We start from the raw sequence: 57,671 nt of genomic DNA on the forward strand, positions 1-57,671 counted from the left end.
CCTGCCGCCAGCGTTCAATCTGAGCCATGATCAAACTCTTCAGTTTAAATCATACAAGAATCCGAAGATCCTCTATTCTTGCTCAAGACAAAACTCAATTTCGACGAGTCACTGTCCTGATATTTCGGTTCCGAAATACCTCGGCCAGCGCCCACACGAATTACTTGGTCAACTTTTTAAAGAGCGTTCGGGGCTTGCCCGATCAAGGTGGCGTATTCTACATCGAATCACCGCCTTGTCAACCGTTTATTTTGGCGCCGGCTTGATGCCGAAAAATAACCAATAAACTCAAACGGTTGTCTTTCAGTTTCTGACCCGCCTTAGTGACGCGTCCCTCGAAAGAGATGCGCATTCTACAGAGACCTGAGAATGTGTCAACGAGGTTAATCAACTATTTTTACGCTATTTCGGTTAGCACCTATAACGTTGTTCAAACCGCGAACAAGATGCTCACTTTCTACCCCGAAACTTACCCAGACTGGCCTTCTGCGTGACGTGTTTTTCTGAATAACGCCAGGACCGGACCGGACAACGCATAAGCAAGAAAGCCGGTAAACAGGACAGTTGCCGGATCAAGCGCAATCACCACGAACATGAGTACCACCAGCAGGATCGCTGCGAAAGGAACACGTCCCCGCATATCCAGATCCTTGAAGCTTTTATAGAGGATGTTGCTGACCATCAGCACCCCGCAACCACCGACAACGATGATCGTCATTAATGTCAGCCAGCTGGCAGGCTCCACAGCGTGGAAACACCAGACCAGCCCGGCCACGCAAGCAGCCGCAGCGGGACTGGCCAACCCGACAAAGAACTTCTTGTCCACAGAGCCAATCTGCGTATTGAAACGCGCCAGTCGCAAAGCCGCTCCGGCGACATAAATGAAGGTAATAGCCCAGCCAACCTGACCAAGGTTATTCAGTGACCAGAAGAAGGCTACCAATCCGGGCGCCACACCAAAGGCCACCATATCGGCAAGACTGTCGTATTCCTCACCAAACTTGCTCTGAGTATTGGTTAGTCTCGCGACGCGTCCATCAAGACCATCGAGGATCATGGACACAAAGATCGCGATGGCCGCATTATCAAACACGCCATTAGCGGCAGATACAATGGCGTAGAAGCCAGAAAACAGCGACGCCGTCGTCAGCGCATTTGGCAGCAGGTAAATCCCCTTGCGGCGGACCGGGGCGCCTTCAACCAGCTCTTCCTCAACGACTTCGCCAGTCTCGATATCATATTCATGCCCCTTTAACTCATCTGGCCCCTGGGCATTATTGTTTTCTACCGGTTTTTCAGTCTGCTTTTTTTCGTCAGTCATTCCACTCACTCCGGAAAGCATTTAGGCGGAGTATATACGAAAAACGCGGCCTCCCGGGCCGCGTTTTTAAAACCAGGTCGATTGAACGACTCAGTTTTTCTCTTTGTCCACGATTCTGTTCGCGGAGATCCAGGGCATCATGGAGCGCAGTTTCTCACCCACGGTTTCAATCTGGTGCTCAGCATTGATGCGGCGGCGAGCCGTCATGGACGGATAGTTGCTGCTGCCTTCCTGAATAAACATCTTGGCGTATTCACCGGTCTGGATGCGCTTCAGTGCGTTGCGCATTGCTTCACGGGACTGCTCGTTGATGATCTCGGGGCCAGTCACATACTCGCCATACTCCGCGTTGTTGGAGATGGAGTAGTTCATGTTGGCGATGCCACCTTCATACATCAGATCAACAATAAGCTTGAGCTCGTGCAGGCACTCAAAGTAAGCCATTTCCGGCTCGTAACCACCATCAACCAGCGTCTCGAAAGCCGCCTTGACCAGCTCAACGGTACCGCCACACAGAACGGCCTGCTCGCCGAACAGATCGGTTTCGGTCTCGTCCTTGAAGGTAGTTTCGATGATGCCGGTACGGCCGCCGCCGATGCCGCTGGCATAGGACAGGGACAGGTTCTTGGCGTTGCCTGACGCATCCTGGAAGATAGCAATCAGGTCCGGAATACCACCACCATTGGCGAATTCAGTACGAACGGTATGGCCCGGCGCTTTTGGCGCCACCATGATCACATCCAGATCCTTGCGCGGCACGATCTGGTTGTAGTGGATCGAGAAGCCGTGGGCGAACGCCAGCGTGGCGCCCTGCTTCAGGTTAGGCTCGATCTCAGCGTTGTAAAGCTGTGCCTGGAACTCGTCCGGCGTCAGAACCATAACCACATCAGCTGCGGCAACGGCGGAGGGAACGTCGCTGGTTTTCAGACCATAGGCTTCTGCCTTGGCAATGGAAGAAGAACCCGGGCGCAGACCAACCGTCACATCAACACCGGACTCTTTCAGGTTACACGCATGAGCGTGGCCCTGTGAGCCAAAACCGATGATGGCAACTTTCTTGCCCTGAATGATGGATAAGTCACAATCTTTATCGTAGTAAACCTGCATGTGTAACCTCTATCTATTGTTAATTGGCCTTTTCGTGGCCGTCATTGTACAGAATGATGTCAACGCCCGTTACAGGCTTAATACCTTCTCGCCACGGGCAATGCCGGAAACACCGCTGCGAACGACCTCAAGCACACCCGATGTTCCGACCGCCTGGATAAAACCATCCAGCTTTTCGCTGTTGCCGGCCAGCTGGACGGTATAAACGGAGCTGGTGACATCCACGATCTGGCCACGAAAAATGTCGACAGTACGCTTGATCTCCGCCCGCTGGGAGCCTGTGGCCTTGAGCTTTACAAGCATCAGCTCGCGCTCGATGTGCGCTCCCTCGGTAAGATCCACCAGCTTGACCACCTCAATCAGTTTATTGAGCTGCTTGGTGATCTGCTCGATAACCTTGTCGGAGCCGGTGGTGGTTACCGTCAGGCGCGACAGGGTCTCGTCCTCGGTGGGGGCCACTGTCAGCGTTTCGATGTTGTAATTGCGCTGCGAAAACAGCCCCACCACACGGGAGAGGGCACCCGGTTCGTTCTCAAGCAAAACAGAAATGATTCGACGCATGATCAGACCCTCTCCGTCTTGCTAAGCCACATGTCCTTCATTGAGCCACGCGCTACCTGCATCGGGTAGACGTGCTCAAATCGGTCAACGTAGATGTCAACGAATACCAGATCATCCTTCATCGCCAGCGCCTCTTTGAGCATTGGCTCCAGATCTTCCTTTTTCTCAATCCTGACACCCTTGTGACCATACGCCTCAGCTAACTTGATGAAATCTGGCAACGATCCCATGTAGGACTCGGCGTGACGGGACTCGTAGTTCATATCCTGCCACTGCTTGACCATGCCAAGAGCCTGGTTGTTCAGGTTAATGATCTTCACCGGCAGGTTGTACTGCTTGCAGGTAGACAGCTCCTGGATATTCATCTGGATACTGCCCTCGCCGGTAATGCACAGAACCTCGTCGTCCGGATGAGTCAGTTTGACACCCATGGCGGCCGGCAGGCCGAACCCCATGGTTCCCAAACCACCGGAGTTGATCCAGCGATTGGGCCTGTCGAACTTGTAATACTGGGCAGCAAACATCTGATGCTGACCTACGTCCGAAGTAACGAACGCCTCGCCCTTGGTCAGCCGCCAAAGCGCTTCGACCACTTCCTGCGGTTTGATCACATCCGGACTGGTTTCATAGCGCATGCCGTGGAAGGCACGCCACTCTTCAATCTGCTTCCACCAGGCAGCAATTGCCTCCGCATCAGGCTTTTCCTTGCTCTCTTTGACAAGGGTGATCATTTCCTTGAGCACGGCATCCACAGGACCAACGATGGGAACGTCCGCATCAATGGTTTTGGAGATCGATGCCGGGTCGATATCGATATGGACAATGCGGGCACCAGGACAGAACTTCTCGGTAGCGTTGGTGACGCGGTCGTCAAACCGGGCTCCCACACAGAGAATCAGATCCGAATGATGCATGGCCATATTCGATTCATAGGTGCCATGCATTCCCAGCCAACCGAGATGTTGCTTATCCGAGGCGGGATAACAGCCGATACCCATAATGGTATTGGTGATCGGATAACCAAGCATCTTGACCAATTCCGTCAGCTGATCCGAAGCCTTGCCAAGAATGACACCACCACCGGCATAGATAATGGGGCGCCTGGCCGCCATCAGCATATCCACAGCTTTCTTGATCTGGCCGGCGTGGCCGCGAATCGCCGGATTGTATGAGCGAAGCTTCACCTTCTTCGGGAACACGTACTCATAACGTTCGTTCGGTGTGGTCATATCTTTGGGGATATCGACCACCACCGGGCCGGGGCGACCGGTAGCAGCTATGTAGTAGGCCTTACGAATGATCTCGGGGATATCTTCCGGATGACGAACGCTCAGGTTGTGCTTCACAACAGGACGGGAGACGCCGATCATATCGGTCTCCTGGAACGCGTCCTCGCCAATCAGGGTTGATGCGACCTGCCCGCAAAGAACCACCATCGGAATGGAGTCCATAAATGCGGTAGCGATGCCAGTAATGGTGTTGGTGGCTCCAGGACCCGAGGTTACCAGTACGGTACCCGGTAATCCGGTGGCACGCGCATAGCCGTCAGCCATATGGACCGCCGCCTGTTCGTGACGCACCAGGATGTGCTTGACCTTGTCCTGCCTGAACAACGCATCATAGATATGCAACGCTGCCCCACCCGGATAGCCGTATATGTATTCAATCCCTTCATCTTGAAGGGACCGGATCAGCATATCGGCGCCAGACAATAACTCCACGATGTTCTACCCTCTTCTACGAGTGAATGAGCCGGGAAAGTCCCGGTTGCCTGGATCTCCGGGTATCAAGCTTCTTGTGAAAGCTTAACCGGATATTCCGCCACACCAGCTGTAAGAGGTTGTCTCCTGGCCAGCCGCCCTCCTGAGGGTTGCGGAGAACGGCCAATCTACGGGTTGCACGTAAGCAACAACCGGTCCGCGACTTGCGCGTGGCATTCAGTGTGGTAATTAACGGGGGATACTCGCACGGGATTGCCTGCCGTATTGACCCCAGTCCTCAGGCAATCTGCAATTTTGACAGCGCTGAACTCCCTGTCAATAGCGGCGGCAGTATTCTCTGTTGTTACTCGACAAAGGTCCCCATACTTTGTGCAAGTATTTGAACCAGACTCACGAAAGTTACCTTTACAAATGGCATGATGCACATAGGCTAGACAAAGATGGTGCTCTGCAAGGCAGTGCTCCGACAAGGCTAACGCGGAATGAGTAGAGGCATGAACAGAAAAATCTTTACCCTGGCAGTACTTCTGGTTGCGGCACCGACAATATCTTCGGCTGCCTCCGTCTACAAATGGATCGATGAGAACGGGGTTACACACTTCGGTGACCGACAGCCAACAGGACAACAATCGGAGTCTGTCAGCATACGAACCGGGAAGAGCTCTGAAGGCAGCCGACCGAGCCCACAACAACAGGTTGAAGCCCTCGAAGAACAGGAAGCCGAGCAGGCCGAGCAACGGCAGGAGAGCGCCGTGGAAGAGGCGCGTCGCAAGCAGCGGGAAGCAAATTGCGAAACCGCACGCAGTAATCTGAGCATCCTGCAGCGTAACAGCCGGATACGCGTGGAAGAGAATGGTGAAATGCGTTATTTGTCAGAAGAAGAAATCGAAGAAAAGCGCAATGAGTTTGAGGAAATCGCCGACGAAAACTGTGGCACGCCGTCCGAACAGTAAACCGGTAAGCGGAAAAAACGCACCATTGCCAGAACGAAGAAGGCGGGGCCAGCTGCCCCGCCTTTCCGTCTCCTGCATCAAGCCTTGGAAAACTCCAGGGCATGATCCTTCACTGTTCCGCGAATGGTATCCCCAGACAGGAAATCCCCCTGTAGCAGCCTTTGCGCCAACGGGTTTTCGATCATCCGCTGAATGGCACGCTTGAGCGGGCGAGCACCGTAAACCGGGTCGTAACCGACTTCTCCCAACAGTTCCATGGCAGCATCGTCCAACTCCAGCTTCATATCCTGTTCTTTCAGGCGCTTGCTGAGGATCTCGATCTGGACCTTGGCAATGCCCTGAATCTGGCTCTTGGCCAGCGGATGGAACACCACAACCTCGTCCACGCGATTGATAAACTCGGGCCTGAAGTGAGTGCCTACTACCTCCATAACAGCCGATTTCATGGCCTCGTAGTTTTCTTCACCCGCTTTCTGCTGGATGATGTCCGACCCCAGGTTGGACGTCATCACGATGACGGTATTGCGGAAATCCACGGTTCTGCCCTGGCCATCCGTCAGGCGACCATCCTCAAGCACCTGCAGCAAAATGTTGAATACATCCGGATGCGCCTTCTCAACCTCGTCCAGCAACAGCACGGAATAGGGCCGGCGACGCACCGCTTCAGTGAGATAGCCACCCTCTTCATAGCCCACGTAGCCAGGAGGTGCCCCAATCAACCGGGCAACGGAGTGCTTTTCCATAAACTCGGACATGTCGATTCGCACCATGGCCTCTTCCGTATCAAACAGGAAGGATGCCAGAGCCTTGCAAAGCTCGGTTTTACCCACACCCGTGGGCCCCAGGAACAGGAAGGAACCGTTCGGGCGATGAGGGTCTGACAGCCCGGCACGGGAACGACGTACCGCATTGGACACGGCCTCCACAGCTTCGGCCTGGCCGATTACACGGTTATGCAGCGCTTCCTCCATACGCATGAGCTTGTCGCGTTCACCTTCAAGCATTTTCGATACCGGAATGCCGGTCCACTTGGACACTACCTCGGCAATTTCCTCATCCGTCACGCGGTTGCGGAGCAGCGTCATCTCCATCATTTCCGCCTGGCTCGCCATATCCAGTTGGCGCTCCAGTTCTGGAATCTGACCGTATTGCAACTCGGACATACGGCCAAGATCACCTGCGCGCCGGGCATTTTCAAGATCAATTCTGGCCTGCTCCAACTGACTCTTGATCTTCTGGGAGCCGTGCAGCGCAGCTTTCTCTGTATTCCAGACCTCTTCCAGGTCCGCGTATTCGCGCTCAACACCGGTGATTACGTCCGAAAGCTCCGAGAGTCGTTTTTTCGAGGCCGCATCGGTTTCCTTTTTCAACGCCTCACGCTCTATCTTCAACTGGATCAGGCGACGCTCAAGGCGGTCCAGCGCTTCCGGCTTGGAGTCCATTTCCATGCGAATCTGGCTGGCTGCCTCATCCACCAGATCAATCGCCTTGTCCGGCAACTGGCGGTCGGCGATGTAACGGTGAGACAGCTTGGCCGCTGCAATAATGGCACCATCCGTCACTTCCACGCCGTGGTGAACTTCGTAGCGCTCCTTGAGGCCGCGAAGTATGGCAATGGTGTCCTCCTCATTGGGCTCGGAGACCAGTACTTTCTGGAAGCGACGCTCCAGGGCGGCGTCTTTCTCGATGTTTTCACGGTACTCATCCAGGGTGGTAGCACCCACACAATGCAGCTCACCTCTCGCCAAGGCGGGCTTGAGCATGTTGCCAGCGTCCATTGACCCCTCGGCTTTGCCAGCGCCGACCACAGTATGAATTTCGTCGATAAACAGGATGATCTGCCCTTCCTGCTTGGCCAGCTCATTGAGCACAGCCTTAAGGCGCTCCTCAAAATCGCCGCGGAATTTGGCGCCGGCAATCAGGGAGCCCATATCCAGCGACAGCACTCGTTTGTTCTTCAAGCCTTCCGGCACTTCACCGTTCACGATTCGCTGTGCAAGCCCCTCCACAATGGCGGTCTTGCCCACACCCGGCTCACCGATAAGCACAGGGTTATTCTTCCGGCGACGCTGAAGTACCTGAATGGTGCGGCGGATTTCATCATCACGACCGATCACCGGGTCCAGTTTGCCAGCTTCAGCACGCTCGGTAAGATCAATGGTGTATTTGGACAGGGCCTGCCGGTTTTCTTCCGCAGAGGCGTCATCGACCGATTCACCACCGCGAACCGCATCAATAGCGGTTTCCAGTGACGATTTGTCGACACCCTGCTCACGCAGAACCCGCCCAAGCGTACCCCGATCTTCAAGGGCTGCCAGCAGCATCAATTCGCTGGAAATAAACTGGTCACCGCGTTTTTGAGCGAGTTTGTCAGCGATATTGAACAATCGCCCCATGTCATTGGACATAGATACATCGCCGGCCGAGCCCTGCACTTCCGGCAGGTTTTCTATTTCCTGGGCGACAGCCTGGCGGATGCGACCTGGCTCGGCACCTGCCTGTTTCAGTAATGGCTTGATGGAGCTGCCCTGCTGATCCATCAGCGCCTGCATCAGGTGCACGGGTTCAATAAAATTGTGGTCCTTGCCTACCGCAATGGACTGGGCATCCGCCAGTGCGGTTTGCAGTTTGCTGGTCAGCTTGTCGATTCTCATAGTCTGGTATTCCCCAATGTCTGTCGTGCGGCCGGGAAGAAGTTTTCGCCGGCGGCAATTTCACTGCTTTGACAGTTAATGTAGGGGCGATTGGCGGGACTTCAAGCAGGCAAGCACAAGAAGTGTCAGAAAATTGACGGGCATCATGAAATGTAGATCAGGCTCGCCATCCTTCCGGTTTGGCCGTCCCGACGGTAAGAAAAGAAGCGATCACTGTCGGTTACCGTGCAGAACTTGCCACCGTATACTTGGTGCACTCCGGCATTTGCGAGCCTTTGCCGAGCCAGCTCATACAGGTCAGCCAGGTAACGCCCGGAATGCCGATGGCTGGGCAGGAATGCCTTGGCTGCCTGCGGGTCGTTCAGCAGAAAAGCCTCTCGCACCTCTCCGCCAACCTCAAACTGATCGGGGCCGATGGCCGGCCCCAGCCAGGCAAGAACACTGGCTGGATTGCCCAGGCGCTCCACTGTCCGCTCCAGAACGCCATTGCACAACCCGCGCCAGCCGGCGTGAGCCGCCGCCACCTGACCACTGGAGGGATTACAGAACAACACTGGCAGGCAATCCGCCGTCATGACCACACAAACGGTTCCGGGCTGCGAAGTGAAACTGGCATCAGCCGTGACCTCACCAGCTTGCGGCAGCTCTGCGACGTCGGTGCCATGAATCTGCTTGAGCCAACCAAAGGACTCTGCCCCGGGCTGGGCCCACTGACCAAGCAAGGCACAATTCCGAGCCACATCCACAGGGTTATCGCCCACATGGGTACCAAGGTTCAGGGAGTCCCAAGGGGGCCTGCTAACCCCCCCAACCCTCGTGGTACATGCAGCATGTACCCAGGAAGGTGCCGGCCAGTCCGGTACAATCATTGGCAACTCAGAAGTCATGATTCTCCAGATCTTTAACATGCTTGCGAAGCGCTGCGAGCAATATTTCCATGTCCTCGGGCAGAGGCACCTCCCAGCTCAGTACTTCGCCACTCTGCGGATGCTCCAGTGTTAGCTGGCGTGCATGGAGCGCCTGGCGCTGGAACCCCGAGAGCACGTCGCGCAGTTCATCCGTCGTTCCTTTGGGCAGGCGCAGCCGGCCCCCGTATTGTGGATCTCCAACCAGCGGATGCTTCACATGAGCCATATGCACCCGTATCTGATGGGTACGCCCACTTTCGAGCTTACAGCGAACGTGAGTGTGCGCCGCAAAACGCTCCACCAGGCGATAGTGTGTTACTGCAGGTTTACCGGTGGGCACCACTGCCATCTTTTTGCGCTCGCGAGGGTGACGGCCAATCGGTGCGTCCACTGTCGACCCTCCTGTCAGTGTCCCCACCACGATGGCTTCGTACTCACGTCCCATGGTGCGGGTCTGCAGCTGATCCACCAGCGATGTGTGGGCAATCAGGCTGCGCGCCACCACCATGATTCCGGAAGTATCCTTGTCGAGGCGATGCACAATGCCAGCTCTTGGAAGGTTTTCCACTTCCGGGGCATAGTTCAGCAGCGCATTGACCAACGTGCCATCAGCATGGCCGGCAGCGGGGTGAACAACCAGGCCTGCCGGCTTGTTGATAACCAGAAGGTGCTCGTCTTCATAGACGATATCCAGGGAAATGGATTCCGCCTGCCAGCTCACTTGCGCCTCTGGCTCAGCATCCAGCTCAAGCCTGTCCCCCAGCATGACCTTGTCACGGGGCTTGCAGGCCTTCCCGTTCACCGTCAGCGCCCCGGTTTTGATCCAGCCCTGTAATCGTGAACGGGAATGCTCTGGCATCAGCTCTGCTGCAGCCTGATCCAGGCGGCGGTCACTGTGTTCCGGCGGAACAGAGAAGCTGGCAATAATACGGTTTTCAGACGACATTGAGCCCCCAGGGCCGATAATAAGTGTTACGTTTGAGTCAGATTTTTGCAATCGGCAGCGAGTGCCACTGCACAAGGAAGCAGATCCCCGTTACAATGCCCCACTACTCGAATTTTCGCCATTATACGGGATTCCGGCATGAGATCAGTTGTTCGATTACTGCTAGTGACTACCGCAGCACTGTTGATCAGTGCATGCGCCTCAAACGAGCAGGAAGAAGTGTTGCCGGAAGAAACCTATTACGAGAACGCCCGCGATGCGATGAACTCGGGCAATTTCAACGAAGCCGAACTGAATCTCGATTATCTGGAAACCTATTATCCCTTCGGCCGCTATGCGGAACAGGCGCAACTGGACCTGATCTATGCCCGCTACCAGAACCTAGACCTGGAAGGTGCCCGCGCCGCCGCTGACCGTTTTCTTCGCCTGAACCCACAAAGCGACCACGCGGATTATGCCCTTTATATGCGGGGACTGGCGTCCTACAACCTGGACGTTGGCCTGGCAGCGAGGTATTTCCCGGTTGACGTTGCGGCCAGGGACCCCGGCGAGCAACGCCAGGCCTTTCGGGATTTTTCCGAGCTGCTGAACCGTTATCCGTCCAGCGAATATGCCCCTGATGCCCGTCAGCGCATGATTGCCATCCGCAACCGCCTCGCCGAACTGGAGCTATTTGCAGCTCGTTACTACATCAGCCGTGAGGCGTATATCGCGGCCAATAACCGGGCGCGCTTCATCGTGGAAAACTACTCCACCACGCCTTCCGTGGAAGAAGCGCTGATAATTCTGGCCGAAACCTTCCGCTTCATGGACCTGAAAAAGGCCTCTGCCGATGCTGTTGCCATGCTGGAAGACAACTTCCCGGACAGCACCGCCTTCAACGAAGACGGCGAGTTTCAGGCCGACATCCTGAAGCGCAAGGACCGTTCCCTGTCCAGCGTGGTCACCTTCGGCCTGATGGGCGATGAATAGTTAATTGCCGCTCTTCCAACCATTGGTGATGGGATAGCGGCGATCCTTGCCAAACCCTCGCTCGGTAATCCGCACACCAATGGGCGCCTGCCTGCGCTTGTACTCGTTGATATCCACCAGGCGCACAACCCTGTCTACATCTGCCCTGTCGAAGCCCTGCGCAACAATAGCGTCCGCGCTCAGATCACGTTCTACGTAAAGATTAAGTATCTGGTCGAGGACATCGTAGCCCGGTAGGCTGTCCTCGTCTTTCTGATCAGGCGCCAGTTCTGCCGATGGTGGACGGGTAATCACCCGCTCGGGAATCACCTGGGAAAGACTGTTACGGTACCAGGCAAGACGGAACACGAGCGTTTTTGGAACGTCCTTGAGCACATCAAAGCCGCCCGCCATATCGCCGTACAAGGTCGAGTAGCCCACCGCCATTTCGCTTTTATTGCCGGTTGTCAGCACCAATGAGCCAAACTTGTTGGACAGGGACATCAGCAGCACGCCACGCAGTCGTGCCTGCAGGTTTTCTTCGGTAGTGTCCTGTTGTGTTCCCTCGAAGGGTGCCGCCAGGGTTTCCATGAAGGCATCGTACATGGGTTCGATAGAGAACACGTCATACTGCACGCCCAAAGCGGCCGCTTCTGCCTCGGCATCCTCAATGCTCATACTGGCGGTATAGCGAAAAGGCATCATCACCGCCCGAACCCGATCGGCCCCCAGGGCATCAACCGCGATGGCAACGGTCACCGCTGAATCAATACCCCCGGACAGTCCCAGAACCACGGACTTGAAGCCGTTTTTGTTGACGTAATCCCGCACGCCCAGCACCAGGGCCTTATAGACATTCTCTTCCAGAGAGGGTTCGGCAAGCTCGGGCTGGGAGATAGGCTGGCAGTGATGCTCGCAAATAAAGTCCACCGGGTAGAGCCCTTCACTGAACTGTGGAGCTTCCGCGGCCAGAGCGCCGGAATGGTCATAGACCATTGAGCCACCATCAAAAACCAGTTCGTCCTGACCACCTACCAGATTCACATAAGCAATACTGACCCGGTTCTTGCAGGCCTTGCGTTCGATGAGTGCCTTGCGGCGATTCTGTTTGTCGATGTCGTAGGGCGACGCATTGAGATTGATGACCAGTTTTGCGCCCGCTGCGGCGGCGTCCTCCACCGGACCATCGCTCCAGATATCCTCGCAAACGGTGATGCCGACTGGCACTCCCCTAATATCGGCTACCAGCGTGTCAGCGCCATTCGCAAAGTAGCGCTTTTCATCAAATACCTGGTAGTTGGGAGGAAACCGTTTGAAATAGCGACCGGTTATCTCTCCACTTTGCAGAACCACTGCCGCGTTGTACAACAGCGCGCCTTCCCTGATTGGTGCTCCCACAACAATAGCGGGACCAAGCCGCGCATCCTGCAGTGCCGCCAGGGCCTCGGCAATGCGTAAGTCCATGCTGGGGCGCAGCAGGAGATCTTCCGGGGGGTAGCCGGTCAGGCACAACTCCGGAAACACCACCAGATCTGCCTGATGCTCTTCCTCCGCGCGCCGGGTGGCCTCAATCACCTTGCCAGTATTGCCGGGAATATCGCCCACCAGGAAATCGAGCTGGGCCATAACCACTCTCAGTTTTCCCAGCATCGGGCCGACGGGTGACTGATCCTTTTGCACGGACATAACGCAGCTCCTGTAACTCATTGCCATTAAAAGGCTATTATAACCCCGCAGGGCAACAGAATTCTCCCGGGATACCCATCGGATTATGGCAAAAACACCAACAACTGAGCTTCAGCCCCACGCGGATACACCCCGCGCCAGCCAGATGGGCAGGCTGTTTCGCATTTACAACCATTACAGGGTAGTTGTCAGCGTTATTCTTGTGGCGCTGTTGTTTGTTGATCCGATCAATTTCGATTCCCGTTTCCGGGCCATGGAATATTACCAGGCCGGGGTGGTGAGCTATCTGGCTATCAACGGCTTTATCGCGCTGGTGATGGTGGCCGGTTTCCAGCCGCGAAGCCGCCACATCACCATTTCGATCCTGATGGATATCCTGATTCTCCACACCCTCTTGCTTACCAGCACCGGTATCACCAATGGGCTGGCCAATCTGGTGATCGTCTCGGTGGCAGCCGGAAATATTCTGACACCCACCAGAATCGGTACTTTCTACGCTGCGCTGGGCGCAATCTGCTCCCTGGGTATTTCAACCTGGTCCGTGATGGCGTTTGGCGACTCAGCTGATGAAATCGTCCGGGCGGGCTCATTAGGCATTCTCTACTTTTCGGCAGCATTCATTCTGCAATACATTTCCCGGCGAATGCTGCGCAGCGAGGCTTTGGCCAGTTCACGGGCCCGGAGCATTGCCGAGCTGGAACAGATCAACCGCCAGATCATCCAGCGCATGCGCACGGGCATTCTTGTTCTGGACCGGTTCGGGCAGATCCGCCTTGCCAACGCGGCGGCCGAAGAGCTGCTATTCGGAATCGCCGTTGACGAAGCCAGCGAACAACCCAGCCGGGGGCGCAACCTGCCCCAACCACTTCGTCTGGGCCTCGAAGCCTGGCTGAAGGACCCGACCCGCAGAACAGAACCGTTTCAGGCCACACCAACCTCGCCAATGGTACAGGTTAATTTTACCCAGCTTGACCAGCAACGGGGTGACCAGATCCTGGTGTTCATCGACGACATGAGTAAGGTGACTCAACAGGCGCAGCAGATGAAACTCGCCTCCCTGGGGCGACTGACAGCGGGCATCGCCCACGAAATCCGCAATCCTCTGGGCGCCATCAGCCATGCGTCACAGCTCATGGGGGAGTCCCCCAACCTTGATGACGGAGACCGCAAAATGCTGGACATCATTGAACGGCATTCCCATCGGGTAAACGGCATCATTGAAAACGTACTGGACCTGTCCCGCCGCCGCGCCGCCAATTCCGACCTCATTGATATCGGCCAGTGGCTTTCAGCGTTTCGTGACGATTACCTCCAGACCCAGGATAATGATCACCGGAAACCTGCTCACATTGATCTGCGAACGGAAACCAACCTTCCTCAGGCCCGTTTTGACGTCAGCCAGATCGAGCAGGTTATGGTGAATCTTTGCGATAACGGGCTACGCTACAGCGAGCAAAATACCGGTGAGCGGAAAATCGAACTCAATGCCGGCGCCACCGCTGACGGTGAGAGGGCCTATGTGGATGTCCGTGACTTCGGCCCCGGCATTATTCCGGAGCACCGGGTTTCCGTTTTTGAGCCATTTTTCACAACCGACAAGAGCGGGACAGGCCTCGGTCTTTATCTGGCACGGGAACTGTGCGAGGCTAATCAGGCCCACCTGTCGCTGGTGGATGATAAGCGGCTTGGCTGTTGTTTTCGCATTACATTTGCCCATCACGGGCGAATGATCTAACCAGCCCGGTAGTCTGAACAACGAAATGGAACAAACAACAATCCGATGACCACTCATACAGCGCTGATCGTAGACGACGAACCTGATATCCGGGATCTTCTTGAAATTACCCTCACCCGCATGGGCATAAAGACGCTGACCGCAGCCGATATCACCAGCGCGAAGAAGCTTCTGGAAAATCACAGTCCACAGCTTTGCCTGACCGACATGAATTTGCCTGACGGTAACGGTATCGAACTGGTGCAGTGGATCCAGCAAAACAGCCCCTCTACCCCCGTCGCCGTGATTACTGCTTACGGCAACATGGATACGGCTATTGAATCCCTCAAGGCTGGCGCTTTCGATTTTGTCTCCAAGCCCGTTGAGCTTCCGCGCCTGCGGGAACTGGTCAATAGTGCCCTGAAACTCTCCGAACCGGAATCGGATGCCGATGCCTCGTCTGATGAGCCAGGTTTGTTGCTGGGCAACTCGGCTGAAATAAAACGCCTGAGGAACCAGGTACGCAAGCTGGCCCGGAGCCAGGCACCCGTTTTCATCAGTGGTGAGTCGGGCAGCGGCAAGGAATTGGTGGCCCGCATGATTCACCTGCTGGGCCCCCGTCGGGATCACCCTTTCATTGCGGTAAACTGCGGCGCGATTCCTTCCGAGCTGATGGAAAGCGAGTTTTTCGGCCATAAAAAAGGCAGTTTCACCGGCGCCGTGGATAACAAGGACGGCCTGTTCCGGTCTGCCGATGGCGGCACCCTGTTTCTCGATGAAGTTGCTGATCTGCCACTGGCCATGCAGGTGAAGCTATTGAGGGCTATCCAGGAAAAAGCGGTCCGGCCGGTTGGCGACACCAAGGAAGTACCGGTGGATATTCGCCTGCTCAGCGCCACTCACAAGGACTTGCCGGGCCTTGTTCAGGAGGGCGAATTCCGCCAGGACCTGTTCTACCGTATCAACGTGATCGAGCTTCCGGTACCGGCGTTACGAGACCGGCCAGATGATATCAGCCTGCTTGCAAACCACATACTTGAGCGCATTGCCCGGGAATACGAATGCGAACCGGCATCCCTGACTCCGGCTGCCATCGACCGCCTGAAAGATCACGAATTCCCGGGCAACGTTCGAGAGCTGGAGAATATTCTTGAGCGGGCCTTTACGCTTTGCGATGCAGACCTGATCGGACCGGAAGATCTGCATATCGGCAATGGCCCATCGCCCGCCGGGCTATCGGGCGCAAGTAGCCTTGCAGGAGTCCCTAAAGAACCGGATGCACTGACGTTGCCCGAGGGGGAGATCGACCTGGAGAACTACCTCGAAACCATCGAACGCCAAGCCATTGAGAAAGCTCTTGAGGCGACCCGCTGGAACAAGACAGCGGCGGCCAAGCGTTTGGGGATCAGTTTCCGGGCGTTACGGTATCGGTTGAAGAAGTTGGGGATGGAGTAAGTCTTTTCTTACGGGGGTTTCAGAGGATTGCTCTATTTCAAAAGGATAGTCATAAGCTACACTGCTGCGAGGATTGAAAACAAATAACGGTTCTCAGGACGAGAGTCGAAGGAGATTCAAGGATGAAATATTTTCTTGGCCAACGGGGCCTGACCCTGATTGAGCTTGTGATTGCGATCACCATTATTGCTATTGTGGCGACTTACGCCGTCCCTTCACTTTCACCCATCATTGAGAATAGCCAGCGCAGAGCCGTTATCAACGATACGCTCGCATTTCTGGCCATGGGTCGCCAGGAGGCGGTAATTAATGGACAAGTCGTTACGCTGTGCCCATTGAAAGACGATAACCGCTGCGGTCGGGACTGGAACAAGCCACTGACGCTTTTCTCTGACCCTGACAATCAAAGATCGGTCAGCCACCGAGAGCAGATCATCCGGGTTCTACCGCCTCCTTCCCACGGGCAATTAAAGGTACGCTCCTTCAGTCGCAGTTATTTTCAGTACCGCCCTGATGGAATGATCTATAGCGATATGGGTAATATTACTTGGTGCCCTGAGGACGGAGACGCCCGCAGGGCAGCTCGTTTTTTACTCCCGAAAAGCGGCATCATCCGACTTGCAAAAGATACGGACGGAGATGGCTATCCAGAGGACTCCCATGGGTCCCCAGTCCAATGTTAGATAGGCAACACGCGGTTTCTTAACTACCAACAATCGTTAACCGCGCTTCCTCCCTTGGTGGCAGTTTTTGCACCTGCCTGGTTCAGAGTCAGCGTACCGCACTTATCATCAGTCTGTCCGCCAGCTGGGGTTGCAGTCAGTGTAAACTCATTTCTACTCGGGGTGGCCACTGTGAGGTCATACATCTTGGCTCCATCTTGCGGTGAACGAGTCTGGGGCAGAGTAGGCGCCGAACCTCCATCCTCATAGGAATAGTTCTGCTGCACATACTTTCGTTCCATCCACTGGGCCAATGACATAAGATCAGCCTGAGCATTGGCCCGGTGAGTTGCCATCACATTATTACGATACGACGGGTATGCGATAGCGGCGATGATGCCGATGATAGCCACCACAATCATCAATTCAATCAGCGTAAAACCTGCACTGTTTCTGCTGCTCGAACTAGCGTTTAGCTTGTAGATCATTCGGTCATCTCCCGCCAACCTTTGCGTCCGAGCCCAATCACAATCTCCGGTAGCCCGATGAATTCCGCACCACCACTTCCTGTACCGAATGTGAGCAGGTTACCCCATACCGCAAGCTGCGAGGGTGTGCTACCTACACGAAAACCACTAGCTCCATCGGTAGAATTTTCGAACGCTGGATAGCTCGGCGTAGAATCGTCGGAGCGTAGGATCTCGAAGCCCATAACCCAGCCATCGCCGCCGCCGAGGCAAGGGTTTGCCCCGGGAATCAACGTGTTCACATACACGTACTCACCGCGAACAATCGGGTAGTTGACAATACGCTCGCCTGAGGTAGGTAACGGTGTATACCAGCCCTGCTTGGTCTCATAATCCACCCGATTATTGGACTCAACGCGGATATCACGGGTAGCTCCATCAATGTTGCCAGACTGGCTCGCTACCGGTGCCTCAACCAGATTGGCTATTGTTAACGGCAGCCCTCCGGCGTCGGAGGTTTCATGGACACTGTAAAAATATTGCGCACTGGTGTCAGAAACATCACCGTTTTCAAGGTATTTACCGGTGCCAAACAGGATCATAATATTCGGGTCCTTACCACCACCGAGCCCCAGACCTACGCCGGGCGCCGAGGTGATCGGCTGTGACGCCTTGAAATAAGGTACGTCGGCCCCACCAGAAGTGTAAGCCGTAGTCATTGTACCTTCATCGTTATAGGCAACCCACATATTGCCTTCCAAGTCACCCGCATATACGCGGTCCACCAGATAGTCATCGTTTACGTTGTCAACCACGGTTAGCGGCGACAGGCCAGTACCGGCATTGTCGAATTCATGGTAGAGGTAATCCCCCGTTGACCACTCCCCATCGAGGCCGGCCTCCAGATCCAGCATGAAGAAACCAGTGGTGTCACTGTTATAACCACTTGGCACAAACACAGTCCATCGTATGTTGCCATCCGGCCATTCCATTTGGGCAATTTCCGGCGGCTCCACCAGGTAGCCGAGATCAGGATGGGTAAACTCCCAGAGCACGCTCTTGGCTGCATTGTCTTCGGAGAACTCGTCCGGGTCCGTCACATCCAGAGCAAAAATGCCTTTCGCGCCAGCCCGGCTACCTCCAATCAAAACAGTTCGCCACTCGCGGGTGTTGTCAACACCGGTTCCATCAGCCTTACGCCCCTTGGTGTGCACATCGACTACTTCCAGGTTCAGGTCCACGTAATAACGATGGTCGTAGCCCGGCTGGGTCAGGTAATGAAGCCCTTCATCTGGCTCTGTAGAGGAAACAAATGACGGTACATAGGCCAGCACTTCCTGGCCACCACCCTCTGTACCGCTTTTTGCCGAGAACCCGTGGAGCATGCCATCGTTGGCACCCACATAGACAACAGGGTCTCTATCAAGGTTACTGTTCCGGAAAACTGTATAATTACCGTCACCGAAATCATCTGTATTTGGCCAAGCGGAATCCGGCACACCTACATACCGCGGTGTGGAGTTAACAATGGCACCCAGCAAAGAGGCGCGATCACGGAAGAACTTGCCTTGGCCACTATTTTCCGCCTCGATCGTGGCCTTACGCTTACCCCGTAGGTACTCGACCCGCAGCTGGGCCAATGACGCATCACCCACTTCCAGGTCCTCTTCCTGTGCGTCAGTCAGATTAGCCCACCGGAAAGGCACACCGGTATCACCGTTATAAGTCAACACAGTACGGCTGTCGAAATCAATTCCTTCCAGCTTTTCCCGGGCAGACCAGCCATCGCTATCGGGGTCTGCCTGGTCAGGGCGACCACTGTCGTTAGCTACCAGGGTAATTGCTTCCAGATCACCGCTCCAGCCGTTAGGGTCGAAGTAGGAAGAGAAGGAAAGTGCTGCATCTACCGCATCAATAGAAGCGACGTTAAAGTCGAGGCCAGTAGCCGACCCCGCGTTGCCCAAAAACTGGGCAAGAAGATTTTCAAGTTCATTGCGAAATGTCGATGGATCACCGGCGCTAAAAAAGTCGCCACGACCATTCATTGAAGCATGAAGCAAGTCGTTTATCTTGTCTTCATCAGTGCTTCCTCCCCACCAATCGACGTATTCGCCATTAATAACGGCATCAACAGCCTCATCCCGGGACACCGTCCCTTCTACCCCGAACCCGATACCATACGTCATCATGTGTTGCCAGAAGGCAGAGTCACCGACTGTCTGTCGGACACCGTCGTTGCCACTATCAATCACTGGGTCAATAGTCGGAACATAGTTATCGATATCCTCGCGCAAGTCACGCTTCCAGTAATAGGCAGCAATATCCCCTAGCGTCACACGGCCGGTTAGCCCGTCACTAAAAGGCTGCTCCGCAAGGTACTGACCTGAATCTCCGGTGCCATTGGCAATCACTGAACCGGGTATGTCATCTGCGTAGTTATCAAGATCCGGATCGTATGAATTACCAGTATTGTAGTAACCATCAGTCATCAACATGGTGGCCGAAATCCGGCATTCACGAGCGACGTTGTCAGAACTTTCCGTTGTTGAAGGATCATCAAGCCACGCGCGCTTGCTCTTTTCATAATATTGACCGGCACCTTCAAGAGCTCTCTGCAACGGGGTAGAGCCACCTGCATTACTGTCATACAGCCAGGCTAAAAAGTCTGACCTGACATCTGCAAACGGCCGCACGCCCTCCTCAACGCCTCGGACATTGGCGGCATCATCAACATTATTGCGTCCCTGATTAATCAGCCCCCAGCCAAGCCTGAAGTCTAAACTCAGATCTTTATTGGCAAACACTGTTCCAATACCAGACTTTGCTGACATTTCGCGAGTGCGATAGTAGGAAAACCAATTGGCAAAATTCTTTCTCTCGACGCCACTATCAATAAAGATCTGATCATAGCAGTTGAAGTTTGAAGGGTCGCACCCCTGTCTCCAGTCGAGGTAAAAGGCCTGACTGGCATTCGCAAAAGGACTCAGCGTAAAACCGTATATCCGGTTGCCGCTCCACTGGCCGTAGTAGTAATAATCATCCATGATAGCCCGATAACTTGTATCCAGGTTTAATCGGGCGGAGCCGGAATCAAACCCGTTGATCGGAGCATTGTAGAAATCAGCATCAGGATATTGGCCGTCTTCGTCGAGAGGCGGCGCGTAAGTAACATTCGGATTATAGTAAAGCTTATTGAAAGTCGGGCTGAGCAACGGTGAACGGTTCCCAACATTCATTGCGCAATAGCCGTCTCCGCCATAACTCACATAACTCGGGCAATCTCCAAGATTTCGACCACCCATTAGTTCATCAGGCATAAATCCCCAGCGCATAGACCCGGAATCATCCAGAATAAACATCAGGTTCGGGTCCACACCCCCACCAGCCGAAAGGGGCTTCTGGGAAAAGTTAACCTCAGCCCATCCCGATGTTGGGAGCACCAGAGCCATTCCGACTGCGAGCATTCTGAATTTCAGATTCTTTAACATAACGGACACCCTCACCCACCGGACTGCATGTTTTTAGCGCTGACAAAGTAGTAGGCCTCAATGATCTTGCGGCTCTGCTCGGAAGGCCCTTCGGCCATAACAACTATACGCATGGATTCAGCTTTGCCCAAGATGTCAGAGCCGCCGGGCCCGGCGGTGCCTCCACCACCATCACGATTCCCTTTTCCTTCAAAGTTCAGGTTAAGGAGATACTCTCCATCACCCCCTTGACCAGCTCGAGTAAGCTCTACAGGGCCACGATATTCAATAAAATAACGGGGCGTTATACCGTCGATCTCACTCGCTTCCAGAGATTTTGTACCGGAGCCCCAAGTTGAATCATCAAAAACGGCGGGCGCAAAGCCAGTATGAAACCATCCATCATCATTACCGCTACCAGTGTCACTGCCAAAATTGTCGAGGCTATCCAGTCCCTCCAGCTGCTCCTCCACCTCCCGCAACGCTGCTTCAGCGGCTTCGAGAGCCATCAAGCCCTCACGGGTAGAGGTGGACATCCGCTCCTGCATGATTGAATTCTGCATGGAGGACGTTGCCAACAGAGACAACACAAGGAGGATCACCAGGGACATCAACAGGGCGGCGCCCTTTTGTCTGTAAAGCATTTCGCTCCCCCTTAACTAGAGCTGTTACGCACGTTGGTGGTAAAGGAGTACACCCGATACATTCTGTTGTCCGGTGCTGTGAAATTGTCGCCACCTGAGCAATCAGTCCAAGCGGGAAAACAGACTGTTGCCTTGTCATCAAACAATTTGTCGGGGCCACCGCGAACCAGCAAGCTCACTCGAACTGCACGAACCTGGTTCCACTCAGAGTTCGCGACACTCTCAGCATCTTCCCACTTACTAACAGCCTGGTCCGGCTCTGAAGAGAATCCGTAACGCACCTGCATATCGATAACGCCTTCGACCATTTCGAGGGTTCTCTGTGAGTCACGGACATATTCGACCATCTTCAAGGCAGATTCGCCGGCTCTGACTGTACTTTCGCCAATGAAATAGGTGCGCTTGTAAGGCTTCAGGATCTGCGCCCCAATACCATAATCGTTAGACAGGCAATTGTTGCCGGCACCAGCATTCCCAGTGCTTGAACATACATTGCTATCGAAATTATTACCCGGGCTTCCTGAACCGGAGTTGGTCACCAGTGTTACTTCCAGATCATCTCCATCCCCTTGGATATTGGATATCTGAACAACATCTGTGCCCTGACAATCCGTAATCGCAATAATATCGTCGTCTTGCAGCTCGCTTGCTGGCCCCTTACCACTGCGGCTCGACACTTTGGTTGAAGCTGCGGTTGGGGGTTGTGACGCAGTAATCTCAATTCCAGAGCTCTCCATACCACTAAAGTGGAGAAAGTCAGTGTTGTTTACAGTACCTGCCGGACGCCAGGCTTCATCGGAGGAAACAGCGTCGCCACTGGTGTAGTTGTAAAGATCCCAATCGTCATCGCCAGGGGAGATATCCAGATTATTTACCGCATTCTGACTGTTACAGCCATAATAGCCCGCCCCCCTGGTCTCCCTGCTCAGCATTTCAGAAGCGATCCTGCCGTACTCCTGGGACCGGGCAACGGCTTCCGACATACGGAATGCCTGACTGTTGGAAGTAAAAATCTGGACCAGCCCTACCGTCAGCAAAGAACCGAGCAGCAAGGCTATCATCAGCTCAATAATCGAAAGACCGCTTTGGCGAGATTGCAGGGGTTGCATACGGCTCATCTTGCGTACCTCACGGTTACTTCAAATTTATTGTTATTCAAAAGATCTCCATCGGCGCTATCGTCTCCTTGTGAGGTGTCGTCCCATTGGGTCTTTCGGGCTGTCCAAGACAGTGAAATCTGCGCTTCCTTATCAGCGACGGTCGATGTTATTTCCGCAGTAGCCTCTTCCCCAAGATCACCCTTAACCGCTTTTTGCCATTCCGTTTTCACCCCGGTGGTGGGCATACCGCGATTGGCACGAATCTCGTCCGCCATGGTCTGGACGTGCAGAGTCGCAACAGAGCGTCTGTCCGCCCCTTGGGTCTGTTGCATGGAGACTGTCTGCATACCGGCTACGCCAAGCAGGCCCACTGCCAACACCAGAAGAGCCACTAGCACCTCAATCATCGTTATTCCGCGTTGTGTTTTTCTCATGCTGTTCACCGTACTGAGTGCTATTCGAAGCGATTTGATGCCATCGGTTAAGGACAGGTCGCTTCAGTGCTGGAGCGATTGGTTTGCCCACCGGCATTGACTACGATATCGGCACCGGATTTGCCGTTACCCGGACAGATCCTGAGTATTGATTGGTCATGGTCATCACGATCCTTCATACCATTGCCTCTGAACACCGGCATATCGCCTGACTGCAGGCTGAGAGTCACCGAACCCGGCATGGCATCGAGCGTACGCAAGGGATTAGGATCAGTATTGGCAGGAGAAGAAAGCAGGATGACATTCAGACCTTCTTGCAATGACCCGCCAGCAGCCTGCACCCCCACCGGCTCCCCTCTGCGCACGGCCTCTGTGCGAGCGTAGTTGAGAATGCCAAGCACGTTATTGGTCGTAGATTTCAGGCGATTGGATTCAATCAGCCCCTGGAAACCGGGCACCGCTATGGCTGCAATGATGGCTATCAGCGCCACTACAATCATCAATTCAATTATCGTAAAGCCTGAATTCCTACGCCAAATCCTCATAGATCTCTTCCAGTCTGACTTATCAAAAGATTAACTACACGTCATTCACCATGCCACAGTGATGCGATAAGCGGCTGTTATTAAGTGATGAGTGGTGCGGATTGGGAAAAAGTCGTGATCTACTTCCCAGATTCTGAGAGGAGGGTCTAGAATATCGTTAAGGGATTCTGACTTAGTATCACCAAGCCCCAACTAACGAAGCGCAGTATCTCACTTCATACTCATTCAATGTTGGCAGCATCAATCCGCAATTCCCTGGGCATAGAGAAAACAATATTCTCCTCACGCCCGGAAACTTCTTCCGGAAGATCACCACCAAGGTCTCTCAACCTGGCGATAACATCATTCACGAGAACTTCTGGAGCAGACGCTCCGGCGGTGACGCCAACAGAGGTTTTACCCTCCAGCCATTGCGGTTCGATCTGTGAAGCTTCATCGATAAGATAGGCGGGTGTACCCATGCGCTCTGCCAGTTCACGCAGGCGGTTGGAATTGGAGCTGTTCGGCGAGCCCACAACCAGCATCAGGTCGCAGTCGCCGGCCAGCTGCTTGACCGCATCCTGACGGTTTTGGGTGGCGTAGCAGATATCATCCTTGCGTGGGCCTTGGATTTCCGGGAATTTCTCTCGCAGAGCATCAATCACACGGGCGGTATCGTCCATGGAGAGCGTGGTCTGGGTAACGTAAGACAGCCTGGACGGATCTTTCACTGCCAGCGCGGCGACGTCTTCCTCATCTTCCACGAGATAAATCTCGCCACCATTGCTGTGATCATACTGCCCCATGGTACCTTCCACTTCGGGATGGCCATGGTGCCCGATCAGGATGCACTCGCGCCCATCACGGCTGTACTTCATCACCTCCAGGTGCACCTTGGTCACCAGTGGACACGTGGCGTCAAACACCTTCAGGCCCCGACGCGCGGCTTCGTTCTGAACCGCCTGGGATACGCCATGGGCACTGAAGATCACCAGCGTGTCGTCCGGCACCTCTTCCAGCTCATCCACGAAGACAGCACCACGCTCACGTAGGTTATCCACCACAAACTTGTTATGAACGACTTCATGGCGAACGTAAATCGGAGCGCCGAACACATCGAGAGCACGGTTCACGATCTCAATGGCACGGTCGACACCGGCACAAAAGCCACGAGGATTAGCGAGTCGAATTTGCATACATTTGCCCTGAGATATCAAAGAAGTTTGCGGAAGCCTTCGGGAAAAGCCGTCCCGGGATCGTCAAAAACAAGGATGTTTTTGTCGAGCGTACATGGACGTATTCACAGCGTATCCCGGGACGGCTTTTCCCGAAGGCTGGCAAGCACCGAAGTTACCAGATCAAGATACGCTTAGTGGGCCTGACCAACAGGCTCCACATCAATAATTTCCACTTCAAACGTCAGTGTACGCCCCGCCAGAGGGTGATTAAAGTCCACCTCAACCTGGTCCCCCTCCACGCGGCTGACCATCCCCGGCAACTCACTTTGCCGCGCATCCGCAAAGGAAATCATCACACCTTTCTCCAACACCATATCCGCACTGAATTCGCTGCGCTTGAAGGTCTGTACGTTATTGGGGTTATGCTGCCCGAAGGCCCTTTCCGGAGGCACTTCGTAGCTGTTGCGATCTCCGGCCTTCATGCCCATCAGGTACGCCTCGAAATTCTCCGGAAGGTTGTCGTCACCGATTTCCAGGGTTGCCGGCTCCTTCTCAAAGGTGGAATCAATGACTTCACCATCACTGAACTTCAGGGCGAAATGAAGGGTAACGCGCGTCCCCTGGTCTACAGGAAGTTCTTTCATGAGTCGCTATTGCTCCTGTCTTCCGTCAATCCGGGTCGCCATCGGGCTCCCGCGGCTTGCGGAAAATGTCGAGAATCATCATGCCGGCGCCGATGGTGATGGCGGTGTCGGCAATATTAAAGGCGGGGAAATGGTAGTTATTCCAGTAGAAATGCAGAAAATCGACAACATAGCCATGAACAACACGGTCATAAACATTGCCCAAAGCCCCACCAAGAATCAATACGATGGCAATGGCCGACCAGGTTTCATGGCGGCGCAGGGATTTGAGCCAGAACACCAATACCACACTGACCACCAGCGCCAGAGTCACAAAGAACCAGCGCTGCCAGCCAGCGGCACCCGCCAGGAAACTGAACGCAGCACCGGTGTTGTGCAGCAACGTCAGGTTGAACATGGGCATAACCGGCACCGGGTTGCCATAAGTCAGCATGGCCGTCGCCATCGCCTTGGTACCCAGATCCAGCACAATCACCAAAACCGCCAGCCAGAGCCAGCGAAGCTTGGAGCCAGTCGCTTCGCTTTCGTTCATTACGCTTTCCACAGTCTGGCTTCCATCAAGCGAAGGAGCGGGACTCGCCCTGGCCTTCCACATTAGTCACGCAGCGGCCACAGAGATCGCTGTATTTTTCACTCTGGCCAACATCCGCCCGGTGGTGCCAGCAACGCTCACACTTGGCATGGCTGGCAGGGGTCACTTTTACAAACAGCCCTTCATGGGAGGTCTGTTCCGCATCACCGGCCTCGGAGACCGGCTTAACGGTGGCTTCAGAGGTGATCAGTACAAAGCGCAACTCATCACCCAGGTAGTTCAGGTCTTTCGCCAGCTCGCCTTCGCAGAAAAGCGTCACTTCCGCGCTCAGGGAGCCCTTGATCTCGCCACGGCCACGGGCTTCTTCCAGGCACTTGTTGACCGCATCCTTGACGCTGTAGATCCGGCTCCAGTAATCGCGACCAAGCTCGGCGTTTTCGGGCAATGCTGTCAGGCCGTCGTACCAGGTCTCGTAGAATACGGTATCACTCCGCTTGCCCGGCAGGTGCTGCCAGATTTCATCGGCAGTAAAGCTCAGGATCGGCGCAATCCAGCGCACCAGTGCTTCCGCCACATGGTACAGGGCAGTCTGGCAGGAGCGGCGCTCGCGGCTGTCGGCCTGGATGGTGTACTGGCGGTCTTTGATGATATCCAGATAGAAGCCCCCCAGCGTGGCCTCACAGAAGTTGTATACCTTCTGGTAGATCCGCAGGAAGTCATAGTTCTGGTAATCCTCATGCAGTTCTTCCTGCAGTTGCAGGGCCTTGTCCACCATCCAGCGATCCAGGGCAATCATGTCATCCGGTGCAACAGCGTGCTGTTCCGGCTCGAAACCGGTCAGGTTGCTGAGCAGGAAGCGGGCGGTGTTGCGGATGCGGCGATAACCGTCAGCGGTCTGCTTGAGGATGTCCTTGGATACTGTCATCTCGCCGCTGTAATCGGTGGCGGACACCCACAGGCGCAGGATATCCGCCCCCAGCTCGTTCATGACTTCCTGGGGCGCAATCACGTTGCCCAGGGACTTGGACATCTTGCGGCCCTTGCCATCCACGGTGAAACCATGGGTGAGCACCTGCTTGTAAGGCGCCACGCCATTCATCGCAATGGAGGTTTTCAGGGACGACTGGAACCAGCCCCGGTGCTGGTCAGAGCCTTCCAGGTACATATCCGCCGGGAACTGGCCCAGCTCTGTGCGGGGGCGCAGTACAGACTCATGGGTTACCCCGGAATCAAACCACACGTCCAGCGTGTCCGTGACCTTGTCATACTGGTCAGCATCGCTGCCCAGAAACTCTGCGGTGTCAATGTCGTACCAGGCGTCAATCCCGCCCGTCTCGATTTCCTTCGCCACTGCCTCGATCAGGTTCTGTGTATCCGGGTGCAGCTCCTGGGTTTCCTTGTGGATAAACAGGGTGATCGGCACGCCCCAGGTGCGCTGACGGGAGATACACCAGTCCGGGGACTGTTTGAACATCGCCTCAATGCGGTTCTGGCCCCAGGCGGGCACCCACCGTACGCCCTTGATGGCTTCCAGGGCGTCGTTACGGAGGTTTTCCTTGTCCATGCTGATGAACCACTGCGGGGTCGCACGATAGATCAGTGGCGTCTTGGTGCGCCAGCAATGGGGGTAGCTGTGAGAGAATTTCTCCGCCCGGACCAGCTTGCCCTCACGTTCCAGCGCAGAGCAAACAGGGTCATCGGCCTTATAAACGTGAACGCCGGCGAACTCCCCGGCCGCCTGGGTATAGGTGCCATCCGCCTTCACCAGGCTGATGGTGCCGATACCGTTGGCCTTGCCCACTTCAAAGTCTTCCATGCCGTGATCAGGGGCGGTATGCACAACACCGGTGCCTGCATCGGTAGACACATGGTCGCCGAGGATCAGCGGAACCTGCTTGTCGAACACCGGGTGCTGCAGAATCAGTTTGTCCAGCGTGGCGCCCGGAACATTGGCCAGCACTTCATAGTTCTCGACGCCCCAGCGTGACATGATGCCTTCAACCATTTCCGCCGCCACAATCAGGCGCTCCTGGCCATTGCCGGTATCCACCTGCACCAGTGCATAGTCAAGCTCTGGGTGAACGCAAACAGCCTGGTTGGCCGGAATGGTCCAGGGCGTGGTGGTCCAGATCACAACCGAAACATCACCCTCACCTTTGTCGGTGCCGAACATATCCAGAACACGAGCCTGATCGACAACGGTAAAGCGCACATCAATCTGCACCGAAGTCTTGTCCTGGTACTCTACCTCGGCTTCCGCCAGCGCAGACTGACCGACCACACTCCAGTAAACCGGCTTGAAGCCGCGAACCAGGTGGCCTTTGGCAACAATCTTACCCAGGGCACGCACGATGCCGGCTTCCACTTTCGGGTCCATGGTCAGGTAGGGTTTTTCCCACTCACCCATCACACCCAGGCGAATAAAGTCCTCTTTCTGGCCGGCGATCTGCTTGGTGGCATAGTCGCGACAGGCCTGGCGGAAGGTTTTGTAGTCCACCTTCACGCCGGCTTTGCCGATTTCCTGCTCGACCTTGTGCTCGATGGGCAGACCGTGGCAATCCCAACCGGGAACGTAAGGCGCGTCATAACCCATAAAACTGCGGGACTTGACGATCATGTCCTTGAGAATCTTGTTGACCGCATGACCGATATGAATACTGCCGTTGGCGTAAGGAGGACCATCGTGAAGGATAAATTTCTCCCGGCCCTCGCGCTGCTTGCGGAGGTTCCCGTAGACATCCAGATCCTGCCAGCGCTTGAGCATGTCCGGCTCACGCTTGGCGAGGTTACCGCGCATGGGGAAGGCAGTATCGGGCAGATTCAGAGTGTGCTTGTAATCGCTCATGGTTATGGTGCGTAGCTCAGGTTGTTAAATGTCGGTCAGTTTCGGTTGGCTGCGGAGCCATAATCTGCAATCCAGGCCCGGGCATCGTCGAAATCACGGGCTATCTGCTGCTTCAGGTCATCCACCGAATCGAATTTCACTTCGTCCCGGAGGGCATGGCGGAAGACCACATCAAGTCGTTGGCCGTAAAGTGTGCCAGCAAAGTCGAACAGGTGCACTTCCAGTGACGGCTGCTTGCCATCCACCGTGGGGCGCAACCCGATATTGGCAACGCCGTCCAGCTTCCGGCCATCCTGGAGCGTGGCACTGACCACGTAAACCCCTATCAGCGCCGGCATATGCGGTAACAGGACGTTCGCCGTGGGCGCACCGATTTGCCGCCCAAGCTGACGGCCGTATACCACCCGCCCACGGATTCGGTAAGGATGGCCCAGCAAGGCTTCGGCTTCCTCGATCCGGTTTTCGGCCAGCACATTGCGAATCCTTGTACTGCTGACCCTCTCACCGCCAACGGTGACCGTGCGGGTGTTTTCGACCGTGAAACCGCGCTGCTCGCCTACCTCACGCAGCAGCGAGAAATCACCGGCGCGATCACAGCCGAAACGGAAATCGTCTCCCACCACCAGGTGGCGAACGCCAAGCCCATCGATCAACACGTCTTCAATAAAACCCATGCCGGAGTAGCTGCGGAACCGCTCGTTGAAACGCAGGCAAAGGACAATATCAATGCCGGATGCCAGCAGCGATTCGAACTTCTGCCGGAAAGCCGTTAGCCGAGGTGGCGCCTCCCTGCCCTGGAAAAACTCGCGGGGCTGGGGCTCGAATACCATCACCACGGAGGGCACACCCAACGCCAGTGCTTTCTCGTGCACCTGGTCGATGATGGTCTGGTGCCCCAGGTGGACACCATCGAAATTCCCGATGGTCGCAACACACCCTTTGGCCAGCGGACCGTCGGCCTGCTGGGCAAAGTGTTTCAGGTTGGTCAGGCCCCGGATCAGACGCATGTAAAGCGAACCCTTATTTGCCAGCGGAGTATGGTTTCACTGGTGAGAAAACGCGCGATTATAACCTACCTGTGGCGGAAATGTCTTACCCGAACCCCGGTCAGTGCCAACACAATAAAATACACCGCGACCCCCGAGACTACGAGAATACCCATATCCGTGGCCCGCTGAAGCCCTCCGGCGCCCAACCAACGGTCAACCGGCGGCTGCAGCCAGAGAATCGTACCCGCCAGAGTGGCATTGGCAAGCCCGATCTGAACCAGAAACCGGGGCCAGCCGGGCTGCCACTTCCAGGCACCTTCCCTGATCAATCCCCGCCATAGCAGGCCTGTATTCAGCCACGCTGACAGGGACGTTGCCAGCGCCAGCCCGGCATGGGCGAGAGGGAAGATCAGCGCCAGATTGAAAACCATATTGGCAACCATCGCGATAATGCCAATCTTTACAGGGGTTTTGGTGTCTTCACGGGCAAAATAGCCCGGCGCCAGCACTTTAATCAGCATAAAGGCAAGCAGGCCGGCGGAGTATGCCCGCAAACTCTGCGCGGCCATGGTAACGTCGCGGTCGGTAACCTCACCATAATGGAACAGGGTTGCGATCAGGGGTTCCGCCAACAAAGCCAATGCCAGTGCAGCAGGCAGGCCGATCAGCAGAACAGCACGCACGGCCCAGTCTAAAGTGGCTGCAAACTGGTCCGCAGAGGCCGCCGCATGTTTGCGAGAAAGGCTGGGCAAAATGACGGTGGCAATGGCAATACCGAACACTCCCAAAGGCAGTTCAGACAGCCTGTCCGAGTAATACAGCCAGGAGACACTGCCGGTCTGCAGGAAAGAAGCCAGCACGGTATCGAGTAACAGGTTGATCTGGCTCACCGACACACCGAACAGCGCCGGAACCATCAGCTTCAGGATGCGACTGACCCCTTCGTGTTTGTAATCCACCTTTGGCCGGGGCATCAGTCCCAGCTGCATCAGAAACGGGATCTGGAAGAACAACTGCAGCGCGCCCGCAATAAAAACGCCCCAGGCCAGCGCCATGATCGGCGTTTCCATCAACGGAGACAGAAATATGGCCGCCCCGATCATGGCCAGGTTCAGCAATACGGGTGTAAACGCCGGTATGGCGAAACGGTCGTAGCTATTGAGGATGCTACCGGCAAAGGCAGTCAGAGAAACCAGCAACAGATACGGGAAGGTGATGCGCAGCATGTCGCTGGCGAGGCCGAATTTCAGATCGTCATCCAGGAAGCCCGGTGCGAAAACCGAGGTCAGTATTGGCGCGCCCAGAATGGCAACAGCGGTAACACCCAGCAACACCAGCCCGAGGGAACCTGCAACCGCATTGACCAGGCGCCGAACTTCGGTCACGGACTCCTGCTGCCGATAGGATGAAAGAACTGGCACGAAGGCTTGTGCAAAAGCACCTTCCGCGAACAGGCGGCGGAGGAAATTGGGGATCTTGAAGGCAACAAAGAAGGCATCGGCACCCGCGCCGGCACCGAAATAGCGGGCGATGACCATGTCCCGGACCAGGCCGAGGACGCGTGACAGCATGGTCATGATACCAACCACGCCGGATGATCTGAGCAGTCCCGGTGGCTTGGGCAATGCCTTCTGTTCTTCTTTATGCTCAGGTTCGGACGACATTCGTGGCCTGGACGATGATTCGGTAGACTGTGGACACTATCCGGAACACTCTGCCCCGTTTCGGTATTTCCCTAGGGCTTCGGAAGGCGCTCCGGTGACGAGCGGCGAGTTTACCACAGGCCTTGTGAGTACCGGGATGAAATAGCTTTGAGTGTTGACATTTTGGGGCGTTGGCGGCATAGTTCCGCGTCATTTATTTCGACGCGCTGGTTTTGGCGCGCCCGCGATTTTTACGAATCGTTTCACACGAATTTCGGATTTCACAGATCTCAGGAGTTATACGGTGGCAAATTCCCCGCAAGCCAAGAAGCGCGCACGTCAGAACGAGACAAACCGCAAGCATAACGCCAGCCTGCGTTCCATGGCGCGTACTTATATCAAGAAGGTCCAGGCCAACATCGAAGCTGGCAAGCCGGAAGAAGCTCAGGCAGCTTTCCAGCAGGCTCAGCCGATTATGGACAGCATGGTTAACAAGGGCGTGTTCGCCAAGAACAAGATTGCTCGCCAGAAGAGCCGTCTGAGTGCCCGCATCAAGGCTCTGAAGAGCGCGTAAACCGCCCCTTCAGAACTTGAATGAAGAAAACCGGCCTGATTGGCCGGTTTTTTTGTGCCTTTTTAATAACTTGCCTTCCTTATCTGGAGCACAGGCAACGCCGATCACCTACTCCGAAAACACGCCGTAAACCCATCCATGGGGGCTCGGCATTGCCATCCTTGGCAATGCACGGTTTTCGGAGTAGGTGATCGGCGTTGCCTCCAGAGTTGGGAGGTGTTTTTTAGACAATCACCATGTTGTCGCGGTGGATCATTTCTTCGTCAGAGATGTATCCCAGCACTTCGGTGATTCTGTCGCTGGAACGGCCGGCGATGGCTCTGGCTTCGTCGGCGTCGTAGTTGACCAGGCCGCGGGCGATTTCTTTGCCGTTTTCGTCAACGCAGGAGACCATTTCGCCGCGGCGGAACTGGCCGGAGACACTTCTGACACCGACCGGCAGCAGGCTTCGGCCGCCGCGGCAGAGGACGTTGACGGCGCCGGGGTCGAGGGTGAGTTTGCCGCGGGTCTGGAGGTGGCTGGCGAGCCATTGTTTGCGGGCGGCGATTCGGCCCTGTTCGGGGAGCAGGAGAGTTCCGATGCTTTCGCCGTCGCGCAGGCGGGCGATGGCTTTTTCGATTCGGCCGCCGACGATCACGGTGAAGGCGCCGGAACGGGCGGCCAGGCGGGCGGCGCGGACTTTGGTCTGCATGCCGCCGCGGCCGAGGGCACCGGCTCCGCCGCCGGCCATGGCGTCAAGTTCTGAGTCGTTGGCGCGTCGTTCGTCGACCATCTGGGCGTCTGGGTTTTTACGGGGATCTTTGTCGAACAGGCCGAGCTGGTCGGTGAGGATGATCAGGCCGTCAGCTTCGATCAGGTTCGCAACCAGAGCGCCCAGGGTGTCGTTGTCGCCGAAGCGGATTTCGTCGGTAACCACGGTATCATTTTCGTTGACGATGGGAACCACGCCGAAATCGAGCAATGCCCTCAGGGTGCTGCGGGCATTGAGATAGCGTTTGCGGTCAGACAGGTCGTCATGGGTAAGCAGGATCTGCGCAGTATGAATGTCGTGACGCTTGAATTGCGCTTCCCAGGATTGCACCAACCCCATCTGGCCAACGGCAGCTGCTGCCTGCAATTCATGAAGCTGTTCCGGGCGGATCGTCCAACCGAGCCGGCTCATTCCGACCGCTACCGAACCAGAGGAAACAACCACCACCTCAACACCTGCAGCAACCAACTCGGCAATCTGATCTACCCAAAGGCTCAGTGCTGCCGTATCGAGCCCCTTGCCATCATTGGTAAGGAGCGCGCTTCCTATTTTAATCACCAGGCGGCGGGCCTGGCGTAACTGGGTGCGTTTGCTCATTGGGATTCAGTCCACGGGGGCGGACAGGCGGGGGCCTTGTTGGTGGATACGCGGTGAATACGTCCATGTACGCTCGACAAAAACATCCATGTTTTTGACGATCCACCAACAAGGCCCCCGCCTGCCCGACGATTCTTTGCAGTTAACTCCGACAGTAAAAATTAACTACTCAGGAGCGTAAACCACTTCTACATCGCAATCATCGTCATCGAAGTCGTCATCATCGTCATCCTGACGGGCTTCGCGGCGGATCTGGCGCTCGGCTTCGATTCTTGCTCGCGCTTCTTCGTCCATTTTCCGACGGCGCGCAGCTTCGCGTTCAGCGAACTCGGGATTTTCAGCTTCCTCCCGGGCCTGGTCTTCGATCCAGCGCATGACCGCCTGCGTGAGCGGCTTGGTGCCTTCACCGCTAAGCGCAGAAATGCTGAATACGGGGCCTTTCCAGCCCAGTTGATCGACGATGGTCTGGCAGTGGGCATCGCGATCTTCTTCCGAGACCATGTCCACCTTGTTCAGCACCAGCCAACGCTCTCTGCTGGCCAGGGTTTCGCTGAATTTTTCCAGTTCGTGCTCGATGGCACGGACGCTTTCGACGGGCGATGAGCCGTCATAGGGTGCCACGTCCACCAGGTGCAGTAGCAGCCGGGTGCGAACGAGGTGTTTCAGAAAGCGAATTCCCAGACCGGCGCCTTCCGCCGCGCCTTCAATCAGGCCTGGGATGTCGGCAATCACAAAGCTCTGGTGCGCCTGCACGCTGACCACACCCAGATTCGGTACCAGGGTGGTGAACGGGTAGTCCGCCACTTTTGGCCGGGCGGCCGAGACCGAGCGGATGAAGGTGGACTTGCCCGCATTCGGCATACCCAGCAAACCCACATCCGCCAGTACTTTCAGCTCAAGCCGCAGGTTGCGAAGCTCACCCTCAGAGCCCTTGGTGGTCTGGCGCGGAGCACGGTTTACGGAGGACTTGAAGCGTGTGTTGCCCAGGCCGTGGAAGCCGGCCTGGGCCACTTTCAGGCGCTCGCCGGCGCGGGTCAGGTCGCCCAGCACTTCGTGGGTGTCCATATCCACAACCGTGGTACCCACGGGAACAGGCAAAACGAGGTCTTCACCCTTGATACCGGTGCAGTTACGGCCGGAACCAGGCTGACCATTCTCGGCCTTGTGCTTGCGCTGGAAGCGGTAATCGATCAGCGTGTTGAGAGCGCTGTCGGCTTCCAGGTACACAGAACCGCCGTCGCCGCCGTCGCCACCATCGGGGCCACCTTTGGGTACGTATTTTTCACGGCGGAAGCTCAGGCAACCGTGGCCGCCCTTACCCGCCTCTACAATGATGGTGGCTTCGTCTACGAACTTCATCAATCAACCCTTTGCGCACTGCGCATAAACTAAAAAGCCCCGCAGCCTCATGGAAGCTATGCGGGGCTCCAGGCGACTCTGATATCAAATCATATCAGGGCCACCCAAGGTTCGACAGAACCCGAGATCGCCGCTGCTTACGCAGCCGGAACGATGCTCACGAACTTACGATTCTCCGGACCTTTCACCTCGAAGACTACCTGACCGTTTGCAGTTGCAAACAGAGTGTGGTCTTTACCGAGGCCAACGTGATTACCCGGGTGGAAACGGGTGCCACGCTGACGAACAATGATGCTGCCTGCAGATACAGTCTCGCCGCCATAGCGCTTCACACCAAGTCGTTTCGACTCGGAATCGCGACCGTTACGGGTACTACCTGCTGCCTTTTTGTGAGCCATTACCAGCCTCCTTATCTAAGGGGTTATTCGAGGGTCTTAGCCCTGGATACCCGTGATCTTGACTTCAGTAAACCACTGACGGTGGCCCTGACGCTTCATGGAATGCTTCCGACGACGGAACTTGATGATCTGGATCTTGTCGTGACGGCCGTGGTTAACCACTTCCGCTGTCACTTTGGCACCATCAACAACCGGCGCGCCAACCTGAACCTTGTCACCATCGGCGATCAGCAGAACGCGGTCAAACTCGACGCTGCCGCCGGTTTCCACTTCCAGCTTTTCCAGCTTCAGAGTTTCGCCTTCTTTTACACGGTGCTGTTTACCACCGCTAACAATAACTGCGTACATTAACGTTCTCCGCGATTGACCCATCCCTGCTCTTATCCGCCTGGTTCTAAGGGAAGCGCTTTGGCAACCCTATAGCAGGGAGCGCAGGTTGGGATGAGTTGGGCGCGTGATTGTACGAAAACTGCTGCTGCTTTACAAGCCAAGTTGACACTGATCACCGCAATACCTAGCATTGCCCGACCTACCTATTTTTCCAACGAAAACACCAGACAAGGGATCGAACCAGCCGCATGACAGCCCAGCGCATTTACGACACCGTCGCGGACGACTTCAGCCGCGTCAATGATCTGATCATCAAGCGGCTCTCCTCAGACGTTCCCCTGGTGGAAAAAATTGCCCAATACATCATAAAAAGTGGTGGCAAGCGCCTGAGACCACTGCTGGTTTTGCTTTCCAGCCGTGCGCTGGGCCATGACAGGGATGACCATCTGAAGCTCGCTGCGGTGATCGAATTTCTTCATACCGCCACACTTCTGCACGACGATGTGGTAGACACTTCCGACATGCGCCGTGGCCGCAGCACTGCAAACGCCCGCTGGGGCAATGCGCCCAGCGTACTGGTAGGTGATTTCCTCTACGCCCGTGCCTTCCAGATGATGGTGGAGCTCCAGAACCTTCGCATCATGGACGTGCTTTCCCACGCCACGGCGGTTATTGCAGAGGGCGAGGTAATGCAACTGATGAACGTGAAGAACCCGGACCTCAGTGAAGCGCAATACATGGAAGTCATCCACAACAAGACGGCCATGCTGTTTGAAGCAGCCTCCCACACCGGTGCCTTGCTGGCTGATGCCGACGATGATCAGGAAACTGCCCTGAGAGACTACGGCAAACACCTGGGGCTGGCCTTCCAGCTTGTGGATGACGTACTCGACTATCGTGGCGACGCCGGAGCCATGGGAAAAAACGTAGGTGACGACCTGGCCGAGGGAAAAACTACCCTGCCATTGATTTACGCCATGCAGAACGGAGTTGAGGATGAGCGCCAGCTGATCCGACAGGCCATTCGCAAAGGCGGCCTTGATGACCTGCCAGCGATCCTTCAGATTGTCGACAGTTCCGGCGCCCTGGAGTACACCATGTCAAAAGCCCGGGAGCAGGCTGCCCTCGCTGCCGGCTGCCTCACCGCACTTCCCGAGTCTGATCATAAAGAAGCGCTGGCATTGCTGGCCGACGTGGCGGTTGCCCGAGTCAGCTAAAGCCCAAGCTTTTCTCTGCCATGGGGCGCGTTGAAATCCAACGACGGCCCCACCGGCACAATCTGTGTCGGATTGATGGTGCGCTGACTTACGTAATAGTGCCGCTTGATCTGCCCGATATCCACCGTATCCGCCACGCCGGGCACCTGGTAAAGATCCCGCACATACCCGGAAAGCGCCGGGAAGTCGGAAATCCTTTGCCGGTTGCATTTGAAGTGACTGTAATACACCGCGTCGAACCGAATCAGTGTGGTAAACAGCCGCCAGTCCGCCTCCGTCAGGCGATCGCCTGCCAGGTAACGCTGCCCTGAAAGCCGCTCTTCCAGCCAGTCGAGTGAATCGAACAGCGCTTCATAAGCCTCTTCATATTTGTCCTGGGCAGTCGCAAATCCGGCCTTGTAAACACCGTTATTGACTGTGTGATACACCCGCTCATTCACCGTGGCAATCTCGTCGTGCAGTTCTGCGGGATAAAAGTCCAGATCACTCCGGACCCCATCCAGCCCATCGAACGCCGCGTTGAACATCCGGATAATATCCGCCGACTCATTACTGACAATTGTCTGCTTCTTCGTATCCCACAACGTCGGCACCGTCACCCGCCCGGAATAATCCGGCGCAGCCTTCAGATAGACTTCATACATATACCGCATGCCGTTCACATCATCCCGATGCGCCGCTTCATCCGGCCGAAACTCCCAACCGTTTTCCACCATATCCGGATGAACCACCGACACCGAAATATGCCGCTCAAGCCCCTTCAGCACTCTGAAAATCAACGTCCGATGCGCCCAGGGGCAAGCCATGGACACATACAGATGATAACGCCCCGATTCCGCCGGAAAACCACCCTCTCCGTCCGTCCCGGGAGAACCATCGGCAGTCACCCAGTTGCGAAAGCGGGCAGCCTCACGCTCGAATTTGCCACCCGTCTTTGACGTGTCGTACCACTGATCATGCCATTTGCCGTCGACAAGAAGCCCCATTTATCCTCCCAAAACTGGATCACAAGAAATTACAGGAAGAATACCGGCGACCCTGCTACGCTCTCAAACAATCAATTCTGGCCAACACAATCAGATAATTCGAACATGCACACAGCCATCACCATAGACGCGCTCAAAGTCCTCGATGCCATCGACCGCAAAGGCAGCTTCGCCGGCGCCGCCAACGAACTCTTCCGCGTGCCGTCTGCCATCAGCTACACCGTCCAGAAACTCGAAGAAGACCTAAACGTCGCCATCTTCGACCGCACCGGGCACCGCGCAGCACTGACGCCCGCCGGCCGCTACCTGCTGGAAGAGGGCCGCACGCTGCTGGAGGCCGCCGAAAACCTGGCCCATACCACCCGTCAGGTCGCCCAGGGCTGGGAAACCCGGCTACGAATCGGATTTAACTCTCTACTGCCGGCAGAATGTCTGTTCCCTGCTGTGAAAGAATTTTATGAACTGGGCGTGCCTGTCGAGGTACAGTTGGTAGAAGAAGTGTTTGCCGGCTCATGGGATGCCCTGCAAAGCCGACGGGTAGACTTGATTGTCGGCGCTGACCAGATGAGCAAACCCGCTGGCTCGTTTACCACCAGTCCACTTGGAGAAATGCAGTTTGTCTACGCAGTGGCGCCAGACCACCCCTTGGCTGCGGTAGCCCAACCACTGACCGAGGAAGATATCGCGCCCTTCCCGGCTGCCGTGGCGGCGGACACCTCTCGATCACTGCCGCCGGGCCATGCCGGCATATTCCGGCGCCAGAGAACGATTACAGTGGCCAACATCGACCAGAAGATTGCCGTCCAGCAGGCGGGGCTGGCAGTGGGTTGGCTACCCCAGGCCCGCGTGCGTGATCAACTGGCCACTGGTACTCTGATCGCACTGGATGTCCACGAACCCCGGCAACCCATCATGCTCCATCTCGCCAGGCATTCCGAGGACCAGGGCAAGGCACTGATGTGGTTCTGGGAGAATCTGAGCAAATCACCCGCCATTGCCACCTGGCTGGAGGCCTGAATCATGCGGCAGTTGTCGGAGCTGGATGCGTCGTTTCTCTACCTGGAATCAGAAACCACCCCCATGCATATTGGCGGTATCTATCTTTTTGATGCCCGCGAGCGCGACAAGCCGCTGGCGTTCAGTACCTTTGTCGCCTACCTGCGCAGTCGGCTCCACGTTGTGCCACTGTTCCGCCAACGCCTCAAGGAAATACCGCTCAGGCTTGGGCGCCCCTACTGGATCGATGATCCGGAATTCAGCATTGAGCGGCACCTTGCCTATGTGAACCTCGGCGGTCACGGCCAACTGGGAAGCCTGATGGGGCTGGCATCCCGAATTCTGGAAGAACCGCTGAAAAGAGATCGTCCACTCTGGCACATTACCTTTGTCGACGGCTTCCAACTCGATGAAAACGACCCCGACAGCAAGAGCTTCGCGCTGGTCGTCAAGCTACACCACGCGGCCATTGATGCATTCAGCGGTGAGGAAATTATTGGCAAGTTACTGGAGTACACGCCTGAAGCCCGCGCTATAGAAACACCCCGTCCATGGAGCCCGCGGCCGGAGCCATCAGAAGAGAGGGTTGCACTCCAGGCCGGGGCTAACCTGTTACGGAAGCCCTTGCAGGTAACGTCCCTGGCCGTCAACGCAGCCGAGGCAACAGCCAGGGGGCTGATTCAGAAACAGATGCGGAAACTGCCGCTACCCTTTCCATTGTTTTCCGCCCCCCACAGCCCGTTTAATCGACAGATCACCGCCAACCGCCGGATTGTCTCCACCAGCCTGGATCTGTCGCGGCTGAAGGCCATAAAGGCAGCATTGGGGAATGTCACGTTAAACGATGTCGTTCTTGGCCTTTGTGCCGAGACTCTCCGCCGGTACCTTGCCAACCACAACGTGAAAACCGATCGCTCCCTGGTGGCAATGACCCCCATATCGGTTCGCTCCAGTAGCCTGCGCAAGGCAACCGGAAACCAGATGTCCGCCATGCTGCTGAATCTGGCCACTAATGAGCCGGATCCTGCAAAGCGTATTCGCCGAATACACTGGAATGCGGTGGAATCCGAACCCTACCGGGAAGCGATTGCGGCAGACCGCCTGACGGAGCTTTTGCCCTCTACCATGCTGGCACTCTCGGCTAGGCTTTATTCAGAACTTCAGATCGCCCAGCGATACCAGCCGGTATTCAATCTGCCGATCACCAATGTGCCGGGGCCACAGGTTCCGCTGTATCTGCAGGGTGCCCGGCTGGTTCGGCAGTTTAACTCGGCGCCGCTGTTCGACAGCCTGGGGCTCGTTATCGTGGCCGTCAGTTACCAGGGCAGTCTCACCGTTAACTTCACCCTCTGCCCGGATGTGGTGGCTGATGGGGGCTCATTGACTGATCTGCTTGAGGATAGCCTGGCAGCGATAGAATCTGCGGCAACTGCCCCCACATTCGAGAGCGGGGAACCGGACTACCATCCGGACAACCATAAAACCTTGACGGACGAAGCGCTCACTCTGATGGAGGGCGCGTTGAGAAAGGTATTCAAAAACTTTCGGAATTAACAAACGGCGGGAGAATTCGGGGTGGCTCCAGGGCCACCCCCAGGGATTATTCGAAAGCCCAGCGCAGGAAAGTGCGCCGTTCTTCCTCACTGGCCTCGCCCCAGAGCGCTTTCATCTCTTCCAGGGTACTTCCTGGAGTGCCCGCGCTTCCAGATTCACCATTGCCAGAGCCAACAGGCGCCCGGGCGACCGCCGTTTGCCCTGAGGAGCGACCATCCCAGGCGCTAGCGCTGGCCACGACTTCGTTGGATGCATTCACGATATCAGCAGAGAAATCACCGGCAAACGCCTCAGCCTCTTGTCTGTTCGCCGGGGGCTCAAAATCGAAACGATAGGTTTCACCGGGCCTGGCATCAATGGTCACTGCCTGTGGTGCCGTTTCAACAACATGCACCTTGGACTCGCCATTACGGACCACTCCGCTTTTAGCCCAGATGGTTTTATAAGTGAATACCACCTGGTTCTCACCCGGCAGCAACTCAAAGTCCAACGCCAGATCGTCCATCAGGAAATTGGTAAGCCTGCGACCATTGACCTGCTGCACCTTGATCTCGGCGGGTGCTTCGAGCACGGCAGTCCGGGAGTCGTCAGCGTCTCCTTCCCAGGTTTTGACATTGCTCATGGTAGAGCTGCACCCGGCGAGAATGACCAACGCAGACAGAGCTGCGACCAGAAAGCGGGCTTTGTTGAAAAAAACCAGAACGTTATTGATGCTCATGCTGAATCCTTGTGCTGCACACCGATAATACTCGGCGAGTGATCACTGATGGTTGAAAGGCATTTTGAAGAGTGGCGGGGCCAAGAGCAAGCCGTACCGCCTGTTTACAGTAACCTGATGACGTCTCGATTACGTAAATCAGGCCATGTCGGACTGATAATTGTAAAAAAATGTTGAATTCGGCAGGAATTGATTTAATTTTAGACAATCGGCCAACAAAACATTCCACTGCCCGGAAAAAAGAAAACGATAAGGGGCTCAGGAGAAAACATGGATACCGAACGTCGGTCCGGAGAAAACGGTCCCGCACCGTTCCGAAGCAGTCGATTCTTCTGCGTCGGAAGCAAGTGGTATTTCACCACCCGGGAGGGTTTTGACAGCGGCCCCTTTGCCTCCCGCCAGCGCGCGGAAACCGGCTTGAGGCGATTTCTGCATGTTGTGCGGCTTCTGCCGGAAGAACAACAGATTCACTGAGCAGGACCCAAATCCCCGCATCAGCCAGGCGTTCAGACAATGACCGGCAAAACCCACCGGTCAATGGCGAACAGGCACGCCAGCGCCATAAACCCCGCTACCACGTCATCAACCATGATCCCCAGCCCGCCGGGCATATACTGATCAAGCCAACTGATGGGCCAGGGTTTCACTACATCAAATAGCCGGAATAACACAAACGCCATCAGAATCCCGTAGATTGTGTCCGGAAACAGGGCAAGCGCAATCCACATACCCACGAATTCGTCCCAGACAATGCCACCATGGTCGTGAACCTTGAGGTCTTCCGCTGTCTTTCCGCACAGCCATATTCCGACGGCAAAGGCGACCACCACGACAACCCAGTAGCCAACCGGGGGCAACCAGGAGAAGCAGAACCACGCTGGTATCGCCGCCAGGCTTCCCCAGGTACCCGGTGCGCGGGCAGCCGCACCACTGCCAAATCCGAATGCCAGAAAATGGACCGGATCTCGCAGAAAGCCCGGAGGCAAAAGGGCCTCGGGAAGTTCCGGGCCCTGAAGGTTATTATCGCTACTCATGAATCAGGTCCTGAAATGATCATAGCCGCCAGCCGTCAGGGACTGTGACTGGCCATCATTGGTGATCGAAAGCCCTTCTCCGGACTCCACCTTACCAATGATAGTCAGCCGGCGGCGAATGTCCTGCGAGAGACTTTCCCAGGCAGTCGGGGAGATGGTAATGCATAGCTCATAGTCATCGCCTGCATTCAGTGCCAGATTAATTGCGCCCGGGCCGGCCAGACGTTCCAATGCCGCCGAGAGCGGGAGCTTCGCAAGATCTATGCACGCAGCCACCCCGGAGGCTTCGAGAATGTGTCCCAGGTCCGCCACCAGACCATCGGATATATCCACGGCAGCGGAGGCATATCCACGCAGAGAAACACCGATATTCAGCCTTGGTGCGGGATAATGATATCTGGCAAGAACCGCCTGCTCGTCCGGCCCCGGATTATGGCTATCCAGATAATTAAGTGCGGCTCCCGCCTCCCCGAGCGTTCCGGACACACAGACATAATCCCCAACTTTTGCACCGGAGCGCCGAATCGCCTGGCCATTCGGCACTGTACCGTGAACCTGCAGACTCAGCGTCAGTGGTCCACGGGTGGTGTCACCTCCGGCCAGCGACAGCCCGAAGCACCTCGCCGCATTCGCCAATCCACGGGCATAGGCATGCAGCCAGTCAGGGTCGGCATCAGGAAGCGTTAAAGCAAGGGTAAAGCAGACCGGGTCAGCCCCCATGGCCGCCAGATCGCTCGCCGCAACCGCGAGACTGCGCCAGCCGAGTTTTTCGGGATCGTAACAAAGAGGAAAATGGACGCCCTCGACCAGAGCGTCGACCGAGAAAACCAGATCCCTGTCCGGTTCAACCCGCTGAATTGCGCAGTCGTCACCGGGGCCGAGCAGAACCGCAGAGGTGCTTCCCGCTTCAGCAATCGGGAAGAAATAACGGCGGATCAGCTCGAATTCACCCATCACTCAGCGCGGGCGCATCTCGGCCAAACGCAGGCGCTGGCTGAGCTTGTCCAGCAGGCTATTTACAAACTTGTGGCCTTCTGTGCCGCCAAATCTCTTGGCCATTTCGATCCCTTCGTTGATCACTACTTTATAGGGAACGTCCAGCCGGTACTTGAGCTCGTAAGTACCCAGCCGCACGATGGCCAGTTCGATGGCATCCACTTCATGGATGGGACGATCCAGGAAAGGTTCCAGCAACCGGTCCAGCTCGGCCTGCTCACGGTGAACTCCCCGAAGAAGATCCCGGAAATACGCGGTATCCACCTTCGACATGTCATTGTCGACGATAAACTCGGACTCAATATCCGCAATCGGACTTTTACTGAAGTGCCGCTGATAAAGGCCCTGCATCGCCAGAGCTCGGGCTCTTCGCCTGTCACCGGCTTTCGGCTGACCTGACGGGGCTGGTTGCGCGGTGCTGTCTTCCGTTGCGCTCATCATTCACCCAGCTTTTTAAAGAGGCTGACCATTTCCAGGGCCGTGATAGCCGCTTCGGCGCCTTTATTACCAGCCTTGGTGCCGGCTCGTTCGATCGCCTGTTCAATGGAATCAACAGTCAGTACACCAAACGTGACCGGCACGTCGGTCTCCAGGCTTACCGCACCCAGGCCACTGGATGCCTCGCCAGCCACATATTCGAAATGGGGAGTACCACCGCGAATCACCGCGCCAAGGGCAATGATGGCGTCATAATTGCCAGTCTCGGCCACGCGCTTGACCGCCAAGGGCATTTCATAGGCACCGGGCACCCGCACGATGGCGATGTCTGCGTCAGCAATGCCGTGGCGGCGCAGCGTGTCCAGAGCACCTTCCACCAGGCTTTCCACTACAAAACCATTAAAACGGCCAACAACCAGCGCGTATTTGCCGCTGCAGTGAACGAAATCACCTTCAACTACTTTGATATCTGCCATGCATGGCTCCTTCGTTGGCAACCCCGCCCTTTCGGTGCGGTGCTGCCGGGGTTCGTCATTCGGGGGTGTAAGGCACGTATTCCACAACTTCCAGCTCAAAACCGGAAATCGCGGAAAATTTGATGGGTGGGCTCAAAAGCCGCATTTTACCAACGCCGAGATCCCTCAGAATCTGTGAGCCGGTGCCGACTGTAAAATAGACACCAGAACTGCCCTTGCCAGCAGACTTGCTGTCCTGCTCGAAAAATTCGTGGATGCGGTCTTCGAGATTGTAGCTGTCTTCCGCACTGTTTAGCAGAACCACTACACCACGACCTTCGCTGGCAACCTTTTCCAGGGCATGATGGAGCGGCCAGCTACGGGAATCCACACGGCGAGCGCCCAACAGATCTCGCAGGGTATCTGTAATGTGCACGCGAACCAGCACCGGATCATCGGCAACTATGTCCCCCATCACCATCGCCAGGTGCGTGGAACCCTGGATGTTGTCGCGATAAGTACGCAGGTTGAACACACCGTACTCGGTATCAAGATCATACTGCTCGACACACTCGATAGTGCGCTCGTTCAGTGTACGATAGTGTATCAGGTCGGCAATCGTGCCAATTTTCAGGTCATGAGCCTCGGCAAATTTCTCGAGGTCCTCACGGCGGGCCATGGAGCCGTCGTCGTTCATGATTTCGCAGATCACGCCGGCTGGTTCGCATCCTGCCAGAGCCGCCAGGTCGCAGGAAGCCTCCGTATGGCCAGCACGGCTGAGGACGCCGCCCGGGTCCGACATAAGCGGGAAGATATGCCCCGGCTGAACCAGATCCGATGCCGTGGCATTTCGGGCGACCGCAGCCTGCACAGTGCGGGCACGGTCGGCGGCTGATATACCCGTTGTCACACCTTCTGTTGCCTCAATCGAGAGAGTGAACTTGGTTCCAAAACCAGATGCATTCTGCTGCACCATTAACGGCAGGCCAAGTTGTTCACACCGTTGCCGGGTCATGGGCATACAGATCAGGCCACGGCCAAACCGGGCCATGAAGTTGATGGCCTCTGGCGTGCAGTGCTCGGCAGCCATCACCAGGTCACCTTCGTTTTCCCGGTCTTCATCGTCCATCAGGATAACCATCTTGCCCTGACGAATGTCTGCAATAATGTCTTCAATGCTGTTCAGTGCCATACCGTTTTTGCACCCTTTTGGTCTGACCGCCCTGCAATTGGCACCGGCCCACCATGAATTTAATACCCGTTAAGCCGGTGCCAGGATCAAACGTTGATCCTCACCCAGCTGACGGCGATCCAGTACTTTCCATTGTACCTTGTCCGCCATGGATTCCAGTGGCAGATTGGCGGTTGGCCGCCCCGTGCTGCCAAGGAACACCGGCGCCTGATAAAGCCAGAGCTCATCCACCAGGCGTTCGTTGATAAAGGTTCCGGCCAGTGTCGGGCCAGCTTCCACCAGGAGCTCATTGATCCCCAGCTCACCCAGTGAGTCCAGCAGTTCATGGACATCGATTCCGTTGTCTTTCCAGGCAACACCTGTCAAGCCCACCCCAAGCGCCGCGAGGTCCTGGGCCTGTGCCGTTACAAGTGCCGGTGAGGCGCAATAAACCTGAACGTTGCCGCCCTGGAGTATGGTAGCGCCGGGAGGTGTGCGTGCATCCCGGTCCGCAATTACACGCAACGGCTGGCGTGACGGCTCCGTGGCATCACCAATATCGCCCAGCTCGCCCCGTCGTACGGTCAGGGAGGGATTGTCCGCCAGCACGGTTCCCACGCCGGTCAGAATCGCGTCGCTGACGGCCCTCAGCCGCTGAACATCACGACGTGCCTCTGCCCCGGTAATCCATTGACTCTCGCCCGAGGCCATGGCCGTTCTGCCATCCAGACTGGCGGCCATTTTGAGCCGAACGTAAGGCCGGCCAACGTTCATTCGCTTCATGAAACCAGGGTTCAACCGCACGGCTTCTTCAGCCAGCAAGCCCTCTGTTACCCGCACTCCCGCCGCCCGAAGCATATCCAGGCCACGACCTGACACCGAAGGGTTGGGATCTTTGGTGGCAGCAAACACATGAGCAACGCCAGCTTCAATCAAGGCCTTGGCACAGGGCGGTGTACGCCCAAAATGGCTGCAGGGCTCCAGTGTCACGTAAGCCGTTGCGCCGCGGGCATCCGGGCCGGACTGGCTCAGTGCGCGAATCTCGGCATGAGCCTCGCCCGCTCGTTCATGCCAACCTTCCCCAACAACCCTGTTGCCGCGGGCAATGACGCAACCCACACGGGGGTTGGGATGCGTGGAATAGCGGCCGCGCCATGCGAGTTGCACCGCCCTGGCCATGTAAGCCGTGTCCTGGGCGTCGATCATGCCTTTCCTTCAGAAGAATGGTTGTCTGCCAGAACCTTGGCCACATTCAGGGGGTCGTCGCCCGATGTAGCGGAAAGCCGCTCAATCTCTTCCTTGAACTCGTTAATATCCTGAAAGCTGCGATATACCGAGGCAAAACGCACGTAGGCGACCTTGTCCAATTGCCGCAGTTCCGTCATCACCTCTTCGCCGAGCTGCATGGATTTTACTTCCCGCTCGCCAGTAGCCCGCAACCTGAATCGGATGCGATTGAGTGCCGCCTCGATTTCCTCAATGCTGACAGGGCGCTTTTCCAGCGCTTTCATCAAGCCGGCCCTGAGCTTTTCTTCATCAAATGGCTGGCGGGTGCCATCCTGTTTGACGACACGGGGCATCACCAGCTCGGCTGATTCAAACGTGGTAAAACGCTCACGACAGGACAGACACTCCCTGCGGCGACGCACCTGATCACCCTCAGCCACCAGCCGGGAGTCGATTACCTTGGTATCCGCTTCACCACAGAAAGGGCAATGCATAAACTGAAGCTCCTGCAAACCGTCAGGCGTTGCAATGCAGCGGGCCTGACGATGCGTTCAGGCTGATTAGCCGGCGTAAACCGGAAAACGATCACACAGGCCTTCGACCTGCTGACGAACCCGGTCATTAACAGCTTCGTCTTCCAGGTTATCCAGAATATCGCACATCCAGCCCGCCAGATCGCGACACTCGGACTCACCGAAGCCTCGGGTGGTCACCGCCGGAGTACCGATACGCAGGCCAGATGTCACGAACGGTGAGCGCGGGTCATTCGGAACCGCATTCTTGTTCACGGTGATGTGGGCACGGCCAAGAGCGGCGTCTGCATCCTTACCGGTAATGTCCTGCTTGATCAGGCTGACCAGGAACAGGTGGTTCTCGGTACCCCCGGAAATCACATCGAATCCGCGAGAGACAAACACCTCCGCCATGGCCTTGGCGTTTTTGATGACCTGCTTCTGATATGCCTTGAACTCATCGCTCATGGCTTCCTTGAAGCACACCGCCTTGGCAGCAATCACATGCATCAGCGGGCCACCCTGGCCTCCGGGGAATACCGCGGAATTCAACTTTTTCTGCAGGTCCGCATCATCGCAGGCGAGGATAAGACCGCCACGGGGCCCGCGCAGAGTCTTGTGGGTGGTGGTCGCCACAACGTGGGCGTGGGGAATCGGATCAGGATAGACACCGGCGGCCACCAGGCCTGCCACATGCGCCATATCGACAAACAGGTAAGCGCCCACCTTGTCAGCAATCTCACGGAAGCGGGCAAAGTCCAATGCCTGGGAATAGGCAGAGAAGCCGGCAATAATCATCTTGGGCTTGTGCTCGAGAGCCAGGCTTTCAACTTCATCATAATCAATCAGGCCGGTCTCGGGATTCAGGCCATACTGCACGGCGTTGTAGATCTTGCCGGAGAAGTTGACGCTGGCACCGTGGGTCAGGTGGCCGCCATGGGCCAGGCTCATGCCCAACACGGTATCACCCGGCTTGAGCAGCGCCATGAAGACAGCAGAGTTGGCCTGCGAGCCCGAGTGCGGCTGAACGTTGGCATAAGCGGCACCGAACAGCTCTTTGGCGCGGCTGATGGCCAGGTCTTCTGCGATGTCGACAAATTCGCAGCCACCGTAATAACGCTTGCCGGGATAGCCTTCCGCGTACTTGTTGGTCAGCACGCTACCCTGGGCTTCCATCACCCTCGGGCTGGTATAGTTCTCAGACGCGATCAGCTCGATATGAGCTTCCTGGCGTTTCTCTTCCGCCTGCATGGCGTTCCAGAGTTCGTCGTCAAAGCCGGCGATTTTCATATCACGATTAAACATTGATGCGCTGCCCCTGTGTGCGTGGCTACCCGAAAAAATGGGCCGCTATTCTATCTTACAAATGGGTAAAAAATCATCTTTTGTGCTGTCCGCAGATACCGACACTCCGCCACCTGCGCTTTTCGCTCAATTGCTATCCCTGACTGGTTTCGATACCTTACTCGGTCAATATTCACTGGTTGCGGCTACTGACTCTGGAGTTACGGCCATCGGGCAGGGCGATCCGGGATACGCTGTGAATACGTCCCTGTACGCTCGACAAAATCATCCATGATTTTGACGATCCCGGATCGCCCTGCCCGATGGCCTTTGCCTGACAGTGACCCAATCTCTTAATTCGCAAGAGGATTCTGACAACATGGCCCAATACGTCTATACCATGAACCGCGTGGGCAAGGTGGTTCCTCCCAAGCGCGAAATTCTTAAAGACATTTCCCTGAGCTTCTTTCCTGGCGCCAAGATTGGCGTGTTGGGCCTCAACGGCGCCGGTAAGTCCACGTTGCTACGTATTATGGCGGGTATAGATCAGGATTACATTGGCGAAGCCCGTCCACAGCCTGGCATCAACGTGGGCTACCTGCCACAGGAACCGGAGCTGGACGACAATAAAACCGTCAAGGAAATAGTCGATGAGTCCGTTGCCGGCATTCACGACGCCCTCGCGCAACTGGATCAGGTCTATGCCGACTACGCGGAGCCGGATGCTGACTTCGACGCACTCGCCAAGAAGCAGGGGGAACTTGAAGCATTCATTCAGGCCAGCGATGGCCACGATATTGAGCGCAAGATGGAAGTTGCTGCTGATGCACTGCGCCTGCCGGCGTGGGATGCCATGGTGAAAAACCTGTCCGGTGGTGAGCGTCGCCGCGTGGCACTTTGCCGCCTGTTGCTCTCGAGCCCCGATATGCTGCTGCTGGACGAGCCTACCAACCACCTGGACGCGGAGTCCGTAGCCTGGCTGGAGCGTTTTCTCCACGACTTTACGGGCACCGTGGTTGCTATTACCCACGACCGCTATTTCCTGGACAACGTCGCCGGCTGGATTCTGGAGCTGGATCGTGGCCAGGGCATTCCGTTTGAAGGCAATTACAGCCAGTGGCTGGAGAACAAGGAAAAACGTCTGGAGGTTGAGGCCAAGCAGGAAGTCTCCCGCCAGAAGACCATCAAGCAGGAACTGGAATGGGTTCGCACCAACGCCAAGGGCCGCCAGTCCAAAAGCAAGGCCCGTCTGGCCCGCTTTGAGGAGATGAGCTCCCAGGAATTCCAGAAGCGGAATGAAACCAACGAACTTTACATCCCGCCCGGCCCTCGCCTTGGGAGCAAGGTGATCGAGGTAGACGGCATCAGCAAGTCCTTCGACGACCACCTGCTATATGAAAACGTATCGTTCAGTGTACCCCCCGGCGCCATCGTGGGCATTATCGGTGGTAACGGTGCGGGCAAGTCTACGCTGTTCCGGATGATTGCCGGGCACGACAAACCGAATTCCGGCACTATCACCGTTGGCGAGACCGTAAAGCTGGCGTACGTGGACCAGATGCGGGATCTCAATGGTGATAACACCGTCTGGGAAGAACTCAGCGACGGTAACGACATCATCAAGATCGGCAACTACGAGACTCCGTCGCGAGCCTACGTAGGACGCTTCAACTTCAAGGGCGCTGACCAGCAGAAGCGGGTCGCTGACCTGTCCGGTGGTGAACGCAACCGCCTGCACCTCGCCAAACTGCTGAAAGAAGGCGGCAACGTGTTGCTGCTGGACGAACCCACCAACGACCTGGACGTGGAAACCCTGCGGGCACTGGAAGAAGCGTTGCTGAACTTCCCCGGCTCCGCGCTGGTGATCTCGCACGACCGCTGGTTCCTGGACCGCGTGGCTACCCACATCCTGGCGTTCGAGGACGACGGCGAAGTGATCTACTTCGAAGGTAACTTCAGCGAGTACGATGAGGATCACAAGAAGCGTAAGGGCGATTCGGCGATGGTGCCCCAGCGCATGAAGTACAAGAAGTTGGCGTAATGGCAAAAACCAAAACTGCCTATGTCTGCACGGAATGCGGTGCAGACTATTCCAAGTGGCAGGGCCAGTGCACTGCCTGCCACGCCTGGAACACCATCAGCGAGGTTCGCGGCGTCAGTGGCGGCAATGCCAGGGGTGCCCGCGGCGCTCGCTTTGAAGGCTTTGCAGGCAGCCTCTCGGAAGTAAAAAGCCTGGACGACGTCAGCCTGGCCGAACAGCCTCGCATCAGTTCCGGCATGCAGGAGTTTGACCGGGTGCTTGGCGGCGGCCTGGTGGAAGGCTCCGCCGTCCTCATGGGCGGTCACCCCGGTGCCGGAAAAAGCACCCTGCTGCTACAGGCCGTCTGCCATCTCGCCTCCAGTGTGCCGGCACTCTACGTGACCGGTGAGGAATCGCTGCAGCAGGTTGCCATGCGGGCCAAGCGCCTGGGACTGCCCACCAAAGACCTGAAAATGCTATCTGAAACCAGTGTGGAAAGGGTTATGCAGGTCGCGGAGGCTGAAAAACCCCGCATTCTGGTGGTGGACAGTATCCAGGTGATGCATGTAGCCGAGTCCGAATCCGCTCCGGGCAGTGTCTCCCAGGTTCGCGAAAGCGCAGCCTACCTCACCCGTTTCGCCAAACAGACCGGCACTATCCTGTTCCTTGTGGGCCACGTTACCAAGGATGGCAGCCTGGCCGGGCCAAAGGTGCTGGAGCACATGATCGACTGCTCCATCCTGCTGGAAGGCTCGAGCGACAGCCGCTACCGCACCCTGCGAGGCATAAAGAACCGCTTCGGCGCGGTCAACGAGCTGGGTGTTTTTGCAATGCTGGAGCAGGGTCTGAAAGAGGTAAAAAATCCCAGCGCGATTTTCCTGAACCGGGGCGAGGAAGCGGCGCCTGGCAGCGTGGTGATGGTGGTCTGGGAGGGCACACGGCCGATGCTGGTGGAGATCCAGGCGTTGGTGGATATGGCCCAGGGGGGGTATCCCCGGCGCGTGGCTGTAGGCCTGGACCAGAACCGGCTGGCAATGCTTCTGGCGGTTTTACATCGCCACGGGGGCATGCATGTGTCGGATCAGGATGTGTTTGTGAATGTGGTGGGAGGCGTGAAGGTCAACGAGACCAGTGCGGATCTGGCATTGCTGGCCGCTATTGTGTCGTCATTCCGCGACCGCGCCCTGCCCCAGGATCTGGTGATCTTCGGGGAAGTCGGCCTTTCCGGTGAGATCCGACCGGTGCCCAGTGGCCAGGAACGCATCTACGAAGCCGCCAAGCACGGCTTTACCCGCGCCCTGGTGCCCAAGTCCAATGCGCCTCGCAAGGCTATTGAGGGAATGAAGGTTATTCCGGTGACCAAGCTTAGTGATGCGCTTTCGGCTTTGGACGAGCTTTAGGCTCTGGAACCTAGCCTGCTTTGTTGGGTGCATGGGAGGGGGTTGGTAACACCTTTCCAAAAAACGCTTCAAGCACATCCCTGTGCGCTTGGGCTACGCCATCCATGGCTCCGCACATTTTTGGAAAGGTGTTACCAACCCCTCCCCACAGGCTCTACAGTTACCTCTTGAAAACCGTAGATACCATCCGCCTACTCAATCAAATGAGCAAACTCCCTCTCCAGCAACGCCTGATCCCCTAAATTCAACTCCACCAGCCGCTTCAGATGAGTTGCACTCTCGAGATCAATATACTGACACTTGAACCCCAGCCGCTGCTCTTCGACATGCCGTAGCTCCACCGCCATCACGATCGCCGTTTTATGATCATCAAGGTGGATAATCACCTCGCACGGCTGTTTCAGCGGAACGTTCCACCCTTCCGGTCGCTTCACCAGAACGCCCTTCAGTGAAATATCCAATACCTCGGTACGCCACACTTCCTCCTGACAATGCAGCTCACACTCGGCATCGAAGGAGATTCTGTGGAAACGACGTTTTTCGGGGGTTTTGGCTGGCAAGGGTTACTCCTTTACCGATCCTGTCTGCTATGACTATAGACCGCACAGAAGCATCTATCTAGCGTTCGCACACAACAGATCAGTCTTCGGCGCGTTAACTGAGAGTGCGACAAAGGGTGGTTGCCGGGCCGTTCCAAAACCGTGGAGCGCCAGGGATGGCGCGACCGAGCCCTACAGGGACGTATTTACGGGCGTGTTTTGGAATGGCCCGGCAACCACAACACTCCCAACTACCAATCTTATTTATGATACGAAGGACTGAGCTCGGTAACAGCACGAATAAACGCCCCGGCATGCTCCGGATCAACGTCCGGGGTAATACCATGCCCGAGGTTGAATATGTGCCCAGGCCCAGTGCCATAGCGCGACAGAATGTCCGCCACTTCCTGACGAATCCGCTCGGGAGGCGCATAGAGCATCGCCGGATCCATGTTGCCCTGCAGGGCAACCTTATCTCCGATGCGCGCACGGGCGTTTCCGATGTCCGTTGTCCAGTCCAGGCCCACGGCATCGGCCCCGGATTCAGCAATAGACTCCAGCCACTGGCCGCCGTTCTTGGTGAACAGGATCACCGGCACTTTACGGCCGTCCTTCTCACGGATCAGCCCCGCCACAATCTTCTTCATGTAATTGAGCGAGAACTCCTGGTACGCCCAGCTACTCAGCACACCGCCCCAGGTATCAAAAATCTGTACCACTTGGGCGCCGGCACGGATCTGGCTGTTCAGGTAATCAATCACCGAGTCCGCCAGGTGGTCCAGCAACTGGTGCATGACTTCCGGCTGGCCGTACATTAACTTCTTGGCTTCGCGGAAGTCCTTAGATGAGCTGCCCTCGATCATATAGGTGGCCAGGGTCCAGGGGCTGCCAGAGAAGCCGATCAGCGGGACGCTACCGTTCAGCGCGCCGCGGATGGTGGACACCGCATTCATTACGTAGTCCAGATCCACTTCCGCATTCAGCTTCGGCAACGCGGCGACATCTGCCGCGGAGCGGATGGTATTGCGGAATTTCGGGCCTTCTCCGGTTTCGAAATACAGGCCAAGCCCCAGAGCATCCGGAATGGTCAGGATATCCGAGAACAGGATGGCGGCGTCGAGCGGGAAACGTTCCAGTGGCTGCAGGGTAACTTCGCAGGCCAGGGGCGTATTCTTGCATAGACTGAGAAAATCCCCCGCTTTGGCGCGGGTGGCACGATATTCCGGTAAATATCGGCCGGCCTGACGCATCATCCATACCGGTGTGCGATCAACGGGCTGACGCATCAGCGCACGCAGGAAACGGTCATTTTTCAGCTCGGTCATAGCATTCCCAGTCTGCTGTCTGTCAAAAGTTTGGAGGGCAATGATACCCGGTTTGTGGCAATAAAAAAGGGCGGCTCACCATCAGCAAGCCGCCCTTCTGATCCGGGTCAAATACCGGAGGCGATCAGATATCCAGGTAATCCATGATACCTTCCGCTGCCTGGCGACCTTCCCAGATAGCCGTTACGACCAGATCCGAGCCGCGGACCATATCGCCGCCGGCGAAAATCTTGGGATTGCTGGTCTGGAAGCCGAATTCCGTCTCCTCAGGTGCGGTGACCCTCCCGGAGTCATCAGTCGTCACCTTCTGCTCATCAAACCAGTCAGCAGGACTCGGGCGGAAGCCAAAGGCGACCAGCACAGCATCCGCAGGAATAACTTCCTCACTGCCGGCAACTACTTCCGGACGGCGGCGCCCGTTCTCGTCGGGTTCACCAAGGCGGGTCTGAACCACTTTCACACCCTCAACCCTGTCCTCACCGATAATGGCAATGGGCTGACGGTTGAACATGAACTTGACGCCCTCTTCCTTCGCATTCGCGACTTCACGGCGAGAACCCGGCATGTTCTGCTCGTCACGACGGTAAGCGCAGGTAACGCTTGCTGCCTGCTGACGAATAGATGTGCGGTTACAGTCCATGGCAGTATCACCGCCACCGAGAACCACAACGCGCTTGCCTTTCATATCGATGAAATCTTCGGCTTCTTTTTCGAAGCCAAGGCGGCGGTTTACGTTCGACACCAGGAACGGCAAGGCATCATGAACGCCCGGCAGGTCCTCGCCCGGGAAACCACCCTTCATATAGGTGTAGGTGCCCATGCCCATAAATACGGCATCGTACTCGGCCAGAATGTCCGCCATTGCCACATCCTTGCCCACTTCCGTGGACAGGCGGAATTCCATACCCATTTCCTCGAATATCTTGCGGCGGCGGCTCATTACTGACTTTTCAAGCTTGAACTCGGGAATACCAAAGGTCAGCAGACCACCGATTTCCGGGTAAATGTCAAAAACCACCGGTTTGACACCGTTACGAACCAGTACGTCTGCACAGCCAAGCCCTGCCGGGCCGGCACCAATCACCGCAACCTTCCTGTCAGTCCACTTCACCGCGGACATATCTGGCTTCCAGCCCAGAGCGAAGGCCGTGTCGGTAATGTATTTCTCGACAGACCCGATGGTCACAGCACCATAACCATCGTTGAGGGTGCAGGCCCCCTCACAAAGACGATCCTGGGGGCAGACTCGCCCGCAGACTTCCGGCAGTGAGTTGGTCTGGTGGCACAACTCCACCGCTTTCATGATGTTGCCTTCCGACACCAACTTCAGCCAGTTGGGAATATAGTTGTGCACAGGACACTTCCACTCACAGTACGGATTACCGCACTCCAGACATCGGTGCGACTGAGATGCCGCATGATCCTGGGTGAATGGGTGATAGATTTCACCAAACTCTTTCTTGCGCTTCTTTGCCGGTACCTTTTTCGGGTCAACACGCCCTACTTCGACAAACTGGAAGTCGTTACTCAGTCGTTCTTTCATTATGAAGCTCTCATCAGACTCAATTTCGACACAGGCGCTACAACACAGGTAACGCCCCAAACCTTTTGCATCAGCCGTTACTCGGGGCGTGCCCGGGTGCTGGCCAGCAGGCTGCGAAGGTTCGCGGCCTTGGGTTTGACCAGCCAGAAGCGGCCGATGTAGTCGTCGAAATTGTCAAGAATATGCTCTGCCCATTCGCTCGCGGTTTCGGAAATATGCTCCCGGACAACACCACGGAGGTGGTTCCGGTAGGACTCCATGTCTTCGCTGGAGATCCGCTGAATTTCCACCAGCTCGTGGTTGTATTTGTCCACGAAGGTGTTGTTCAAGTCCAGCACATAAGCGAAACCACCGGTCATTCCGGCGCCGAAGTTATGGCCAGTAGTACCCAGAACGGTTATCAGGCCACCCGTCATGTACTCACAGCAGTGATCACCGGTGCCTTCCACAACGGCGTGGGCCCCGGAGTTACGGACACCGAACCGTTCGCCGGCGGTACCAGCGGCGAACAACTTGCCGCCAGTTGCACCGTACAGGCAGGTATTACCCACAATGGACGTTTCCTGGGATTTGAAGGTACTTCCGGATGGCGGCCGGATCACCAGCTTACCACCGGTCATGCCTTTACCGACGTAATCGTTGGCATCCCCCTCAAGATGAAGATTAAGGCCGCCCACATTCCAGACCCCGAAACTCTGGCCAGCGGTGCCGGTCAGTTCTAGCGTGACGGGAGCAGACACCATGCCCTGGTTGCCGTGCAACTGGGCAATCTCGCCAGATAACCGTGCACCAATGGAGCGATCGCAGTTGGTAACGCGATACGACCACGTACCACCCTCTTTGGCATTAATAGCCTCAGCGGTATCCTTCACCATCTGCTCGGCCAGCCTGCCTTCGTCGAAGGGATGGTTACGCTCTACCTGACAGGTGTTGGGCTTGTCCGCCGGTATCTGGTCGTTCGACAGCAAGCGCGTCAGGTCCAGTTTCTTCTGGCGCGGGGTATCACCCGGCAGGCGCTCCAGCAGATCAACGCGGCCTACCAGCTCCTCCAGACTGCGCACGCCCAGCTTCGCCAGCCACTCGCGGGTTTCTTCCGCCACGAAGCGGAAGAAATTCATGGCCATTTCGACGGTGCCTTTGAAGTGCTCTTCCCGAAGGTGTTCATTCTGGGTAGCAACACCGGTTGCACAGTTGTTGAGGTGACAGATCCGCAGATACTTACAACCCAGGGCCACCATCGGCGTGGTACCGAAACCGAAGCTTTCCGCACCCAGAATAGCGCCTTTAACCACATCCAGGCCGGTTTTGATGCCGCCATCGGTTTGCAGACGGATCTTGCCCCGCAGATCGTTGGCACGCAGAGCCTGCTGGGTTTCACTCAGACCCAGTTCCCAGGGAGAACCGGCGTAGCGGATGGAGGTCAGCGGGCTAGCCGCCGTGCCGCCGTCGTAACCGGAAACGGTAATCAGATCCGCATAGGCCTTGGCCACGCCAGCAGCGATCGTGCCCACCCCGGGCTCTGATACCAGCTTCACGGAAACCAGGGCGTTGGGATTGACCTGTTTGAGATCGAAAATCAGCTGTGCCAGATCCTCAATCGAGTAGATGTCATGGTGCGGCGGCGGTGAAATCAGCGTTACACCCGGCACCGAGTATCGCAGACGGGCAATCAGGTCGTTGACCTTGCCACCCGGCAACTGGCCGCCTTCGCCCGGCTTGGCTCCCTGGGCAACCTTGATCTGCATGACATCAGCACTACGCAGATATTCAGCAGTAACACCAAAGCGGCCCGATGCGACCTGCTTGATCTTGGAACGCTTCTCGGTGCCGTAACGGGCCGGATCTTCCCCGCCCTCGCCGGAGTTGGAACGTCCACCGAGGGTGTTCATGGCCACAGCCAGAGCTTCGTGGGCCTCTGGAGACAGCGCACCCAGGGACATGGCGGCGGAATCAAAGCGCGGGAAGATATTCTCCACCGGTTCCACTTCCGACAGGTCGATGGACTTGATGTCCTTCCGGAAACCAAGCAGATCCCGCAACGTGGAGACCGGGCGCTCGTTTACCAGCCCTGCGTACTCCATGTAATGTCCATAATCCCCGCTGGTTACAGCTTCCTGGAGCTTGCCGACCACATCCGGGTTGAAGGCGTGATATTCCTGGCCGTGTATATACTTCAGCAGACCGCCCTGGGTAATCGGCTTGCGATGTTTCCAGGCCAAGGCTGCCAACTGCTCCTGATCCTGCTGGAAATCGAAGAATCCCGCGCCCTGGATTCGGCTGGGAACCCCCTTGAAACACAGATCAACCACATCATCTGCCAGACCGATAGCCTCAAACAACTGGGCACCCCGGTATGAGGTGATGGTGGAAATACCCATTTTGGACAGAATCTTCAGCAGCCCCTTGTTGATCCCCTTGCGATAATTGTTCTTTGCATCAATGGGGTCCATCATCAGTTCGCCGGTACGGATCAGGTCATTGAGTACCTGATACGCCAGATACGGGTAAACCGCCGTGGCACCAAAGCCGAACAGAACTGCAAAGTGGTGAGGGTCACGAGCCCAGCCGGTTTCTACCAGGATGTTGGAGTCACAGCGCAGCCCCTTCTTGACCAGGTGGTGATGCACCGCGCCTGTTGCCATCATGGCATTCACCGGCAGCTCACCTTCTTTCAGATCCTTATCGGTGAGGATCAGGATAACCTTGCCATCGCGCACAGCCTGCTCGGCGTCATCGCATACCTTCTGCACAGCCTTCTCAAGCCCCATTTCCGGGCTGTAGCTCATGCTGATGCGGGCAACCTCAAAGCCGGGCCGATCGTTATTGGCAATCTTCAGGAACTTGGCCGGTGACAGCACCGGTGTTGTCAGGATAATCCGGTTGGCGTGTTCCGCGGTTTCCTCGAACACGTTTCTCTCGGCGCCAATACAGGTTTCCAGCGACATCACGATGGATTCCCGCAATGGGTCTATCGCCGGGTTGGTTACCTGGGCAAACTTCTGCCGGAAGTAATCCGCCACATGCCGTACGCGGCTGGACAGGACCGCCATGGGAGTATCATCACCCATCGATCCCACCGCTTCCTGGCCATTTTCAGCCAAGGGGCGCAGTACCTGATCACGCTCCTCATAGGACACCATG

51 protein-coding genes (1 of these 51 running past the window's edge) are annotated in these 57,671 nt (G+C 56.3%); 13 read left to right on the forward strand and 38 right to left on the reverse strand.

Annotated features, from left to right (window positions below; genetic code table 11):
• A partial coding sequence (locus tag M8010_RS17980; RefSeq protein ID WP_250094101.1) for a hypothetical protein occupies positions 1-286 on the forward strand: 286 nt, incomplete at its 5' end.
• Between the two features lie 183 nt (positions 287-469).
• On the opposite strand, the gene pssA is transcribed toward M8010_RS17980, so the two are convergent.
• The 4 genes from pssA to M8010_RS18000 form a co-directional block, all read right to left on the reverse strand.
• Positions 470-1,321 carry a CDP-diacylglycerol--serine O-phosphatidyltransferase gene (gene pssA / locus M8010_RS17985; RefSeq protein ID WP_250094102.1) on the reverse strand — a complete coding sequence of 284 codons (852 nt, stop codon included), beginning with the start codon at positions 1,319-1,321 and terminating at the stop codon, positions 470-472.
• Positions 1,322-1,411: 90 nt separating this feature from the next.
• Entirely contained in the window at positions 1,412-2,428 is a 1,017-nt protein-coding gene (ilvC, locus tag M8010_RS17990) for a ketol-acid reductoisomerase (RefSeq protein ID WP_250094103.1), read from the reverse strand.
• 69 nt (positions 2,429-2,497) lie between these two features.
• On the reverse strand, positions 2,498-2,989 hold the full coding sequence (ilvN, locus tag M8010_RS17995; protein ID WP_137437935.1) for an acetolactate synthase small subunit: 492 nt from the start codon (positions 2,987-2,989) through the stop codon (positions 2,498-2,500).
• Between the two features lie 2 nt (positions 2,990-2,991).
• Complete coding sequence (locus tag M8010_RS18000) at positions 2,992-4,710, reverse strand: acetolactate synthase 3 large subunit (RefSeq protein WP_250094104.1); 1,719 nt, start codon at positions 4,708-4,710, stop codon at positions 2,992-2,994.
• A gap of 494 nt (positions 4,711-5,204) precedes the next feature.
• On the opposite strand from M8010_RS18000, the gene M8010_RS18005 reads away from it, so the two are divergent.
• The gene (locus M8010_RS18005; RefSeq protein WP_250094105.1) at positions 5,205-5,663 is read left to right on the forward strand and encodes a DUF4124 domain-containing protein; all 459 of its coding nucleotides are present in this window, start codon (positions 5,205-5,207) and stop codon (positions 5,661-5,663) included.
• A gap of 77 nt (positions 5,664-5,740) precedes the next feature.
• Here M8010_RS18005 and clpB read toward each other — a convergent pair whose 3' ends face one another.
• The 3 genes from clpB to rluD all read right to left on the reverse strand — a co-directional run bounded on the left by clpB (position 5,741) and on the right by rluD (position 10,171).
• Complete coding sequence (gene clpB / locus M8010_RS18010) at positions 5,741-8,317, reverse strand: ATP-dependent chaperone ClpB (protein WP_250094106.1); 2,577 nt, start codon at positions 8,315-8,317, stop codon at positions 5,741-5,743.
• A 143-nt stretch (positions 8,318-8,460) separates the two neighbouring features.
• The gene (gene pgeF / locus M8010_RS18015; protein WP_250094107.1) at positions 8,461-9,204 is read right to left on the reverse strand and encodes a peptidoglycan editing factor PgeF; all 744 of its coding nucleotides are present in this window, start codon (positions 9,202-9,204) and stop codon (positions 8,461-8,463) included.
• Positions 9,194-10,171, reverse strand: coding sequence for a 23S rRNA pseudouridine(1911/1915/1917) synthase RluD (rluD, locus tag M8010_RS18020; protein ID WP_250094108.1), 978 nt, complete (start codon positions 10,169-10,171; stop codon positions 9,194-9,196). The genes pgeF and rluD overlap by 11 nt, the downstream gene beginning before the upstream one ends.
• A 138-nt stretch (positions 10,172-10,309) precedes the next feature.
• On the opposite strand from rluD, the gene M8010_RS18025 reads away from it, so the two are divergent.
• A complete protein-coding gene (locus M8010_RS18025) occupies positions 10,310-11,143 on the forward strand; it encodes an outer membrane protein assembly factor BamD (RefSeq protein WP_250094109.1) in 834 nt (277 codons plus the stop codon).
• On the opposite strand, the gene M8010_RS18030 is transcribed toward M8010_RS18025, so the two are convergent.
• Positions 11,144-12,808 carry an NAD+ synthase gene (locus M8010_RS18030; RefSeq protein ID WP_250094110.1) on the reverse strand — a complete coding sequence of 555 codons (1,665 nt, stop codon included), beginning with the start codon at positions 12,806-12,808 and terminating at the stop codon, positions 11,144-11,146.
• A gap of 85 nt (positions 12,809-12,893) precedes the next feature.
• On the opposite strand from M8010_RS18030, the gene M8010_RS18035 reads away from it, so the two are divergent.
• From M8010_RS18035 to M8010_RS18045, 3 genes are all read left to right on the forward strand, one after another.
• A complete protein-coding gene (locus M8010_RS18035) occupies positions 12,894-14,543 on the forward strand; it encodes a sensor histidine kinase (protein WP_250094111.1) in 1,650 nt (549 codons plus the stop codon).
• Between the two features lie 45 nt (positions 14,544-14,588).
• Positions 14,589-15,977 carry a sigma-54-dependent transcriptional regulator gene (locus tag M8010_RS18040; RefSeq protein ID WP_250094112.1) on the forward strand — a complete coding sequence of 463 codons (1,389 nt, stop codon included), beginning with the start codon at positions 14,589-14,591 and terminating at the stop codon, positions 15,975-15,977.
• Between the two features lie 122 nt (positions 15,978-16,099).
• Positions 16,100-16,660, forward strand: a complete 561-nt coding sequence (locus M8010_RS18045) for a GspH/FimT family pseudopilin (RefSeq protein WP_250094113.1) — start codon at positions 16,100-16,102, stop codon at positions 16,658-16,660.
• 23 nt (positions 16,661-16,683) lie between these two features.
• Here M8010_RS18045 and M8010_RS18050 read toward each other — a convergent pair whose 3' ends face one another.
• The 12 genes from M8010_RS18050 to murJ form a co-directional block, all read right to left on the reverse strand.
• On the reverse strand, positions 16,684-17,127 hold the full coding sequence (locus M8010_RS18050) for a type IV pilin protein (protein ID WP_250094114.1): 444 nt from the start codon (positions 17,125-17,127) through the stop codon (positions 16,684-16,686).
• Positions 17,124-20,594 (reverse strand): pilus assembly protein, encoded by a 3,471-nt coding sequence (locus M8010_RS18055; RefSeq protein ID WP_250094115.1) that lies wholly within the window; start codon positions 20,592-20,594, stop codon positions 17,124-17,126. The genes M8010_RS18050 and M8010_RS18055 overlap by 4 nt, the downstream gene beginning before the upstream one ends.
• Before the next feature lie 11 nt (positions 20,595-20,605).
• Positions 20,606-21,217: a PilX N-terminal domain-containing pilus assembly protein gene (locus M8010_RS18060; RefSeq protein ID WP_250094116.1), complete on the reverse strand. Its 612-nt coding sequence runs from the start codon at positions 21,215-21,217 to the stop codon at positions 20,606-20,608.
• Between the two features lie 11 nt (positions 21,218-21,228).
• Entirely contained in the window at positions 21,229-22,335 is a 1,107-nt protein-coding gene (locus M8010_RS18065; protein ID WP_250094117.1) for a PilW family protein, read from the reverse strand.
• Positions 22,332-22,751, reverse strand: coding sequence for a type IV pilus modification protein PilV (gene pilV / locus M8010_RS18070; protein ID WP_250094118.1), 420 nt, complete (start codon positions 22,749-22,751; stop codon positions 22,332-22,334). Before pilV ends, M8010_RS18065 begins: the two co-directional genes overlap by 4 nt.
• 47 nt (positions 22,752-22,798) lie before the next feature.
• Positions 22,799-23,296, reverse strand: a complete 498-nt coding sequence (locus tag M8010_RS18075; protein WP_284048201.1) for a GspH/FimT family pseudopilin — start codon at positions 23,294-23,296, stop codon at positions 22,799-22,801.
• Positions 23,297-23,517: 221 nt separating this feature from the next.
• On the reverse strand, positions 23,518-24,471 hold the full coding sequence (ispH, locus tag M8010_RS18085) for a 4-hydroxy-3-methylbut-2-enyl diphosphate reductase (RefSeq protein ID WP_250094119.1): 954 nt from the start codon (positions 24,469-24,471) through the stop codon (positions 23,518-23,520).
• Between the two features lie 173 nt (positions 24,472-24,644).
• Entirely contained in the window at positions 24,645-25,097 is a 453-nt protein-coding gene (gene fkpB / locus M8010_RS18090; protein ID WP_250094120.1) for an FKBP-type peptidyl-prolyl cis-trans isomerase, read from the reverse strand.
• A 25-nt stretch (positions 25,098-25,122) separates the two neighbouring features.
• On the reverse strand, positions 25,123-25,629 hold the full coding sequence (gene lspA, locus M8010_RS18095; RefSeq protein ID WP_250094121.1) for a signal peptidase II: 507 nt from the start codon (positions 25,627-25,629) through the stop codon (positions 25,123-25,125).
• Between the two features lie 25 nt (positions 25,630-25,654).
• Positions 25,655-28,474, reverse strand: a complete 2,820-nt coding sequence (gene ileS / locus M8010_RS18100; protein ID WP_250094122.1) for an isoleucine--tRNA ligase — start codon at positions 28,472-28,474, stop codon at positions 25,655-25,657.
• Between the two features lie 35 nt (positions 28,475-28,509).
• Positions 28,510-29,481: a bifunctional riboflavin kinase/FAD synthetase gene (gene ribF / locus M8010_RS18105; protein ID WP_250094123.1), complete on the reverse strand. Its 972-nt coding sequence runs from the start codon at positions 29,479-29,481 to the stop codon at positions 28,510-28,512.
• A gap of 65 nt (positions 29,482-29,546) precedes the next feature.
• Complete coding sequence (gene murJ / locus M8010_RS18110; protein WP_250094124.1) at positions 29,547-31,127, reverse strand: murein biosynthesis integral membrane protein MurJ; 1,581 nt, start codon at positions 31,125-31,127, stop codon at positions 29,547-29,549.
• A 283-nt stretch (positions 31,128-31,410) separates the two neighbouring features.
• On the opposite strand from murJ, the gene rpsT reads away from it, so the two are divergent.
• The gene (gene rpsT, locus M8010_RS18115) at positions 31,411-31,680 is read left to right on the forward strand and encodes a 30S ribosomal protein S20 (protein ID WP_250094125.1); all 270 of its coding nucleotides are present in this window, start codon (positions 31,411-31,413) and stop codon (positions 31,678-31,680) included.
• A gap of 223 nt (positions 31,681-31,903) precedes the next feature.
• Here the strand turns inward: rpsT and proB are convergent, their stop codons facing one another.
• The 4 genes from proB to rplU all read right to left on the reverse strand — a co-directional run bounded on the left by proB (position 31,904) and on the right by rplU (position 35,133).
• Positions 31,904-33,028, reverse strand: coding sequence for a glutamate 5-kinase (gene proB / locus M8010_RS18120; RefSeq protein WP_250094126.1), 1,125 nt, complete (start codon positions 33,026-33,028; stop codon positions 31,904-31,906).
• 165 nt (positions 33,029-33,193) lie between these two features.
• On the reverse strand, positions 33,194-34,387 hold the full coding sequence (gene cgtA / locus M8010_RS18125; RefSeq protein ID WP_250094127.1) for an Obg family GTPase CgtA: 1,194 nt from the start codon (positions 34,385-34,387) through the stop codon (positions 33,194-33,196).
• A gap of 137 nt (positions 34,388-34,524) precedes the next feature.
• Complete coding sequence (gene rpmA / locus M8010_RS18130; RefSeq protein WP_250094128.1) at positions 34,525-34,785, reverse strand: 50S ribosomal protein L27; 261 nt, start codon at positions 34,783-34,785, stop codon at positions 34,525-34,527.
• 36 nt (positions 34,786-34,821) lie between these two features.
• Positions 34,822-35,133, reverse strand: a complete 312-nt coding sequence (gene rplU, locus M8010_RS18135; protein WP_250094129.1) for a 50S ribosomal protein L21 — start codon at positions 35,131-35,133, stop codon at positions 34,822-34,824.
• A gap of 230 nt (positions 35,134-35,363) precedes the next feature.
• On the opposite strand from rplU, the gene ispB reads away from it, so the two are divergent.
• Positions 35,364-36,332, forward strand: a complete 969-nt coding sequence (gene ispB / locus M8010_RS18140) for an octaprenyl diphosphate synthase (RefSeq protein WP_250094130.1) — start codon at positions 35,364-35,366, stop codon at positions 36,330-36,332.
• On the opposite strand, the gene M8010_RS18145 is transcribed toward ispB, so the two are convergent.
• Complete coding sequence (locus M8010_RS18145; RefSeq protein WP_250094131.1) at positions 36,329-37,318, reverse strand: glutathione S-transferase family protein; 990 nt, start codon at positions 37,316-37,318, stop codon at positions 36,329-36,331. The genes ispB and M8010_RS18145 overlap by 4 nt on opposite strands.
• 105 nt (positions 37,319-37,423) lie before the next feature.
• Here M8010_RS18145 and M8010_RS18150 point away from each other — a divergent pair, with 105 nt between their 5' ends.
• On the forward strand, positions 37,424-38,335 hold the full coding sequence (locus M8010_RS18150; RefSeq protein ID WP_250094132.1) for a LysR substrate-binding domain-containing protein: 912 nt from the start codon (positions 37,424-37,426) through the stop codon (positions 38,333-38,335).
• A 3-nt stretch (positions 38,336-38,338) separates the two neighbouring features.
• Positions 38,339-39,868, forward strand: coding sequence for a WS/DGAT/MGAT family O-acyltransferase (locus tag M8010_RS18155; protein WP_250094133.1), 1,530 nt, complete (start codon positions 38,339-38,341; stop codon positions 39,866-39,868).
• Between the two features lie 46 nt (positions 39,869-39,914).
• On the opposite strand, the gene M8010_RS18160 is transcribed toward M8010_RS18155, so the two are convergent.
• Entirely contained in the window at positions 39,915-40,586 is a 672-nt protein-coding gene (locus M8010_RS18160) for a DUF2057 family protein (protein WP_250094134.1), read from the reverse strand.
• Positions 40,587-40,856: 270 nt separating this feature from the next.
• On the opposite strand from M8010_RS18160, the gene M8010_RS18165 reads away from it, so the two are divergent.
• The gene (locus M8010_RS18165; protein ID WP_250094135.1) at positions 40,857-41,060 is read left to right on the forward strand and encodes a DUF6316 family protein; all 204 of its coding nucleotides are present in this window, start codon (positions 40,857-40,859) and stop codon (positions 41,058-41,060) included.
• Between the two features lie 32 nt (positions 41,061-41,092).
• Here the strand turns inward: M8010_RS18165 and M8010_RS18170 are convergent, their stop codons facing one another.
• The 8 genes from M8010_RS18170 to glyA all read right to left on the reverse strand — a co-directional run bounded on the left by M8010_RS18170 (position 41,093) and on the right by glyA (position 47,724).
• Positions 41,093-41,620, reverse strand: coding sequence for a phosphatidylglycerophosphatase A family protein (locus tag M8010_RS18170; RefSeq protein WP_250094136.1), 528 nt, complete (start codon positions 41,618-41,620; stop codon positions 41,093-41,095).
• Between the two features lie 3 nt (positions 41,621-41,623).
• Positions 41,624-42,574, reverse strand: a complete 951-nt coding sequence (thiL, locus tag M8010_RS18175; RefSeq protein ID WP_250094137.1) for a thiamine-phosphate kinase — start codon at positions 42,572-42,574, stop codon at positions 41,624-41,626.
• A 3-nt stretch (positions 42,575-42,577) separates the two neighbouring features.
• Positions 42,578-43,054, reverse strand: coding sequence for a transcription antitermination factor NusB (gene nusB, locus M8010_RS18180; RefSeq protein ID WP_250094258.1), 477 nt, complete (start codon positions 43,052-43,054; stop codon positions 42,578-42,580).
• A complete protein-coding gene (gene ribH / locus M8010_RS18185) occupies positions 43,054-43,530 on the reverse strand; it encodes a 6,7-dimethyl-8-ribityllumazine synthase (RefSeq protein WP_250094138.1) in 477 nt (158 codons plus the stop codon). The genes nusB and ribH overlap by 1 nt, the downstream gene beginning before the upstream one ends.
• A gap of 55 nt (positions 43,531-43,585) precedes the next feature.
• Positions 43,586-44,701, reverse strand: coding sequence for a bifunctional 3,4-dihydroxy-2-butanone-4-phosphate synthase/GTP cyclohydrolase II (ribBA, locus tag M8010_RS18190; RefSeq protein WP_250094139.1), 1,116 nt, complete (start codon positions 44,699-44,701; stop codon positions 43,586-43,588).
• Positions 44,702-44,770: 69 nt separating this feature from the next.
• Positions 44,771-45,886 (reverse strand): bifunctional diaminohydroxyphosphoribosylaminopyrimidine deaminase/5-amino-6-(5-phosphoribosylamino)uracil reductase RibD, encoded by a 1,116-nt coding sequence (gene ribD / locus M8010_RS18195; RefSeq protein WP_250094140.1) that lies wholly within the window; start codon positions 45,884-45,886, stop codon positions 44,771-44,773.
• Complete coding sequence (gene nrdR, locus M8010_RS18200; RefSeq protein WP_250094141.1) at positions 45,883-46,401, reverse strand: transcriptional regulator NrdR; 519 nt, start codon at positions 46,399-46,401, stop codon at positions 45,883-45,885. The genes ribD and nrdR overlap by 4 nt, the downstream gene beginning before the upstream one ends.
• A 66-nt stretch (positions 46,402-46,467) precedes the next feature.
• Positions 46,468-47,724 (reverse strand): serine hydroxymethyltransferase, encoded by a 1,257-nt coding sequence (glyA, locus tag M8010_RS18205; protein ID WP_250094142.1) that lies wholly within the window; start codon positions 47,722-47,724, stop codon positions 46,468-46,470.
• 358 nt (positions 47,725-48,082) lie between these two features.
• Here glyA and ettA point away from each other — a divergent pair, with 358 nt between their 5' ends.
• Both ettA and radA read left to right on the forward strand, forming a co-directional pair.
• Positions 48,083-49,744, forward strand: coding sequence for an energy-dependent translational throttle protein EttA (gene ettA / locus M8010_RS18210; RefSeq protein WP_250094143.1), 1,662 nt, complete (start codon positions 48,083-48,085; stop codon positions 49,742-49,744).
• Positions 49,744-51,123, forward strand: coding sequence for a DNA repair protein RadA (radA, locus tag M8010_RS18215; RefSeq protein WP_250094144.1), 1,380 nt, complete (start codon positions 49,744-49,746; stop codon positions 51,121-51,123). Before ettA ends, radA begins: the two co-directional genes overlap by 1 nt.
• Before the next feature lie 191 nt (positions 51,124-51,314).
• On the opposite strand, the gene M8010_RS18220 is transcribed toward radA, so the two are convergent.
• The 4 genes from M8010_RS18220 to gltB form a co-directional block, all read right to left on the reverse strand.
• Positions 51,315-51,683, reverse strand: coding sequence for a PilZ domain-containing protein (locus M8010_RS18220; protein ID WP_250094145.1), 369 nt, complete (start codon positions 51,681-51,683; stop codon positions 51,315-51,317).
• A gap of 239 nt (positions 51,684-51,922) precedes the next feature.
• Entirely contained in the window at positions 51,923-52,987 is a 1,065-nt protein-coding gene (hemE, locus tag M8010_RS18225) for a uroporphyrinogen decarboxylase (RefSeq protein WP_250094146.1), read from the reverse strand.
• 124 nt (positions 52,988-53,111) lie between these two features.
• On the reverse strand, positions 53,112-54,530 hold the full coding sequence (locus M8010_RS18230) for a glutamate synthase small subunit GltD family protein (protein WP_250094147.1): 1,419 nt from the start codon (positions 54,528-54,530) through the stop codon (positions 53,112-53,114).
• A 77-nt stretch (positions 54,531-54,607) separates the two neighbouring features.
• Positions 54,608-57,671 carry the 3' portion of a glutamate synthase large subunit gene (gene gltB / locus M8010_RS18235; protein ID WP_250094148.1) on the reverse strand. The gene runs 1,385 nt beyond the window's last position, so 3,064 of the gene's 4,449 nt are visible here — the last part of the coding sequence; its start codon lies off the right edge, out of view; it ends in the stop codon at positions 54,608-54,610.

This window comes from Marinobacter sp. ATCH36 (genome assembly GCF_023555055.1).
Lineage (GTDB): Bacteria > Pseudomonadota > Gammaproteobacteria > Pseudomonadales > Oleiphilaceae > Marinobacter.

Coding starts and splice junctions, on each gene's coding strand:
- ilvN (WP_137437935.1), bottom strand. CDS start 2,989: ATGCGTCGAATCATTTCTGTTTTGCTTGAGAACGAACCGGGTGCCCTC.
- clpB (WP_250094106.1), bottom strand. CDS start 8,317: ATGAGAATCGACAAGCTGACCAGCAAACTGCAAACCGCACTGGCGGAT.
- ribH (WP_250094138.1), bottom strand. CDS start 43,530: ATGGCAGATATCAAAGTAGTTGAAGGTGATTTCGTTCACTGCAGCGGC.
- ettA (WP_250094143.1), top strand. CDS start 48,083: ATGGCCCAATACGTCTATACCATGAACCGCGTGGGCAAGGTGGTTCCT.
- M8010_RS18035 (WP_250094111.1), top strand. CDS start 12,894: ATGGCAAAAACACCAACAACTGAGCTTCAGCCCCACGCGGATACACCC.
- rplU (WP_250094129.1), bottom strand. CDS start 35,133: ATGTACGCAGTTATTGTTAGCGGTGGTAAACAGCACCGTGTAAAAGAA.
- ilvC (WP_250094103.1), bottom strand. CDS start 2,428: ATGCAGGTTTACTACGATAAAGATTGTGACTTATCCATCATTCAGGGC.
- M8010_RS18155 (WP_250094133.1), top strand. CDS start 38,339: ATGCGGCAGTTGTCGGAGCTGGATGCGTCGTTTCTCTACCTGGAATCA.
- murJ (WP_250094124.1), bottom strand. CDS start 31,127: ATGTCGTCCGAACCTGAGCATAAAGAAGAACAGAAGGCATTGCCCAAG.
- pilV (WP_250094118.1), bottom strand. CDS start 22,751: ATGAGAAAAACACAACGCGGAATAACGATGATTGAGGTGCTAGTGGCT.
- M8010_RS18030 (WP_250094110.1), bottom strand. CDS start 12,808: ATGTCCGTGCAAAAGGATCAGTCACCCGTCGGCCCGATGCTGGGAAAA.
- hemE (WP_250094146.1), bottom strand. CDS start 52,987: ATGACCGAGCTGAAAAATGACCGTTTCCTGCGTGCGCTGATGCGTCAG.
- M8010_RS18050 (WP_250094114.1), bottom strand. CDS start 17,127: ATGATCTACAAGCTAAACGCTAGTTCGAGCAGCAGAAACAGTGCAGGT.
- lspA (WP_250094121.1), bottom strand. CDS start 25,629: ATGAACGAAAGCGAAGCGACTGGCTCCAAGCTTCGCTGGCTCTGGCTG.
- ribBA (WP_250094139.1), bottom strand. CDS start 44,701: ATGGCACTGAACAGCATTGAAGACATTATTGCAGACATTCGTCAGGGC.
- cgtA (WP_250094127.1), bottom strand. CDS start 34,387: ATGAAGTTCGTAGACGAAGCCACCATCATTGTAGAGGCGGGTAAGGGC.
- ispB (WP_250094130.1), top strand. CDS start 35,364: ATGACAGCCCAGCGCATTTACGACACCGTCGCGGACGACTTCAGCCGC.
- M8010_RS18075 (WP_284048201.1), bottom strand. CDS start 23,296: ATGAGGATTTGGCGTAGGAATTCAGGCTTTACGATAATTGAATTGATG.
- ribD (WP_250094140.1), bottom strand. CDS start 45,886: ATGATCGACGCCCAGGACACGGCTTACATGGCCAGGGCGGTGCAACTC.
- M8010_RS18165 (WP_250094135.1), top strand. CDS start 40,857: ATGGATACCGAACGTCGGTCCGGAGAAAACGGTCCCGCACCGTTCCGA.
- M8010_RS18065 (WP_250094117.1), bottom strand. CDS start 22,335: ATGAGCCGTATGCAACCCCTGCAATCTCGCCAAAGCGGTCTTTCGATT.
- proB (WP_250094126.1), bottom strand. CDS start 33,028: ATGAGCAAACGCACCCAGTTACGCCAGGCCCGCCGCCTGGTGATTAAA.
- M8010_RS18230 (WP_250094147.1), bottom strand. CDS start 54,530: ATGAAAGAACGACTGAGTAACGACTTCCAGTTTGTCGAAGTAGGGCGT.
- M8010_RS18170 (WP_250094136.1), bottom strand. CDS start 41,620: ATGAGTAGCGATAATAACCTTCAGGGCCCGGAACTTCCCGAGGCCCTT.
- M8010_RS18005 (WP_250094105.1), top strand. CDS start 5,205: ATGAACAGAAAAATCTTTACCCTGGCAGTACTTCTGGTTGCGGCACCG.
- M8010_RS18160 (WP_250094134.1), bottom strand. CDS start 40,586: ATGAGCATCAATAACGTTCTGGTTTTTTTCAACAAAGCCCGCTTTCTG.
- M8010_RS18060 (WP_250094116.1), bottom strand. CDS start 21,217: ATGCTTTACAGACAAAAGGGCGCCGCCCTGTTGATGTCCCTGGTGATC.
- fkpB (WP_250094120.1), bottom strand. CDS start 25,097: ATGAAAGAACTTCCTGTAGACCAGGGGACGCGCGTTACCCTTCATTTC.
- nrdR (WP_250094141.1), bottom strand. CDS start 46,401: ATGCATTGCCCTTTCTGTGGTGAAGCGGATACCAAGGTAATCGACTCC.
- radA (WP_250094144.1), top strand. CDS start 49,744: ATGGCAAAAACCAAAACTGCCTATGTCTGCACGGAATGCGGTGCAGAC.
- glyA (WP_250094142.1), bottom strand. CDS start 47,724: ATGTTTAATCGTGATATGAAAATCGCCGGCTTTGACGACGAACTCTGG.
- M8010_RS18025 (WP_250094109.1), top strand. CDS start 10,310: ATGAGATCAGTTGTTCGATTACTGCTAGTGACTACCGCAGCACTGTTG.
- rluD (WP_250094108.1), bottom strand. CDS start 10,171: ATGTCGTCTGAAAACCGTATTATTGCCAGCTTCTCTGTTCCGCCGGAA.
- nusB (WP_250094258.1), bottom strand. CDS start 43,054: ATGAGCGCAACGGAAGACAGCACCGCGCAACCAGCCCCGTCAGGTCAG.
- rpmA (WP_250094128.1), bottom strand. CDS start 34,785: ATGGCTCACAAAAAGGCAGCAGGTAGTACCCGTAACGGTCGCGATTCC.
- M8010_RS18150 (WP_250094132.1), top strand. CDS start 37,424: ATGCACACAGCCATCACCATAGACGCGCTCAAAGTCCTCGATGCCATC.
- ribF (WP_250094123.1), bottom strand. CDS start 29,481: ATGCGTCTGATCCGGGGCCTGACCAACCTGAAACACTTTGCCCAGCAG.
- thiL (WP_250094137.1), bottom strand. CDS start 42,574: ATGGGTGAATTCGAGCTGATCCGCCGTTATTTCTTCCCGATTGCTGAA.
- pgeF (WP_250094107.1), bottom strand. CDS start 9,204: ATGACTTCTGAGTTGCCAATGATTGTACCGGACTGGCCGGCACCTTCC.
- pssA (WP_250094102.1), bottom strand. CDS start 1,321: ATGACTGACGAAAAAAAGCAGACTGAAAAACCGGTAGAAAACAATAAT.
- ileS (WP_250094122.1), bottom strand. CDS start 28,474: ATGAGCGATTACAAGCACACTCTGAATCTGCCCGATACTGCCTTCCCC.
- M8010_RS18040 (WP_250094112.1), top strand. CDS start 14,589: ATGACCACTCATACAGCGCTGATCGTAGACGACGAACCTGATATCCGG.
- M8010_RS18045 (WP_250094113.1), top strand. CDS start 16,100: ATGAAATATTTTCTTGGCCAACGGGGCCTGACCCTGATTGAGCTTGTG.
- ispH (WP_250094119.1), bottom strand. CDS start 24,471: ATGCAAATTCGACTCGCTAATCCTCGTGGCTTTTGTGCCGGTGTCGAC.
- M8010_RS18055 (WP_250094115.1), bottom strand. CDS start 20,594: ATGTTAAAGAATCTGAAATTCAGAATGCTCGCAGTCGGAATGGCTCTG.
- M8010_RS18145 (WP_250094131.1), bottom strand. CDS start 37,318: ATGGGGCTTCTTGTCGACGGCAAATGGCATGATCAGTGGTACGACACG.